Origin of the sequence: Streptomyces sp. HB132 (assembly GCF_016909575.1) — a bacterium.
Lineage (GTDB): Bacteria > Actinomycetota > Actinomycetes > Streptomycetales > Streptomycetaceae > Streptomyces.
On sequence record NZ_JAFBGA010000021.1, the window covers coordinates 57,672 to 114,146 of the forward strand.

General features: G+C 71.1%; 53 protein-coding genes and 1 riboswitch (1 of these 54 cut by a window edge). Of the genes, 18 read left to right on the top strand and 35 right to left on the bottom strand.

Annotated elements, in window-relative coordinates; all coding sequences use genetic code 11:
• The 6 genes from JOC24_RS30365 to JOC24_RS30390 all read right to left on the bottom strand — a co-directional run.
• A protein-coding gene (locus JOC24_RS30365) for an SHOCT domain-containing protein (RefSeq protein WP_205023642.1) crosses the window boundary here: on the bottom strand, positions 1-166 show its start. Its footprint begins 242 nt before the window's first position; only the first 166 of its 408 coding nucleotides appear in the window; the start codon lies at positions 164-166; its stop codon lies beyond the left edge, outside the window.
• 79 nt (positions 167-245) lie between these two features.
• Positions 246-740 (bottom strand): FBP domain-containing protein, encoded by a 495-nt coding sequence (locus JOC24_RS30370; protein ID WP_205023643.1) that lies wholly within the window; start codon positions 738-740, stop codon positions 246-248.
• A 56-nt stretch (positions 741-796) separates the two neighbouring features.
• Positions 797-1,291 carry a nucleotide triphosphate diphosphatase NUDT15 gene (locus JOC24_RS30375; RefSeq protein ID WP_205023644.1) on the bottom strand — a complete coding sequence of 165 codons (495 nt, stop codon included), beginning with the start codon at positions 1,289-1,291 and terminating at the stop codon, positions 797-799.
• A gap of 64 nt (positions 1,292-1,355) precedes the next feature.
• A complete protein-coding gene (locus tag JOC24_RS30380) occupies positions 1,356-2,255 on the bottom strand; it encodes a hypothetical protein (protein ID WP_205023645.1) in 900 nt (299 codons plus the stop codon).
• The gene (locus JOC24_RS30385) at positions 2,252-3,265 is read right to left on the bottom strand and encodes an SPFH domain-containing protein (RefSeq protein ID WP_205023646.1); all 1,014 of its coding nucleotides are present in this window, start codon (positions 3,263-3,265) and stop codon (positions 2,252-2,254) included. Before JOC24_RS30385 ends, JOC24_RS30380 begins: the two co-directional genes overlap by 4 nt.
• A gap of 200 nt (positions 3,266-3,465) precedes the next feature.
• Positions 3,466-4,104 carry a TetR/AcrR family transcriptional regulator gene (locus tag JOC24_RS30390; protein ID WP_205023647.1) on the bottom strand — a complete coding sequence of 213 codons (639 nt, stop codon included), beginning with the start codon at positions 4,102-4,104 and terminating at the stop codon, positions 3,466-3,468.
• A gap of 166 nt (positions 4,105-4,270) precedes the next feature.
• On the opposite strand from JOC24_RS30390, the gene JOC24_RS30395 reads away from it, so the two are divergent.
• A complete protein-coding gene (locus JOC24_RS30395) occupies positions 4,271-5,080 on the top strand; it encodes a phosphatase PAP2 family protein (protein ID WP_239581200.1) in 810 nt (269 codons plus the stop codon).
• Positions 5,077-6,045, top strand: coding sequence for a DMT family transporter (locus tag JOC24_RS30400; protein ID WP_205023649.1), 969 nt, complete (start codon positions 5,077-5,079; stop codon positions 6,043-6,045). The genes JOC24_RS30395 and JOC24_RS30400 overlap by 4 nt, the downstream gene beginning before the upstream one ends.
• On the opposite strand, the gene JOC24_RS30405 is transcribed toward JOC24_RS30400, so the two are convergent.
• Positions 6,042-6,608 carry a PadR family transcriptional regulator gene (locus JOC24_RS30405; protein ID WP_205023650.1) on the bottom strand — a complete coding sequence of 189 codons (567 nt, stop codon included), beginning with the start codon at positions 6,606-6,608 and terminating at the stop codon, positions 6,042-6,044. The genes JOC24_RS30400 and JOC24_RS30405 overlap by 4 nt on opposite strands.
• A gap of 33 nt (positions 6,609-6,641) precedes the next feature.
• Positions 6,642-8,657, bottom strand: coding sequence for an NADPH-dependent 2,4-dienoyl-CoA reductase (locus JOC24_RS30410; RefSeq protein ID WP_205023690.1), 2,016 nt, complete (start codon positions 8,655-8,657; stop codon positions 6,642-6,644).
• Positions 8,658-8,877: 220 nt separating this feature from the next.
• Between JOC24_RS30410 and JOC24_RS30415 the strand changes: the two genes are divergently transcribed.
• Together JOC24_RS30415 and JOC24_RS30420 are read left to right on the top strand one after the other, a co-directional pair.
• Positions 8,878-9,420 (top strand): DoxX family protein, encoded by a 543-nt coding sequence (locus tag JOC24_RS30415; protein ID WP_205023651.1) that lies wholly within the window; start codon positions 8,878-8,880, stop codon positions 9,418-9,420.
• Between the two features lie 76 nt (positions 9,421-9,496).
• Positions 9,497-10,336 carry a DUF1206 domain-containing protein gene (locus JOC24_RS30420; protein ID WP_205023652.1) on the top strand — a complete coding sequence of 280 codons (840 nt, stop codon included), beginning with the start codon at positions 9,497-9,499 and terminating at the stop codon, positions 10,334-10,336.
• A gap of 113 nt (positions 10,337-10,449) precedes the next feature.
• On the opposite strand, the gene JOC24_RS30425 is transcribed toward JOC24_RS30420, so the two are convergent.
• The 4 genes from JOC24_RS30425 to JOC24_RS30440 form a co-directional block, all read right to left on the bottom strand.
• Positions 10,450-11,829, bottom strand: coding sequence for a cryptochrome/photolyase family protein (locus JOC24_RS30425; protein ID WP_205023653.1), 1,380 nt, complete (start codon positions 11,827-11,829; stop codon positions 10,450-10,452).
• Positions 11,826-13,337 carry an SDR family oxidoreductase gene (locus JOC24_RS30430; protein WP_205023654.1) on the bottom strand — a complete coding sequence of 504 codons (1,512 nt, stop codon included), beginning with the start codon at positions 13,335-13,337 and terminating at the stop codon, positions 11,826-11,828. The genes JOC24_RS30425 and JOC24_RS30430 overlap by 4 nt, the downstream gene beginning before the upstream one ends.
• A 131-nt stretch (positions 13,338-13,468) precedes the next feature.
• Complete coding sequence (locus tag JOC24_RS30435; RefSeq protein WP_205023655.1) at positions 13,469-13,708, bottom strand: twin-arginine translocase TatA/TatE family subunit; 240 nt, start codon at positions 13,706-13,708, stop codon at positions 13,469-13,471.
• 132 nt (positions 13,709-13,840) lie between these two features.
• Positions 13,841-14,818 carry a sporulation protein gene (locus JOC24_RS30440; protein WP_205023656.1) on the bottom strand — a complete coding sequence of 326 codons (978 nt, stop codon included), beginning with the start codon at positions 14,816-14,818 and terminating at the stop codon, positions 13,841-13,843.
• A gap of 156 nt (positions 14,819-14,974) precedes the next feature.
• Here JOC24_RS30440 and JOC24_RS30445 point away from each other — a divergent pair, with 156 nt between their 5' ends.
• Together JOC24_RS30445 and JOC24_RS30450 are read left to right on the top strand one after the other, a co-directional pair.
• Positions 14,975-15,469 carry a MarR family winged helix-turn-helix transcriptional regulator gene (locus tag JOC24_RS30445; RefSeq protein WP_205023657.1) on the top strand — a complete coding sequence of 165 codons (495 nt, stop codon included), beginning with the start codon at positions 14,975-14,977 and terminating at the stop codon, positions 15,467-15,469.
• A 95-nt stretch (positions 15,470-15,564) separates the two neighbouring features.
• Positions 15,565-17,694: an MMPL family transporter gene (locus JOC24_RS30450; protein ID WP_205023658.1), complete on the top strand. Its 2,130-nt coding sequence runs from the start codon at positions 15,565-15,567 to the stop codon at positions 17,692-17,694.
• A gap of 261 nt (positions 17,695-17,955) precedes the next feature.
• On the opposite strand, the gene JOC24_RS30455 is transcribed toward JOC24_RS30450, so the two are convergent.
• Positions 17,956-18,570, bottom strand: a complete 615-nt coding sequence (locus JOC24_RS30455) for a TetR/AcrR family transcriptional regulator (protein ID WP_239581201.1) — start codon at positions 18,568-18,570, stop codon at positions 17,956-17,958.
• A gap of 255 nt (positions 18,571-18,825) precedes the next feature.
• On the opposite strand from JOC24_RS30455, the gene JOC24_RS30460 reads away from it, so the two are divergent.
• Both JOC24_RS30460 and JOC24_RS30465 read left to right on the top strand, forming a co-directional pair.
• The gene (locus JOC24_RS30460) at positions 18,826-19,755 is read left to right on the top strand and encodes an oxidoreductase (protein ID WP_239581202.1); all 930 of its coding nucleotides are present in this window, start codon (positions 18,826-18,828) and stop codon (positions 19,753-19,755) included.
• A gap of 175 nt (positions 19,756-19,930) precedes the next feature.
• Entirely contained in the window at positions 19,931-20,971 is a 1,041-nt protein-coding gene (locus tag JOC24_RS30465) for an NAD(P)-dependent alcohol dehydrogenase (protein WP_205023660.1), read from the top strand.
• Between the two features lie 54 nt (positions 20,972-21,025).
• On the opposite strand, the gene JOC24_RS30470 is transcribed toward JOC24_RS30465, so the two are convergent.
• From JOC24_RS30470 to aztB, 10 genes are all read right to left on the bottom strand, one after another.
• Positions 21,026-22,510: a SulP family inorganic anion transporter gene (locus tag JOC24_RS30470; protein ID WP_205023661.1), complete on the bottom strand. Its 1,485-nt coding sequence runs from the start codon at positions 22,508-22,510 to the stop codon at positions 21,026-21,028.
• 271 nt (positions 22,511-22,781) lie between these two features.
• Positions 22,782-22,904, bottom strand: coding sequence for a hypothetical protein (locus JOC24_RS33905; protein WP_275588642.1), 123 nt, complete (start codon positions 22,902-22,904; stop codon positions 22,782-22,784).
• A gap of 677 nt (positions 22,905-23,581) precedes the next feature.
• The gene (locus JOC24_RS30480) at positions 23,582-24,427 is read right to left on the bottom strand and encodes an energy-coupling factor ABC transporter ATP-binding protein (protein WP_205023663.1); all 846 of its coding nucleotides are present in this window, start codon (positions 24,425-24,427) and stop codon (positions 23,582-23,584) included.
• Positions 24,424-25,173, bottom strand: coding sequence for a cobalt ECF transporter T component CbiQ (gene cbiQ, locus JOC24_RS30485; protein ID WP_205023664.1), 750 nt, complete (start codon positions 25,171-25,173; stop codon positions 24,424-24,426). The genes JOC24_RS30480 and cbiQ overlap by 4 nt, the downstream gene beginning before the upstream one ends.
• Positions 25,174-25,179: 6 nt before the next feature.
• The gene (locus JOC24_RS30490; protein ID WP_205023665.1) at positions 25,180-25,548 is read right to left on the bottom strand and encodes an energy-coupling factor ABC transporter substrate-binding protein; all 369 of its coding nucleotides are present in this window, start codon (positions 25,546-25,548) and stop codon (positions 25,180-25,182) included.
• Positions 25,545-26,255, bottom strand: coding sequence for an energy-coupling factor ABC transporter permease (locus JOC24_RS30495; protein ID WP_205023666.1), 711 nt, complete (start codon positions 26,253-26,255; stop codon positions 25,545-25,547). The genes JOC24_RS30490 and JOC24_RS30495 overlap by 4 nt, the downstream gene beginning before the upstream one ends.
• Positions 26,256-26,284: 29 nt before the next feature.
• Positions 26,285-26,490, bottom strand: a riboswitch (cobalamin riboswitch).
• A 136-nt stretch (positions 26,491-26,626) separates the two neighbouring features.
• Positions 26,627-27,820 (bottom strand): zinc metallochaperone AztD, encoded by a 1,194-nt coding sequence (aztD, locus tag JOC24_RS30500; protein WP_307792785.1) that lies wholly within the window; start codon positions 27,818-27,820, stop codon positions 26,627-26,629.
• Positions 27,821-27,870: 50 nt separating this feature from the next.
• On the bottom strand, positions 27,871-28,749 hold the full coding sequence (gene aztC / locus JOC24_RS30505) for a zinc ABC transporter substrate-binding protein AztC (RefSeq protein WP_239581215.1): 879 nt from the start codon (positions 28,747-28,749) through the stop codon (positions 27,871-27,873).
• A 71-nt stretch (positions 28,750-28,820) separates the two neighbouring features.
• A complete protein-coding gene (locus JOC24_RS30510; RefSeq protein ID WP_205023669.1) occupies positions 28,821-30,029 on the bottom strand; it encodes a hypothetical protein in 1,209 nt (402 codons plus the stop codon).
• Positions 30,026-30,928: a zinc ABC transporter permease AztB gene (gene aztB, locus JOC24_RS30515; RefSeq protein WP_205023670.1), complete on the bottom strand. Its 903-nt coding sequence runs from the start codon at positions 30,926-30,928 to the stop codon at positions 30,026-30,028. The genes JOC24_RS30510 and aztB overlap by 4 nt, the downstream gene beginning before the upstream one ends.
• A 64-nt stretch (positions 30,929-30,992) precedes the next feature.
• Between aztB and aztA the strand changes: the two genes are divergently transcribed.
• Positions 30,993-31,694 carry a zinc ABC transporter ATP-binding protein AztA gene (gene aztA, locus JOC24_RS30520; RefSeq protein ID WP_205023692.1) on the top strand — a complete coding sequence of 234 codons (702 nt, stop codon included), beginning with the start codon at positions 30,993-30,995 and terminating at the stop codon, positions 31,692-31,694.
• A 93-nt stretch (positions 31,695-31,787) separates the two neighbouring features.
• Here aztA and JOC24_RS30525 read toward each other — a convergent pair whose 3' ends face one another.
• From JOC24_RS30525 to JOC24_RS30560, 8 genes are all read right to left on the bottom strand, one after another.
• On the bottom strand, positions 31,788-32,957 hold the full coding sequence (locus tag JOC24_RS30525) for a hypothetical protein (protein WP_205023671.1): 1,170 nt from the start codon (positions 32,955-32,957) through the stop codon (positions 31,788-31,790).
• 120 nt (positions 32,958-33,077) lie between these two features.
• On the bottom strand, positions 33,078-34,112 hold the full coding sequence (locus JOC24_RS30530; protein ID WP_205023672.1) for a 2-hydroxyacid dehydrogenase: 1,035 nt from the start codon (positions 34,110-34,112) through the stop codon (positions 33,078-33,080).
• A complete protein-coding gene (locus tag JOC24_RS30535) occupies positions 34,109-34,735 on the bottom strand; it encodes a histidine phosphatase family protein (RefSeq protein WP_205023673.1) in 627 nt (208 codons plus the stop codon). The genes JOC24_RS30530 and JOC24_RS30535 overlap by 4 nt, the downstream gene beginning before the upstream one ends.
• Entirely contained in the window at positions 34,732-36,228 is a 1,497-nt protein-coding gene (locus tag JOC24_RS30540) for an FGGY-family carbohydrate kinase (protein WP_205023674.1), read from the bottom strand. Before JOC24_RS30540 ends, JOC24_RS30535 begins: the two co-directional genes overlap by 4 nt.
• Positions 36,225-37,736 carry an FGGY-family carbohydrate kinase gene (locus tag JOC24_RS30545; RefSeq protein WP_205023675.1) on the bottom strand — a complete coding sequence of 504 codons (1,512 nt, stop codon included), beginning with the start codon at positions 37,734-37,736 and terminating at the stop codon, positions 36,225-36,227. Before JOC24_RS30545 ends, JOC24_RS30540 begins: the two co-directional genes overlap by 4 nt.
• Positions 37,737-37,740: 4 nt before the next feature.
• Positions 37,741-38,991 (bottom strand): sugar ABC transporter permease, encoded by a 1,251-nt coding sequence (locus tag JOC24_RS30550; RefSeq protein ID WP_205023676.1) that lies wholly within the window; start codon positions 38,989-38,991, stop codon positions 37,741-37,743.
• Positions 38,988-39,842 carry an ATP-binding cassette domain-containing protein gene (locus tag JOC24_RS30555; RefSeq protein WP_205023677.1) on the bottom strand — a complete coding sequence of 285 codons (855 nt, stop codon included), beginning with the start codon at positions 39,840-39,842 and terminating at the stop codon, positions 38,988-38,990. Before JOC24_RS30555 ends, JOC24_RS30550 begins: the two co-directional genes overlap by 4 nt.
• A 34-nt stretch (positions 39,843-39,876) precedes the next feature.
• On the bottom strand, positions 39,877-40,938 hold the full coding sequence (locus JOC24_RS30560) for an ABC transporter substrate-binding protein (protein ID WP_205023678.1): 1,062 nt from the start codon (positions 40,936-40,938) through the stop codon (positions 39,877-39,879).
• 327 nt (positions 40,939-41,265) lie between these two features.
• On the opposite strand from JOC24_RS30560, the gene JOC24_RS30565 reads away from it, so the two are divergent.
• Entirely contained in the window at positions 41,266-42,057 is a 792-nt protein-coding gene (locus JOC24_RS30565) for a DeoR/GlpR family DNA-binding transcription regulator (RefSeq protein WP_205023693.1), read from the top strand.
• A 127-nt stretch (positions 42,058-42,184) separates the two neighbouring features.
• On the opposite strand, the gene JOC24_RS30570 is transcribed toward JOC24_RS30565, so the two are convergent.
• Together JOC24_RS30570 and JOC24_RS30575 are read right to left on the bottom strand one after the other, a co-directional pair.
• The gene (locus tag JOC24_RS30570; RefSeq protein ID WP_239581203.1) at positions 42,185-42,718 is read right to left on the bottom strand and encodes a pyridoxamine 5'-phosphate oxidase family protein; all 534 of its coding nucleotides are present in this window, start codon (positions 42,716-42,718) and stop codon (positions 42,185-42,187) included.
• Positions 42,719-42,737: 19 nt separating this feature from the next.
• Positions 42,738-44,201, bottom strand: a complete 1,464-nt coding sequence (locus JOC24_RS30575; RefSeq protein WP_205023679.1) for an MFS transporter — start codon at positions 44,199-44,201, stop codon at positions 42,738-42,740.
• A gap of 115 nt (positions 44,202-44,316) precedes the next feature.
• Between JOC24_RS30575 and JOC24_RS30580 the strand changes: the two genes are divergently transcribed.
• The 8 genes from JOC24_RS30580 to JOC24_RS30615 all read left to right on the top strand — a co-directional run bounded on the left by JOC24_RS30580 (position 44,317) and on the right by JOC24_RS30615 (position 52,640).
• Positions 44,317-45,267 carry a LysR family transcriptional regulator gene (locus tag JOC24_RS30580; RefSeq protein ID WP_239581204.1) on the top strand — a complete coding sequence of 317 codons (951 nt, stop codon included), beginning with the start codon at positions 44,317-44,319 and terminating at the stop codon, positions 45,265-45,267.
• Between the two features lie 575 nt (positions 45,268-45,842).
• Positions 45,843-46,634, top strand: coding sequence for a hypothetical protein (locus JOC24_RS30585; RefSeq protein WP_205023680.1), 792 nt, complete (start codon positions 45,843-45,845; stop codon positions 46,632-46,634).
• Between the two features lie 256 nt (positions 46,635-46,890).
• Positions 46,891-47,577 (top strand): sigma-70 family RNA polymerase sigma factor, encoded by a 687-nt coding sequence (locus tag JOC24_RS30590; RefSeq protein ID WP_205023681.1) that lies wholly within the window; start codon positions 46,891-46,893, stop codon positions 47,575-47,577.
• 242 nt (positions 47,578-47,819) lie between these two features.
• Positions 47,820-48,044, top strand: a complete 225-nt coding sequence (locus JOC24_RS30595) for a hypothetical protein (RefSeq protein WP_205023682.1) — start codon at positions 47,820-47,822, stop codon at positions 48,042-48,044.
• Between the two features lie 279 nt (positions 48,045-48,323).
• Entirely contained in the window at positions 48,324-49,739 is a 1,416-nt protein-coding gene (locus JOC24_RS30600; RefSeq protein WP_239581205.1) for a PepSY-associated TM helix domain-containing protein, read from the top strand.
• Positions 49,740-49,959: 220 nt separating this feature from the next.
• On the top strand, positions 49,960-51,672 hold the full coding sequence (locus tag JOC24_RS30605) for a hypothetical protein (protein WP_239581206.1): 1,713 nt from the start codon (positions 49,960-49,962) through the stop codon (positions 51,670-51,672).
• Between the two features lie 56 nt (positions 51,673-51,728).
• A complete protein-coding gene (locus JOC24_RS30610; RefSeq protein ID WP_205023684.1) occupies positions 51,729-52,220 on the top strand; it encodes a hypothetical protein in 492 nt (163 codons plus the stop codon).
• 57 nt (positions 52,221-52,277) lie between these two features.
• Entirely contained in the window at positions 52,278-52,640 is a 363-nt protein-coding gene (locus tag JOC24_RS30615) for a deoxyxylulose-5-phosphate synthase (RefSeq protein ID WP_205023685.1), read from the top strand.
• A 268-nt stretch (positions 52,641-52,908) separates the two neighbouring features.
• On the opposite strand, the gene JOC24_RS30620 is transcribed toward JOC24_RS30615, so the two are convergent.
• Complete coding sequence (locus JOC24_RS30620) at positions 52,909-54,921, bottom strand: serine/threonine protein kinase (protein WP_205023686.1); 2,013 nt, start codon at positions 54,919-54,921, stop codon at positions 52,909-52,911.
• A gap of 57 nt (positions 54,922-54,978) precedes the next feature.
• Complete coding sequence (locus JOC24_RS30625) at positions 54,979-55,347, bottom strand: hypothetical protein (protein ID WP_205023687.1); 369 nt, start codon at positions 55,345-55,347, stop codon at positions 54,979-54,981.
• Between the last annotated feature and the right edge of the window lie 1,128 nt (positions 55,348-56,475).

Consider the following 56,475-nt stretch of genomic DNA (forward strand, 5'->3'; position numbering starts at 1 on the left):
AGGGCAGTACGATCACGAAGATCAACCAGGCCGCCTTGGTCCAGCCGCTCAGCGAGTGGTCCCGGAAGATGTCCGTGACCACCTTGAAGAGCAGGAAGAACCACAGGACCCACAGGAACAGAAACATCATGGTCAGGAAGAGGTTCAGCAGCGGATAATCGTCCATGGGTCTGCTCCGATCGGGCGGAATGTACTTTTATTGGTACATCCGCTGCCCTCCCGCCGCATTTCCGGCTGGCCGGGCGTCAGACGGAGAGGGTGTCCAGGAACGCCGAGAGCTTGCCCCTGGTCCGCTCGATCTGCTGCTCGACGGTCAGGGACTCCTCGAAGCGCCCGCCGGGGGCGGCCGTCTTCCTGCCGCGCACGTACAGCGAGCAGTCGAGGTCCGTGCAGAGGTAGATGCCCACCGAATTGCCGTCCCTGCCCGCCTGTCCTCGCTTCCGGGCGGTCATCAGGGACACCCCGCTGCCCGGGTGCGTGGTCAGGCAGACCGAGCACATACTGCGGTGCAGGAAGCCGCGCTGCTGGGACGGGAAACGCAGCGTGATGCCGACGAGCTCGCCGCGCTGCTCGGTGACGATATAGCTCCGGTCCGGGGCCGAGAGGTCGCGCCAGCCCAGGAAGTCCAGGTCCTCCCAGCGGCGCTCCTCGAGGTCGCGGGGCAGCGGCAGGCGCTTCGCCTCACCTTTGGAACAGTTGATGAACGATGTCCGGATGTCCTGCTCACTGACGGCTCTCATGGCATCGACGCTAACTCTGCCTATGAGCCCTAGGCAAATGAATATGAGCTCTAGGCTCAACCCTGCGACGGAGCGATCCGCAGGTGGTGGGCCGCCGGATGGTCGATGGCGAGATCAGGCCGCCAGACGGCCAGGATCTGTGCCGATGGGTCGAACAGAGGGCTCGGCAGCTCCTCGGGGGCGATCCACCGCCACGCGCTGATGAGATGCGGCTCGGTCACCCGCGGGTCCGCGGACTCCACACGCACCAGAGCGGCCATGCTGATCCGGTTGATGCCGCCCACCACGTCGTGCACCATCGCGAAGACCGTCACGGCGTCCACGGGCACCCGGAGCCCCGTCTCCTCGCGCAGTTCGCGGGCGGCGGCGGCCGCGACCGACTCGTGCGTCGGGTCGACCTTGCCGCCGGGCAGCTCCCAGGTGCCGCCCCGGTGCCTGCCGAGCAGGATCCTGCCCTCCGCGTCCTGTACGACGACACCGACCCCCAGGGCGGCCTGGGCGAGCGGTGGGCGGGCGTTCCGGGGAGGGGTGTTCACGGATTCGGCGGTCATCGCTGCTCTGCTCCCGGCTGGTCGGATACGGGTACGCACGGACCGCGTCATCCTCACACGGCGGTCACGCCACCAGGTTCAGGGCGATGTCCGCGATGCCGAGCCGTACGGACTGACCCCACGTCAACTCCAGTGCGTCGGACTCCATCCCGTCGCCGAAGACCACCATGCGGTCCGACTCGACGGTGAGCCGGAGGCCGTCCCCGCGGCCCAGTTCTCCCGAGACCATCGAGGTGCCGGTGGCCGGTGAGGGCCAGGCCTCGCGCACGAACCAGACCAGCCGGGGATCGGAGGGGGCCGGCAGGCGCAGCGGGCTGCCCCGCTCGAGCCAGAGGGAGCGCAGCCAGCCGGTGGAGCCCGTGCCCGTGCCCACCAGGACTCCCGAGGACGCCTGGGGCTCGCCTGCGGAAGGGGCGCCGTCGGGGCCGATGCGGTAGCGGGCGGTCTGGTGGCCGGGTGATCCGAGGTAGATCTCGTTGAGGGCGAGCAGCCGCTGGGTGTCGTCGGCGACGGCCTCGGTCATCGTGAGGGCGTCAACCGGCCCGCCGGGTGACACGGCTGCCCGGCACAGGGCCGCAGCGTCACGGACCCGGTGGCGTACGAGGGTCCCGGGATTGCGGCCCGGGTCGGTGTCGATGCCCACGACCGGCTGTCCGGTCAGGTACTTCGCGGTGTTGGCGACCAGTCCGTCCTGCCCGACCACGACGACCACGTCCTCGGGCCCGAACAGGAAGCGGTCGAGGTCCGCCCGCTCCACCCGGGTGCGGCGCCACCGCAGCGGCACGGCCGCGGCGACCTCCGTGAGCGCCTGTTCGTTGCGCCGGTGGCGGTCGGCCACCTCCTCGATGGACCGGCCGCGTCCCGCGAGCACGAACGCGGCCTGCCCGTGGGTCCCGTGCCGTGCCAGGAGCTCCTCGTACTCGGTCGTGCGGTGCACCAGCACCGCACGAGGGGCCAGACTCACGCCCGCGCCTCCGGCTCCGGCCTGCCGAGCCTGGCGAGCAGGCCCGTCAGGACGTCGGGGGACAGGGTGAGGCTGTCGATGCGGGGCAGGTTCTCGGCCAGCCGCGTCGCGGCCAGGGCGTGCAGCGTGCCGGGGTCGACATCCGCGTGCGCCCGCAGCCAGGCCGCCTGCGCCTCGGCCCGTGCCGCCCCGACGTCACGGGCGGCCTCCGCCTCCGCGCGGGCCAGGCGCACCGTGCGGGAGGCCTCGGCAGCCGTACGCACCTCGTCGGCCGCCGACTTCTCCTCCGCCTCGCGGCGGGCGTTGGTGCCGCGCTGGTCGACCAGCTGCTCCTCGCGACGTGCGAGTTCGATCTTGCTCGCGAGTTCGTTCTCGGCGATGGTGCGTTCACGCTCGACCGCCACCGCCCGGCGCTCGTACACCGACCGGTCGGCCTCCTGCTGGATCTGTTCCCTGGCCGGGGTGCGCAGAGCGCGCTCGACCTCGGCCTCGGGGCGGATCGCGACGACGCGCACCGCCACCACGTCGATGCCGGTGGCGGGCAGCCTGGGCTCGGCCGCGAGCCCGGTGGCGACCCGCTCCCGTACGGTCGCCACGCCGTCCACCAGGGCGGTGGCGAGCGGGGTGCGGGCCAGGACGTCCAGGGCGTGCTGCTGTGCGGTCTCGGTGAGCAGGGTGGCGATCTGCTCCAGGGGTGCGGCCCGCCAGACCCCGCTGTCGGGGTGCACCGAGAAGTCGAGCCGGGCTGCGGCCTCGGCCGGGTCGCTGATCCGGTAGGTGACCGTGGCCTGCACGGTGACGTCCTGGAAGTCGGCCGTGCGGGCGTGGAACGCCATCGCCAGCTCCCGGTCGTCGACCGGCACCTCGGAGAGCGCCGCGGAGAGCGAGCGGTACCAGAAGCTCAGCCCGACGCCCTCGTGGACGAGTTTGCCGCGCTTGTGGTGGCGGATGTGCGTGGTGGGGGCGGAGCGCAGGTGCCGCCAGCCGAAGCGCCTGGTGATGTCGGCCATATCGGGGACCCTCTTTCTCGTCATGGCGACGATAACGGATCCCCTTCTTGTCGTCAATGAGACGAGAATGGGCGGTGGGTACGGAAAAGGCCGGCCGGTGGTCTCCTCGGGGACCACCGGCCGGCCGGTGTGCGCCGACCCCGTCCCCACGGTGCGGCGCGTGGTGGGCCGCCGTCATCCGCTCGGGCGACGGCCCACGTTCATGAGATCCCGTTCCCCGGAGGGAGGGCGGGTAGGCCGAGTGCCGGAAGCACGGCGTGATCGACGAAGCGGGTGAGGAAGCCGTCGTCGGCGTACCGCCCCTCCAGCAGAGGCCGCGCGCGCATGATGCCGAGCACCTGGGCGGCCACGTAGTCCGCGGCGGGGTTGTCCGGGTCCATCTCGCCTCGCCGGACGGCGCGCTCGACCATCGTGTCGATGGCGGCGATGGCCGGTGCGATCAGTGTCGAGCGCAGTGCGCAGAGCAGGTCGGGATTCTGCAGAGCGGCGTGACTGAGTGCGTGCATCAGCGCGGTGTCCTGTCCGGATGCCGCGTCCACCGCGTGAGCCACCTCGTGCAGATCCTCGCGCAGGCTGCCGGTGTCGATCTCCGAGAAAAGGGTCTGGCGGGTGCCGTGCAGCGAGGCCACGACCAGTTCCGGCTTCGAGCCCCACTGGCGGTAGAGCGTCGACTTGCCGCACCGGGTGCGCGAGGCGACGCCCTCCATGGTCAGCGCGTCGTAGCCGCTCTCCCGGAGCAGGTCCAGCACGGCGGTGTAGAGCTCCTGTGCCCGCTCCGGTGTGATCTTCGACCGGCGTGACGCGGGTGCTGACTCCTGGGTGGAACCGGGCGGCGGCATCTGCTTCCCTCTCTGCGGCTCTGCGGCTGGGGACCCTCGATACGTCAGTGTATCGATACGCACGTGTACCGATACGCCTCCGTATCGGTACACTGGCGTATCGATACGGCGTGGACTGGCCACGCCGGCGTCGTAACAGCGCACCGTCAGCAAAGGGGCACGGGTGATGCACACCCGCAGCGAGCCTGCGGAGCGGGAGCCGGACACCTCAGCCCGACCGCCCCTCGTCCGCGAGCTGCTTCTCGTAGCCGGACTCTTCCTCGTCTACAAACTCGGCCGACAGGCCGCGAACGGCCATGTCGAGGAGGCCTTCCGCAACGCCGGACACGTATGGAGCCTCGAACGAGCCGTGGGGCTCCCCGGCGAAGGGGCCGTCCAGGGCGCACTGCTGCACAGCCACACGCTCGTCCAGGCGGCGAACACCTACTACGCCACCGTGCACTTCCCCGTCACCCTCGCCTTCCTGGTCTGGCTGTACTGGCGCCGTCCGCGCCACTACGTCCGGTCACGCCGCGTCCTGGCCGCGCTCACCGGTGCCGCGCTCGCACTGCACCTGCTCTTCCCGCTCGCCCCGCCGCGGATGCTGCGGGCCGCCGGCCTCGTCGACACCGGGCAGGTCTACGGGCCCGCGGTGTACGGAGACAGCCCCGCGACCGACTCGATGGCCAACCAGTTCGCGGCCATGCCCTCACTGCACGTCGGCTGGGCCCTGGCGGTCGCCGTCGGACTGATCGTCGCCACCCGCTCCCGGTGGCGCCTGCTGTGGCTGCTGCACCCGCTGCTCACCCTGCTCGTCGTCGTGGGCACCGCCAACCACTACTGGCTCGACGCGGTCGTGGTCGCCGCCCTGCTCGCCGTGACCCACGCCGCGCTCGGACTGCCCCGCACCTCGGTGCGTGCCCACCTGCCGTGGGCGAGCGTGCGCGCCCAGCACTATGCGGCCCCCGCCTACGCACGGTCGGGAGCGCGGCGATGAACGCCACGCTCACGGCCGTCGCGCTCTCCCTCGTCTCCGCCGGTGCCTACGCGGCCGCCGCGGTCGCGCAGGCCCGGCTCGCCGGGCGGACCGGCCCCTCCGCCGGAGCGCTGCGCCTGCTGGGCCGCCGAGCCTGGTGGTCGGCCGTCGGTCTGAACGCCGGCGGCGCACTGCTGCACGTCGCCGCGCTGAAGTACGGGCCGCTCACCCTGGTCCAGCCGCTCGGCGCCCTCACCCTCGTCGCCGCCGTCCCGCTCGGGGCCCGTTCGGCGGGTCGCAGGGTCAGCCGCACGGAGTGGCGCGGCACGCTCCTCACGCTCGTGGGCCTCGCCGCGCTGCTCCTGGCCGCGGGCGGCGCCGCGCCTCACGACACGCTGAGCCTCCCCGAGGCCCTGGGCGTCGGCGCCGTGACCATGGCGCTCGTCGCCCTCCTCGGCCGGCCGGGCGCGAGGCCCGGACTCCGGCACGCCGCGGCCTCAGGCATCACGTCCGGGGTGGCCTCCGCCCTCACCCAGACCCTGACGGTCGCCGCGACCGACCACTCGGGCCCGCTGCTGGACTGGCGGCTGGTGACCGTGGCGGTGCTCGTCTCCTTCTTCGCCCTGGGCGGCCTGATGCTCTCCCAGACCGCCTACCGGGGCGGCCTCGGCGCACCGCTCGCCGTGGTGACCCTCGCAAATCCCGTCGCCGCCGCCGCGATCGGCCTGGTCCTGCTCGGCGAGCGCCTCCAGGGCGGGGTGCTGGGGCTGATCCCCGCGCTCGCCGGAGCCGCGGCCGCCGTGCAGGGTGTGATCCTGCTCAGCCGGGCACAGGCACGGAACACGACCGTCCCCGCTTCCCTGCCCGTCGTGACCGGGCCGCCGTCCAGGGTTGTCATCGGCGGTCCACCCCTGACCACCCCGCGCGCCCCCGAGCCAAGGGCGCTGCGCCCGGAACCGGTCGGGAGCCGGTCCGGTCCCGGCTAGGAAGCCCCGGGCCCGACGTCGCTCGCCGCCCCCGGACCCTCCAGGTCGTCGACGGCCCTGGTCAGCCAGCTCGTCCAGAACGTCTCCAGGTCGATGCCCCCGCGCAGCACCAGACGGCGCAGCCGGTCCTCCTGCGAGGTCCGCTCCGGAGGGAAGTCCCGCTCCTCGATCCGCAGGTACTCCGCCAGCTGCTCCTGGTGCAGCACCAGGTGCCTGCGCAGTTCCCCGGCCAGTCCCGGGGCGCCGACCACGGCGGCCGCCCGCATCCGCAGCAGCAGCGGATCACGGACGGGGCGCGGGTCCTCGGCGAGCGACACCCAGACCGCCAGCTCCTCGCGGCCCGCCGCCAGCACCTCGTACTCCTTCTTCTGCCCTCGGGCCGGCTGAGCCGCGGGCAGGGCCCGGATGTGACCGGCCTGTTCCAGCTTGCCCAGTTCGCGGTAGATCTGCTGATGCGTGGACGGCCAGAAGTAGCCGATCGACCGGTCGAACCTGCGCGTCAGTTCGAGGCCCGACGACGGCTTCTCGAGCAGGGCGGTGAGGATCGCGTGCGGAAGTGACATGGACTGCATCCTAGAGACGGCAGGACCCGGTGCTCACAACTCCGCAGCGAGCTCCGTGCCCTGGCGGACAGCGCGCTTGGCGTCCAGTTCGGCGGCCACGTCGGCGCCGCCGATCAGATGCACCGGGCGGCCCGCGGCGCGCAGCTCGTCGTACAGCTCCCGGCGCGGTTCCTGCCCCGCGCACAGGACCACGGTGTCGACCGGCAACAGGCGCTGCTCGCCGTCCACGGTGAGGTGCAGGCCCTCGTCGTCGATCAGGTCGTAGGACGCGCCCGCGATCATCGTCACGCCGCGGTGACGCAGTTCGGTGCGGTGGATCCAGCCGGTCGTCCTGCCCAGACCCGCCCCCACCTTGGTCGCCTTGCGCTGGATCAGGTGCACCGTGCGCGGCGGCTTCGGGCGCTCGGGCGTACGCAGCCCGCCCCGGTCCGCGTACCCGGTGTCCACGCCCCACTGCCGGAAGAAGACCTCCGGGTCGAGACTCGCCCCTTCGCCCCCGTCCGTCAGGAATTCGGCGACGTCGAAGCCGATGCCGCCGGCGCCCACGATCGCCACCCGGTCACCGACCCGCGCGCCGTCGCGCAGCACGTCGAGATAACTGACCACGCTGGGGTGTCCGACGCCGGGGATCGCGGGGGAGCGGGGCTCGACGCCGGTGGCCAGGACCACCTCGTCGAAACCGTCGAGCGCCGCGGACGTGGCCCGGGTGCCGAGCCGGAGCTCGACCCCCTCCTCGGCGAGCCGGGTCCGGAAGTAGCGCAGCGTCTCGTCGAACTCCTCCTTGCCGGGGACCCTGCGTGCGACGTTCAGCTGGCCGCCGATCTCGTCCGCCGCGTCGAAGAGGGTCACCGCGTGACCGCGTTCGGAGGCCGTGACCGCGCACGCCAGCCCCGCGGGCCCGGCGCCGACCACGGCGACGCGCTTGCGTACACGAGTCGGCGAGAGCACGAGTTCGGTCTCGTGGCAGGCACGCGGATTCACCAGGCAGGAGGTGACTTGGAGGCTGAAGATGTGGTCCAGGCAGGCCTGGTTGCAGCCGATGCAGGTGTTGATCGCGTCCGCGCGGCCCTCGGCCGCCTTGGCGACGAAGTCGGGGTCGGCGAGGAAAGGCCTCGCCATCGACACCATGTCCGCACGTCCCGAGGCGAGGAGCTCCTCGGCCAGCTCGGGGGTGTTGATGCGGTTGCTGGTCACCAGCGGTACGGAGACCGCGCCACGGACCTTCTGCGTCACCCAGGTGAAGGCGCCGCGCGGCACGGAGGTCGCGATGGTCGGGATGCGCGCCTCGTGCCAGCCGATCCCCGTGTTGATGATCGTCGCCCCGGCCGCCTCGATCTCGCGGGCGAGACGGACGACCTCCTCCAGCGTGGAACCACCGGGCACCAGGTCCAGCATGGACAGCCGGTAGATCAGGATGAAATCCGGTCCGACCCGTTCACGGACCCTGCGCACGATCTCGACGGGGAAGCGGATCCGGTTCTCGTACGAGCCGCCCCAGCGGTCCTCGCGGTGATTGGTCGCCGCGACGATGAACTCGTTGATCAGATAGCCCTCCGAGCCCATGATCTCGACACCGTCGTAGCCCGCGCGCCGCGCGAGCTCGGCGGCCCGGACGAAGTCCTCGATGGTCTCCTCGACCTCGTCGTCCGTCAGCGCGTGCGGGGTGAAGCCGCTGATCGGCGCCTTGAGCGCGCTCGGTGCCACCAGGCCGGGGTGGTGGGCGTAGCGCCCGAAGTGCAGGATCTGCATCGCGATCCTCCCGCCCGCCGCGTGCACCGCCGCAGTCACCTCGGCGTGCTGTTCCGCCTCCGCCGCGGTCGTCATCTTGGCGCCGCCCGGGAAGGAGCACGCGCGCTCGCTGGGCGCGATCCCTCCGGTGACCATGAGCCCCACCCCGCCGCGCGCACGGGCCGCGTAGAAGGCGGCCATCCGCTCGAATCCGCGCTCGACCTCCTCGAGGCCGATGTGCATCGACCCCATCATCACCCGGTTCGGGAGCGTCGTGAACCCGAGGTCGAGCGGGCTCAGCAGAGTGGGGTACGGGCTCATCCGGGTCTCCTCGCAGGTGTCGTCGAGCCAGTTGTAGACCACCCGCCCGACTTTATGCAACTAGTTGCACAATGGTGTTCGTCGCAGTCCCCCCAAGGGGCGGACCACGAATGGCCCAACACCACCGGACCCCGCCGCCCGGCCCGGACGACAGTGGTTCCGTACGGCTCGACACCGTCGCCGCCTCCTCCTCGCTCCGCCTCATCGACGGGAGAACCCCATGACCTGCATCAACCGACGTGACCTAGGACTGCTCGTGCTCAGGGTCGGTACGGGAGCCGTCCTGGCGGCCCACGGCAGCCAGAAACTGGGCGGGTGGTTCGGCGGAGGCGGTATCCAGGGAACCAGCGCCGCGATGGAGGCCATGGGCTTCGACCCGCCGAAGCACAGTGCCCTGGCCGCCGGAATCGGCGAGGCGGGCGGCGGGATCCTGCTCGCCCTCGGACTCGCCACCCCCGCGGCAGGTGCCGCCGCCGCGGGCACGATGGCGGGCGCCGTCGCCGTGCACGCTCCGGCAGGCTTCTTCGCGACCGCGGGCGGCTACGAGTACCCGGCCTTCCTGGGCTTCACCGCAGCGGCGATCGGGGTGACGGGTGCCGGCCGCTACTCCCTGGACCATGCCACCGGGCACGTCCTCGACCGGCCGTGGGTCGTGGCCCTCACGTTCGCGGGCAGCGCCCTGGCAGCTGCCGCAGTCGTCGGCCGACGGGCCAAGGGGCGGGCGGCGCCGGACGGCGGTGAGCCCGGGGAGGGCAGCGTGTAGGCCCTCGTCGGGTCGCGCCGGGCCCGCTTGTCCCGGGCTTCGCATTGATCGCCGTTTCGGGGGCATCCGGCAGTGCATGAATGCGAACGCACTGTCGATGAACGCACGTGGCCAGGCCAGAAGAGCCGCGCGCAGCCGAGCCATTGATGTGGGGGCCCGCGCCGGGTTCGTGGCGCGCGGAGTGATCTACCTGCTGGTGGGTGTACTGGCTCTCCGCATCGCGTTCTCCGACGGCGGGAAGCAGGCCGACCGCGGTGGCGCCATCGCGGAGATAGCCGAGAAGCCCTTCGGGAGCGTCCTGTTGTGGGTACTGGGTCTGGCGCTGGCCGGCATGGCCCTGTGGCGGCTGTCCGAGGCGCTCTTCGGACAGGCCGGCCCCGACGGCGAGAAGGCGAGCAAGCGGGCCATGGCCGCCGGCCGCTTCCTCTTCTACGCCTTCGTCTCCTACTCCGTGCTCTCCTACGCGGCCGGCGACAAGGGGAGCGGCAGCGGATCGAGCGACCAGCAGACCGACGACGTCACCGCACGGGCCCTCGAATGGACCGGCGGCCAGTGGATCGTGGGGGCCGCGGGCGCCGCGGTGGCGGGCGCGGGCCTCTGGATGGCATACCGGGCCCTGGCACGCAAGTACCACAAGCACATGAAGATGTCCGAGATGACGAAGAAGACCCGTCAGGCCGTCGATGCCGTGGGCGTCTTCGGAGGAACCGTGCGGGGCGCGGTCTTCGCCACCGCTGGAGGGTTCGCCGTGGCGGCGGCCGTCCAGCACGAGCCGGGCCGCGCCAAGGGCATGGACGACACCCTGCGCTCGTTCACCGAGACGCCCGCGGGTCCCTGGCTGCTCGCATTCATAGCCCTCGGGCTGGCAGCATTCGGCCTCTTCTCCTGGGCCAACGCCCGCTACCGCAAGGTCTGAGCCGGAGCCGGCCCGGCCCGCCGGGTCCGAGCCGAAACCGGCCCCGGCCGTCCAGGTCCGGGCCGGAGCGGGGTTCGCCCCGCCCGGCTGCCGGCCGCAGCCGTCCTCCCGGCTCAGTCGAGCCCTCGCGCCTGCTTGAACCTGGCCAGCCCTTCGGACAACGCGACGACGGGCTCCGGGTAGTCGTAGCGGGCGCGCTCCCGTTCCGGCAGTTTCCACGGCTCGTGCACCGCTGCCCCGGAGATCTCCGCGAGCTCGGGCACCCAGCGGCGTACGTACGCACCGTCCGGGTCGTACCGCTTGGCCTGCGTCACCGGATTGAGCACCCGGTTGGGCCGGCTGTCCGTGCCCGTCCCGGCGACCCACTGCCAGTTGAGCTGGTTGTTGGCGATGTCCCCGTCGACGAGCAGGTCCAGGAAGTGACGCGCTCCGGCCCGCCAGTCCACGTACAGCGTCTTGGCGAGGAAGCTCGCGGTCAGCAGCCGTGCCCGGTTGTGCATCCAGCCCTCATGAAGCAGCTGGCGCATCGCGGCGTCGATCACCGGGTAGCCGGTGCGGCCCTCCTTCCAGGCGGCCGTCTCCTCCTCCGCCGCCCGGCCGGTGCGCCAACGGTCCTGCCGTGGCCGGTAGTCGGAGCGCGCGGCGCCCGGGCGGGCGGCCAGGACCTGGTGGTGGAAGTCCCGCCAGCACAACTGCCGCACGAAGGCCTCCGCACCCGGCCCGCCCGCGGCGCGGGCACGGTGGACCAGCTCGGTGGGGGAGAGCGTGCCGAAGTGAAGGTGCGGCGAGAGCCGCGAGGTCGCGTCGCCCGCCATGTCGTCGTGGAGCTCCTCGTACGACGCGAGCCCGCTGCGGCGCCACGCGGCGGACAGCCTGCGCCCCTCGGTCTCCCCACCCTCGGCCAGGCCCGGCGACAGACCGCGCAGACCGGCCCGCGTCGGCAGCGCCGCGGACGCCGTGGCCTCCGGTACGCGCACGGTGCGGGGGGCACGGAACGGGGACCGCAGCCCCTCCTCGGACCACCGCCGGAAGTACGGGGTGAAGACGGCGAAGTGGTCCCGCCCGGCTCCGGAGGGGACCACCGCACCGGGCGCGAGCGTGGTGATCACCGCGTCGTGCACGCTCAGCCTGCAGCCCACGCGCTCGAGCGCCTCGCGCAGCCTCTCCTCCCGGCGCTGCGCGTATCCACTGACTCCGGCGGCCATGTGGACCGCGTCGGCCCCCGTCTCCCCGACGAGTCCGCCGACCTCGTCGGCCACGTCGCCCTGACGGATGATCAGGCGCCCGCCGCGCTCGCGTAGCCCCGCGTCCAGGTCCCGGAGGCAGTCGGCCAGAAACGCGCGCCGGTTCGGAGCGCCGAATCCGGTGGCCTCCACACCGTCGTCCAGGACGAAGAGGGGCACCACCTCGTCCGCCGAGGCGAGCGCCGCGTGCAGCGGCGGATGGTCGTGCAGCCGGAGGTCCGAGGTGAAGAGCACGATCGCCACGGTCATCGCCGACCACCTGCCGTCCCCCGGACAGCCGCCTGTGCGATGTTGCGCGCCATGCCGCCGAAGACCAGCGCGTGGAAGGGCGACACGCCCAGCCAGTACGCGTGGCCGAGCAGCCCGGACGGATGGAAGACGGCGCGCTGCCGGTAACGCGAACGCCCGTCCTTCCCCTCCTCCGCGTACATCTCCAGCCAGGCCAGGCCGGGCAGGCGCATCTCCGCGCGCAGCCGGAGCAGCCTGCCGGGTTCGATCTCCTCGACCCGCCAGAAGTCCAGCGAGTCCCCGACCCGCAGCCGCTGGGCGTCGCGCCTGCCCCGGCGCAGACCCACACCACCGACCAGCCGGTCCAGCCATCCCCTGACCGCCCAGGCCAGCGGGAACGAGTACCAGCCGTTGTCACCGCCGATGCCTTCGACGACCCGCCACAGGGCGTCGGGCGGCGCGTCCACGTCCAGCTCGCGCACATCCGTGTACAGGCTCCCGCCCGCCCAGTCCGGGTCGGTGGGGAGCGGATCGCTGGGAATGCCAGGAGTGGAGGCGGAGGACCACCGGGTGCTCACCCTCGCCTCACGCACCCTCTGCAGCGCGAGCGAGAGGGCCGTGTCGAAGGAGAAGGGCCGCCCGGGGCCGTCCGGGACGTGGTCCGCGATGTCGTGCTCGTGGCACACCACCTCGTAGCGCAAGGACTCCGCGAGCGGGCGCGCGATCGACGCCGGTACGGGTGTGACCAGCCCGACCCAGTGACTGGACAGCCCGGGCGACAGCATCGGCACCGGCAGGATCAGGCGGTGGGGGAGCCCGGCGACCGCTGCGTACTTCTGCATCATGTCGCGGTACGTCATGACGTCGGGGCCGCCGATGTCGAAGGTGCGGTTCACCTCGGACGGCATCCGCGCACTGCCCACGAGGTAGCGCAACACGTCCCGCACGGCGATCGGCTGGATCCGCGTCGAAACCCAGCTGGGGGTGACCATGACCGGCAGTCGCTCGGTGAGATAGCGCAGCATCTCGAAGGAAGCCGAACCCGAACCGATGATGACCGCGGCACGCAGCGCGGTCGTCGGTACGCCCGAGTGGAGCAGGATGTTCCCGACCTCGGCGCGCGAGCGCAGGTGCGGGGACAGCTCGTGCTCGGGGACGTCGGCCGGGGTGAGCCCGCCCAGATAGACGATGCGCCTGACCCCGGCGGCCTTCGCCTGCTCGCCGAAGATCCGTGCCGCCTCGCGGTCGGTCTTCTCGAAGCCCGGCCCGGCTGCCAGTGCGTGGACCAGGTAGTAGGCGACATCGACGTCGCGCATCGCGGCGCCCACGGACTCGGCGTCGGTCACGTCACCCTTGGCCACCTCGGCCTCGGCCGCCCACGGGTAGTCCCGCAGCTTCTCCGGGGTCCGCGCCAGACAGCGCACCCGGTGGCCGGCCTCCAGGAGCTCGGGTACGAGGCGCCCACCGATGTACCCCGTGGCGCCGGTCACCAGACACCGCAGCCCGCCGTTGTCGTCCTTGCTGTCCATGACCCCTCGATCCGGCTCGTGTTTCCTCCGTCCACCGTGTACCCCGTACGGGGGATTCCGCTTGCCGACGGGGCCGGGACACGCCGAAGCCCACCCCTGCGGGTGGCGGGGTGGGCGGGGTGGGCACGAACTCAGTGAGGGCCGGGCTTCTCGGTGGCGGTGCCCCTGATGACCTGCGGGTCGTCCGTCCCGCCGGCCCGCGGCTCCGACGGGGCGGCGGGGGAGACGCCGTCCGCCTTCAGGGCCCGCGCCTCGCTCTTCAGGATACGAGCCGACTTGCCCAGGGAGCGGGCGAGTTCAGGGAGCTTCCTGGCACCGAATACCAGAACGACGATGACGAGGAAGATCGCGATCTCGCTGATTCCGAACATGACGGCTGTCTTCTCCCTGGTGAGTGTGCGGCGCTCTCCCGGACGACGCCCCCCGGGCCTTTCCCCTGCCGCAGCGGCACATCAAATCTACAGCACTGTAGAAGGTGGTGGCAGGGCGTGTTCCGGCCCGGCTCAGCCCTCGTCGCTCTCCTCTTCCTCCTCGTCGCCCTCGAAGAAGTCGCCCACCTCGTCGATGACTTCGGCGGCGACCATTCCGCCCACGACGCCCACGGCAACCCCTGCCGCCCCGGCCGCGACCATGGTGCCCATTCCCGGACCGGCATGGTGCTGCGGGTGGCCGCTGTCGTGTCCGTACCCCTCGTGGGCCCCGTGCGGGGTACGTGCTTCGATCAGCGCCTGGATCCGGCCGTCCACCTCGGTGACCCAGTCGCGGCCCCGCACCTCGTGATGGCCGACGGTGAACCGGCCGAGGGCGTCGCCGCCTCCGGAGAAGAGGCCTCCCCGCTTGTCGGCCTCCAGTACGACCTCCAGGCCTTCGGGTCCGGCCAGGAACGTCACCTCGACCTCGTTGACCCGGTCCGCGTACCGCGCGGAGGGCGCGAGCTCGATCTCCTGGTAGAAGGGCAGCCGCTGGCCGCTGCCGCCGATGTGCCCGAGCTCCAGGTCGGCGGACCTGAAGCCGAAGCCGAGCTGTCCAAGTGCTTCGAGCACGGCCTCCTGGGCCGGCAGGGGGCCCACCGTGAGGCGGTCGAGGTCCCCCTTGTCCCGGGCGCCCGCCACCGAGAGCTCCGTACGCACCCCCAGGACGATGCCGAGATCCTGGCCGTAGAGCTCGGTGACCGGGGTCTCCCACGGGAGCGTCACGCCGAACGGGATGCTGCGCTCCTCGCCCTCGCCGAGCACGAAACCGCCGGCGACGGTGAACTGCTCGAAGACGACGCCACCCTCGGCCTCGCCGTCCTCGTGTTCCGCCTCGACGCGTGCGACGAGCTCCAGGGTGATGTGCTCGATCGTGGCATCGGTGGCGCCGCCCTTGAGCCGGACCTCGCCGCTCAGCCCGCCGCCGGGAACGGCCGGGCCGGGCTGCAGCACCGTGTCCACGGTGGGGCCGCCCACGCCGAGGGAACCGAGCAGCTTCTTGAACACCATCGTGGCGTTCACTCCTTCTTCCGTACGCGGAGAACGCGTCAGCCGGGTTTCTACACAACTGTAGAAGTATAGGCGCGAGATGGGCCGCGCAGGCGGACTCGGCGCAGGTCGGGGGAGGGGGCAGGCCTGTCGTCGCAGGCGCCCTAGTATGGGGCGGTGGACAGAGCAGACGACCCTCGCGACGGTTCTGGTGCGGATGCGACCGGGAGGTCGGAGCTCCAGGCCCTCGCCGTGGAGCTGCGCCGGATGAACGGCGAGATCAACCGGCTGGTTCACGCTTTCGCGCACGCGCAGGGCCTGCATGCCACGGACGTGCAGGCGCTCGGCGCCATCCTGGACTCGGAGACCCCGCTCACTCCGGGACGGCTGCGGGAGCATCTCGGCCTGACCTCCGGTGCGGTGACCGCGTGTCTGGACCGGCTCGAGCGTGCGGGGCACATCAGGCGCGCACGGGAGAGCTCCGACCGCCGCGTCGTGCACCTGTACTACGAGTCCGGAGCCAGGTCGGCCGCGCGCTCGTTCTTCATGCCGCTCGCGCAGGCGGCGGCCGGTGCGCGCGCCACGGCCGGGCCGCAGGAGCTGGAGGCCGCGTTGCGCTTCCTCGCGCGGATGAACGGTGAACTCGAAGGCATGCAGGTCCCCCGGCGCTGAAACGCCGGGCCGGTGCGGGGGTGCCTCATCGGCCATGTAATCTCAATGATTGAGATACATCATGGTTGAGAGATAGTGGCCGACCCGGGAGTCCCATGTCCACCGCATCGAAGCCGGCTCGCCGGCTGATTCTTGTCCCCGTATTCCTCGTGCTCGCCTGGCTCGTCGTCGGCGGCGCGTTCGGCTCGTACGCGGGGAAACTCGGGGAGGTAGCGACCAACGACCAGGCCGCGTTCCTGCCGCAGAGCGCCGAGTCCACCCGGGTCGTGGAAGCCCAGGAGGCGTTCAGCCGACAGGAGACCGTGCCCGCCGTGGTGGTCTGGACCTCGGACGAGGACGGCGGGGAGATCGGTCCTGAACAGCAGAAGGCGGCTACTGCCGCCCTCGCGTCGGTCGAGGGCGGGCCGGGGGTGACCGGCAAGGTGAGTCCCGCACTGATGTCCGAGGATCGCAAGGCGCTGCAGGGCGTCGTCCAGCTGAGGCCGGACCTCGGGGACGAACTCCCCGACGTCCTCGCGCAGGTCCGGAGCGCGGCGGAAGACGTCCCGGGCACGGTGGTCGGGCTGGCCGGCCCGGCCGCCTCCCAGGCCGACCTGTCGGACGCCTTCGCCGGAATCGACGGGCTGCTGCTCGGTGTCGCGCTGGTGACCGTGCTCGCCATCCTGCTCCTGGTCTACCGCAGTGTCCTGCTGCCCCTGATCATCATCATCGGCGCCGTCTTCGCGCTCGGCGTCTCCTGCGCGATCGTCTACGTACTGGCGGACCACGACATCGTCCGCGTCGACGGTCAGGTCCAGGGCATCCTGTCGATCCTGGTGATCGGAGCCGCCACGGACTACGCGCTGCTGCTCACCGCACGGTTCCGCGAGGAGCTCGTGCGGCGGCCCGACCGGTGGACCGCGATGCGCGCGGCGCTGCGTGAGTCCGCCGGGCCGATCGCGGCCAGTGCGGCCACCGTGGCCCTCGGCCTGCTCGCCCTCCTGCTCAGCGACCTGACCAACAACCGCGCTCTCGGACCCGTCGGTGCCATCGGCATCGTGTGCTCCGTCCTGAGTGCCCTCACCTTCCTGCCCGCCGTCCTGGTCCTGCTCGGCAGGGCGGCGTACTGGCCGTCCGGCCCGAAGAAGGGCAGGACCGAGCCCGAGTCCGGTTCGACGGGCATCTGGTCGCGGGTCGCGGGTCTGGTCGACCGCTCCCCGCGCAAGGTCTGGGCCGTCACACTGATCGGCCTCCTCGCCTGCGCGGCCTTCATGCCGACGCTGAACAGCAAGGGTGTGCCCCTCCAGGAGACCTTCGTCAACGACGCCCCGTCCGTCACGGCTCAGGAGACCCTGGGCCGCCACTTCCCCGGCGGATCGGGCAACCCCGCCGTCGTGATCGCCGGCGCGGACCGGTCGACCCAGGTGGTCGCCGCCGCCGAGAAGGTCCCCGGTGTCGCCAGCGTCTCCGTGATGACGGAGTCCGGACGCCCCGGCGGCGGGGAGCCCCTCGTCGTGGACGGCCGGGTGCGCATCGACGCCACCCTGGAGGCCGCGGCGGACAGCGACGCGGCCAAGGAGACGGTCACCCGGCTGCGCGACGCGGTCCACGCCGTACCGGGCGCGGAAGCGCTGGTGGGCGGCTACACCGCGCAGCAGTACGACACCCAGAAGACCGCCGAGCACGACCGCAACATCATCGTGCCGGTGGTCCTGGTCATCATCCTCGTCATCCTGATCGGCCTTCTCCGCTCGCTGCTGATGCCGCTCCTCCTCGTGGCCACGGTGGCGCTCAACTTCCTTGCCACCCTGGGTATCTCGTCGCTGGTCTTCGAGCATGTCCTCGGCTTCAGCGGTACGGACTCCTCGGTGCCGCTGTACGGATTCGTCTTCCTGGTCGCCCTGGGCGTCGACTACAACATCTTCCTGATGTCCCGGGTCCGCGAGGAGTCCCTGATCCACGGAACCCGGCAGGGCGTACTGCGCGGACTCACCACCACGGGTGGGGTCATCACCTCGGCGGGCGTCGTCCTGGCGGCCACCTTCGCGGCCCTCGGAGTGATCCCGCTCGCCTTCCTGGTCCAGATCGCGTTCATCGTCGCCTTCGGCGTCCTGCTGGACACGCTCGTCGTGCGCTCGCTCCTGGTGCCCGCCCTGGTCATGGACATCGGGCGCACCGCCTGGTGGCCGGGTGCGCTGAGCCGGGACCGCAAGCAGACGCCGCAGGGGGCGGATTCCCTGTCCTGACCGGAGCACCTGTCGGACTGCGGCGCGTCAGCCGCGCGGGCCTCACGCCCGCCGCGCGGCTGACGCGCCGCAGCCATGATCTCCTCCACGGCGCGTGCGTCGAGTGCCGAACGGGCGCGCGGCGTCGGCGCCCGTTCGGCCGCCTCGCGCTCAGCGGGTGCACAGCGCCCTGCCTCGTCCGGACGGCGTGCGTCCGGCGCGGGGCCGTCCCCGCCCGGTCCGCGAAGCGATGACAGGTCGATGCCGCGTCCGGGACCGCGGTCAGGCTGCCCGGAACACGCGGGCGTGCGCGGCGGCGAGGGCAAGGCGCACGGCCCCGTCCGCGGTCGCCTCGCCGACCTGCTCCCCGGTGAAGACGAGCCGGAAGTAGATCGGCGCGGCGAGGGCCTTGAGGAGTTCGGCCGGGTCGGTGTCCGCGGGTAGTTCGCCGCGCTCGACGGCTCGCGCGACAACGGGTTCCGCACGCCGGAACCGGTCGACGAAGAGCGCGTGCTTGACCTCGGCGAGCCGGGGGACGCGTACGGCGTCCGAGAGAACGGTGGCGAGCAGGGCCCGGCCTGCCGGCGTGGTCATGGTGGCGACGAGGGAGCGGGCCAGCGCGCGCAGGTCGCTCTCCACCGCCCCGGTGTCGGGGATCGGGATGTCTGCGGAGAAGTGGCTGACCAGCGCGTCGGCTACAAGGCCGTCGGAGTCCTCCCAGTTCCGGTAGATCGTCGTCTTGTGTACGCCGGCCCGCCGGGCGACGCCGTCGACGGTGAGCGCCGCGTACCCGGTGCTCGTGAGCTCGGTGACGGCGGCCGCCAGCACGGCGGCGCGCATCTTGGTGCCTCGCCCGACAGCGGGGGCGCGCCTGGAGGACGACCCGACAGGATCCATTGCAACTCCTGGTTGCGTTGATGGCGGTGCATACGACAGGATCAGCTTATCGCAACCACGAGTTGCAATGCGGCCGTGCTGTTTCGGGGGGTCGCACGCACTCCTGACCCACGGATCGAGACCCCTATGCCCCGTGACTCCCGGGCAGCCGCCCGAGCCCCACTGCGCGACCAGGACGACACATTCGCGCGCACCGCCGAGCACGGCCATCGCTCCGCGAGCCCGCCGCAGACGGTTCCGCGAACGAGCTGGGCGTTGGATTCCATCCCTGACCAGTCGGGGCGACTGGCCGTTGTCACCGGCGCCAACAGCGGCATCGGATACGTCACCGCTCGTGAACTGGCCCGCCGCGGCGCTCATGTCGTCCTTGCCTGCCGCAGTCATGAGCGTGGGCGGGCAGCAGTGGAGCGGCTGCGAACCGAAGTCCCCGGCGCCCACGCCGAACTGCGTCCGCTCGATCTCGCCGACTCGAAATCCATCCGTGGTTTCGCCGAGAGCTGGAGCCATGACCGGCTCGATCTCCTGGTCAACAACGCAGGCGTGGCCATGGTGCCGTTCTCCCGGACCGTCGACGGCTTCGAGTCCCAGTTCGGCATCAACCACCTCGGCACGTTCGCGCTCACCGGCCTCCTCATGCCTCACCTGCTGGCCGCCGCCCACCCGCGCGTGGTCACGGTCAGCAGCGAGGGCCAGCGATTCGCCCGATTCGACATGACCAACCTCAATGCCGAGCGCCGCTATCGAGCCGCGTTCGCGTACGTGCAGTCCAAGCGGGCCAATCTCTACTTCGCCATGGAGCTGCAGCGAAGGGCCGATTCTGCCGGGCTGAGGCTGCGCAGCATGGCTGTCGCCCCCGGGCTCACACGCTCCAACGTGCTCACGGGCGGCGCCAACGGTGCCCGGGGCCGCGTGTACGGGATCCTCACGCGCCTGCTCCTGCGCATCGCTTTCAGTCCCACCGCGGACGGGGCCAGGACCTCTCTCTACGCGTCAACCACCCCCGGCCTGCCAGGAGGCAGCTACGTCGCACCCGACGGGCTGTTCCAGCTCCGTGGCGAGCCCGTGCTGCGCGGCCGGGAACGCGCCATCCAGGACTCAGCCACGGCCCGTCAGCTGTGGGTGCTGTCGGAACGGCTCACAGGCGTGCGGTACTGCTTGCCCGCGGAACCGCCTTCTCGTAGATGAGCCGGCTCTCCCGGCCCCGGGCGCCGCCGTCGAGCCTTCCCTCGCTCCTCGGACCCACGGGCGCATGGAGTGCGGTCACACCTGCCGGACGGCGGCCTCTCCGGCTCCGGATCCCCCGAGTGGCGCACCGCCACCACGGGGGTCACAAAGGAAGTACGGAGAACGAAGGAGAGCCATGAAAGCCGTCCAGTACCGCACCATCGGCGCCGCACCCGAGGTCGTCGAGATCCCGGAGCCCGTGGCGGGACCCGGTCAGATCCTCCTGAAGGTCAGCGCGGCCGGTGTCTGCCACTCGGACATCGCCGTGATGAGCTGGCCCTCGGAAGGGTTTCCCTACGAACTGCCGCTCACCCTCGGGCACGAGGGGGTCGGCACCGTCGCCGCACTCGGCGAAGGGGCGGTGGGTGTCACCGTCGGGGACGCGGTGGCCGTCTACGGGCCCTGGGGCTGCGGCACCTGCGCGAACTGTGCGGAGGGCAGGGAGAACTACTGTCTGCGCGCCGCGGACCTCGGTATCAACCCGCCGGGACTGGGTAACCCGGGCGCCATGGCCGAGTACATGATCGTCGACGACGCCCGTCACCTGACCCCCATCGGCGACCTCGACCCGGTCAGGACGGTCTCGCTGACCGATGCGGGCCTCACCCCGTACCACGCGATCAAGCGCTCGCTGCCGAAGCTGCTGCCCGGCGCCACCGCTGTGGTCATCGGCACCGGCGGCCTCGGTCACGTGGCCATCCAGCTCCTGCGCGCCATGACCGCCGTACGGGTCATCGCCCTCGACGTCACCGAGGAGAAGCTGGCACTGGCCCGGGCCGTCGGCGCGCACGAGGCGGTGCTGTCCGACGAGAACGCCGCAGCCAGGGTCCGCGAACTGACCGGTGGCATCGGCGCCAAGGTCGTCCTCGACTTCGTCGGCGCCGAGCCGACCGTCAGGACGGCAGGTGAGGCAGCCTCGATCGACAGCGACGTCACCATCGTCGGTATCGGCGGCGGTCTGCTGCCCGTCGGCTTCGGTGTCCTGCCCTTCTCCACGTCGGTCACCGCGCCGTACTGGGGTTCGCGCGGGGAACTCGCCGAAGTCATCGAGCTCGCCCACGCCGGTGCCGTCGACGTCCACGTCGAGACGTACTCCATCGACGAGGCCCCGCTCGCCTACGAGCGGCTGCACGCCGGCAGGATCAACGGCCGCGCGGTCATCCTGCCCAACGGCTGACCACCGGCGACTCGCCGGACACCTGCTGGAGGCGCCCGGCGAGTCGTCCGTGCGTCAGGGCGCGGTGGCCACCACGTCCGTCCGGGTCAGCCGCACGGGCTCGGTGCCGGAGGAGCTGTGCCGTTCCGCCCAGTTCTCCAGTGCCATCCGGCAGGCGTGGTCCAGATGGTGCAGTCCGGAGAGGTCCAGGGCGATGGGTCGGTCCTTGGGCAGGGCCTCCAGACTGTCGAGTATCTTCGGCAGCCGCAGGAAGGTCGCGTTACCCGACAGTCGTGCCCGCACGCCGTCGGCGTTGCTGTCGACGACCTCCAGCCTGATGTGGGAGGCGTCCCAGGCGGCCTTGGCGACCGACAGGGCGAGACCGGTCAGAACACCCTCGAACATGTTCACCGTCACGATCGCCAGTGCGGTGACGACCAGGATCAGCGCCTCGCCGCGGTGCTCGCGCCACAGGGCGACGAGCGAGCGCAGAGGAATGAGCTTCCATCCGGCGTGGATGAGGATGCCGGCGAGGGCAGGCAGGGGGATGAGACCCAGGGTCGACGGAAGCAGGGCCGCGAACAGGAGCAGCCATACGCCGTGCAGGACCCGGGAGGCCTTGGTCCGCGCGCCCGCCTGGACGTTGGCCGAGCTGCGCACGATGACCGCGGTCATCGGCAGCGCGCCGAGGATGCCACACACGGTGTTGCCCGTCCCCTGGGCCATCAGCTCCTTGTCGTACTGGGTGCGCGGCCCGTCGTGCAGCCGGTCCACCGCGGCGGCGCTGAACAGACTCTCGGCGGAGGCGATCAGCGTGAAGGCCGCCACGGTTCCCAGCAGACTCAGGCTCGCGAGCCCGCCGAACTCGGACAGGGCGGGCATCTGGACGGCATCGAGCAGCCCCTGGACCTGAACGGTCCCGACGGGCAGGTCGAACGCCAGCGAGGCCAGGGTGGCCAGCACGACCGCGGCGAGTGCGCCAGGGACGGCCCGCACCCGCTTCGGCATCCTGTTCCACCCGACGACCAGGGCGATGGTCCCGGCGGCGACCGCGAGTGAGGCGAGAGCGGCCGGACTGGACACAGCGTCGGCGAGCAGCCCCGGAATACCGGTCATCTTGCCCGTACCGGAGAGCGGTGCCTCGATGCCTGCGGCCGCGTAGAGCTGGCCCGCGATGAGGACGAGGCCGATGCCCGCGAGCATGCCCTCGACGACGGAGACGGAGATGGCCCTGAACCAGCGGCCCAGCCGCAGGGCGCCCATGGCCAGCTGCAGCAGTCCCGCCGTCAGCACGATGACTCCGAGCGCGGGCAGCCCGAAGGACTGGACGGCCTCGAAGACGAGAACGGTGAGACCGGCGGCCGGCCCCGACACCTGGAGGCTGCTGCCGCGCATGAAGCCGGTGACGAGACCACCCACGATGCCGGTGATCAGGCCCAGCTCCGCAGGGACTCCCGACGCGACGGCGACGCCGACGCACAGCGGCAGCGCGACCAGGAAGACGACGAGTGACGCGGCGAAATCCTGCCGCAGGTGGGGCAACGTGGCGAGACGGTCCATGGCGGCCCTCATCCCGTGCGGAAGGGGGCAGAGCGGACGTCGCCGGGCGGGGGCGCCCAGGCGGCGCTGTCGCTGACGCGTAGGACTTCGGCCGCGGAATGTTCGACGGTTGACTGCATGCCAGTGGTTCCTCCTGGCGCGCCGAGGACCGGCGCGTCGGTGTGCGTACGAGAACTGGGGGACCGGAAGGCAGGCCGACGCGACCCCTGTGGTCCGAGACCCGCAGGACTGCGGCGGACAGGGGCAGGTGCGACGAGCGCCTCGGGTCAGCTCAGCAGCGGAACACCTGGAGCACGGGGGAGGAGTGTGCGATCGAGGATCTGGAGGTGTGATGGGCGTTGCCCATCGCGGCGACGGCCGCCGTCGCGAGCAGACCGTCGGCTTCACCCGTCACGGCGGCACGCGACGGTGTCGCGGGAGTGGTGAGAGTCGCCGAGCGATGCCGGTCACGGTGGCGCAGAAGGCCGTTCGACTCACCCCCTCGATCGGGGGCGCCGCATGTGGCGTACGCGCGGAGGGTCTCACCGACGGTCGCATCCGGGAGACCGGTCGCTCGCACTTCCGGGGCGGACGCGTGTGCTTCGGTCGGCGACGTGCCGGAGAACGGGGCCAAAAGGAAACCCATCAGGAACGCGAGCACGAACCGGACCGCCGCTGCGCGCACCCTTCACCTCCTTCTGGAACGCACCCTTCCTTAGGGACGCTAACAGGCCGAAGGGCATATGGAGTTAACGCTTTGTGAAGAGTCCGAAAGTCGATGCCCAACGAGTCGAAACAATCCCCGGAACCCTGTGGCCTGGGGATGTGCCTCACGATCGGTTCTCACTATTTGAGATCATCCGCGACTGTGTGGCTCATGCATGTGCTGGTGAAGTTCCGTCCGCCATATTCGCACAATGGTTCGGCATATGGGGTGAGTGTTAACCATCGGGAAATGCGGCCGAGGTGCAGCGCTCCGATTGTCGGATCAGCGCCCCGCTTCGCCACCCGTAGAGGCCCAGCGCGCCCGCTGAACCGCGCGACCGGTCCTCGTCGCGGGTCGCCCTGGCCGGCGGAGGGGCCCGACATGCCTCAGGCGTCGGCCGGCCGGCCGAAGCCCGCCGCGAGTTCCTCGGGGGTGCGGGGGCCGGGGGCCGTCTCGCCCAACAGGCCGTGCGTGCGCAGCATGTGACTGGTCGCGATGCCCCACGGCAACCGCAACCCCGCCTCCCGCAGGAGATCCGTGCGCCCCAGCACGGCCGGTGCGGGCCCGGCGCGGACCCCGGCGGGGGTGAGGAGAGCGGCGTCGTCGGCCCAGCGCAGGGCGAGATCGACGTCGTGGGTGGCCATCATGACGGTGGTGCCGCTGTCGCGGAGGGTGCCGAGCGTGGCGAGCAGCCGTTCCTGGCCGTCCGGATCGAGCCCGGCGGTCGGCTCGTCGAGGATCAGTACCCGGGGTCGCATGGCGACCGCCCCGGCGATCGCGGTGCGCTTCCGCTGCCCGTAGGAGAGCAGGTGGGTTGGCCGGTCCGCCAGGGCGGTGATGTCGAGGGCCTTGAGCGCCTCGTCCACCCGGCTGCGCACCTCGGTGTCGGGCAGGCCGAGATTCAGAGGTCCGAACGACACGTCCTGGGAGACGGACGCGGCGAACAGCTGGTCGTCGGGGTCCTGCACCACCAGCTGGACGGTGGTGCGCAGTCGGGTCAGCCCCTTGCGGTCGTACGTGACGGGACGGCCCTCGACCGCCAACTGCCCCTCGCGTGGCCGCAGTCCGCCGCTGAGGAGCCGCATCAGCGTGGTCTTGCCGCTGCCGTTGCGGCCGAGCAGGGCGAGAGCACGTCCTTCGCGCGCCTCGAAGTCGAGACCGGTGAGCACGGCGGGGCCGTCCTCGTACGCGTAGGACGCCCCCCGCAGGGCGAGCAGCACGGATTCGCTCATGACAGCGGCCTTTCCAGGACGAAGGTCAGTGCGGTGAGGGCAGTGAGCAGCGTGACGCTCACGGCCACGAACCGGACGGAGACGCGGGCCTCGGGCACCAGGACGCGCAGGGTCCCGTCGTAGCCCCGCCCTGCCAGCCCCTGCTGGAGCCGCGCCGCGCGGTCGAAGGCCCTGACGAACGCGGTGGCTCCGAGCCCGGCCAGGGACCGCCAGCTCGCGGCCCTCGTGGTGTGCCCGAGCCGTGCGGCCTGGGCCTCCCTGATCCGGCGAACCGAGTCGAGGAGCAGGAAGCTCATGCGGTAGGTCACCAGGGCCACGTCCACCACCGCCGCGGGCACCCCCGCCCTGACCAGGCGGGGCAGGAGGTCGGACATGGGGGTGGTGAAGGCGAACAGCAGGACCCCGAGCGACGCGGCCGAGGTGCGCAACAGCAGCTCGCCGGCGCGCACCGGCCCCCCCGGGGCCAGGCCGACGAGGCCCCCGGGCCCGCCGACCTCGACGAGGAGCGTGGCGGCCCCGGTGACGCAGAACCCCAGGGGCACCCGGTACGCCCGCCACAGGTGGCGGACGGTGACGCCCGCCGGCCCCAGCAGCACGGCCAGGGCGGCGACGAGGATCAGAGCAGCGCCGGGCCAGGGCGGCAGCGATATGGCGAGCACCGTGAACCCCAGCCCGAGCACGGCTTTTTCCACGGGATGGCGGCGGCGCCAGCGACTGCTGTGCGCCGCCGCGTCGATCTGCAGCACGTGTGCTCAGTTCCTCCGGGCCGCGGACTCCCCGGCACCGGGTCCGGTGCCCCCGCTGTCCTGCCGGGCGGTCGCGCGCAGTTCGCCCTGACGGCGTCCGCGCCGCACGCCGAAGTAGTAGGCGAGGACACCCGCGCCGAGGGCTGCCTGGAGGGCGAACAGTGCCGACTCGACCTCACCGGAAGGCGGTTCGTACAGCGGGGAGAACCAGGGTTCGTACGTGGGGGCTATCTCGGTGATCGCGGTCTCCGCCTGTGCGTCGGCGCCCGTGAAGGGCTCCTCCTGGCTGTCGCCGAGGCCGAGGGCCAGGGGCAGGACGGCCAGCGCGGCCACGACGAGCAGGAGAAGGGCGTTGATCTTCGTGTTCTTGTTCATTTGGCAACCGCCTCGGTCTCGGCCGTCCTGGTCCGGGTTCGCCTGCCGCTGAGGAACACCCCGAGCCGGGTCAGGTCCCCCTTGCTGGACTGCACGAGGAGCCGCATCACCAGCACGGTCAGAAGCCCCTCGCTCACCGCGAGCGGGATCTGGGTGAGCGCGAAGATGGAGCCGAACTTGCCGAGCGCGCCCAGGAACCCGCTGCTCGGGTCCGGGAAGGCGAGCGCCAGCTGCACGCTGGTGACGCAGTACGTGGACAGGTCGGCGACGAACGCGGCGAAGAACACCGCCACCATCAGCGGCACGTCGTAGCGACGCAGCACCTTGTAGACCGCGTACCCCGCCCAGGGCCCGACGACAGCCATCGAGAAGACGTTGGCGCCGAGCGTGGTAAGGCCGCCGTGGGCGAGCAGCAGCGCCTGGAAGAGCAGGGTGATGGTGCCCAGTACCGCCATGATCGGCGGGCGGAACAGGATGGCTCCGAGACCCGTACCCGTGGGATGCGAGCAACTTCCCGTGACGGAAGGGATCTTCAAGGCGGAAAGTACGAACGTGAAGGCCCCGGAAGCCCCCAGGAGCAACGTGCTCTCAGGGTTCTCCCTGACTTCACGCGTCAGTGACCGGACTCCGTGGACGACGAACGGCGCGGACGCGACACCCCAGGCGATCGCGTGCGCCGGAGGCAGAAAACCCTCGGCTATGTGCATGGCTCAGCAGACCCTCTCCAGCACCTCGTGGATGGTTGAGATGCCTTGGCCGGTCTCCTGGCTTACGGGTGACACCGCCCGAACTCCGCCTTCCCGGGTCACAAGGACCCAGTGGCTGCCCGCGAGGGCCGGAGCCGGACTTCCCGATCACAGTGGCGAGGGCCGCACCGGCATCACACCGATTTCCCGTTCACCAAGGCGTGGCGACAGTAGTGCCAGGCGGGTGGTGATGACAAGCCGGGGAGGCCCGGGCGGACGTGGCCCCGCGGGCGGCCGTGTACGCGATGACCTGCGACGGTCCGGGCGGTGACGGGCCCGGAAGCGCGGGGTGCAGGAGCGCGGCACCGCGCTCCTGCACCCCGGGAGGGGAGTCAGTGCTGCTTGACGACACCGCTCAGCTCGTTGGGGGCACCGGGCAGTTCGGTCGAGGCGAGTTGACGGCCCGACTCGATGTCGACGGCGACCAGCTTCTTGTTCTCCGGGTCCGAGACGTACGCCGTGTGGTCGCGCACGAACAGCGCCGGGCGGGGCTGCTGCCAGTCCAGCGGTTCCCGCCACGAGCCGAGGACGGAGATCTTCCTGGTCACCTTGCCCGTCGCGGGGTCGATGACATGGATACGGCCGTCGGTTCCCAGGACGAGCGCCTCACCGTGCGGACCGCGTGCCAGCGAACGGAAGGTGTAGCTCGTCCCGATGTCGACGAGCCGCATCTCGGCCGTCCCGGTGTCGATGAGCGACACCTGTTCCGGGCGTTCCAGCTCGGCGTCCTTGTCCTTCTTGTAGTCGCCGAGGACGACGGGCGACTCTTCGGAGCCGGCCTGGTTGCCGATCCGGCCGTACTCCGTGGGGCTCTTCACCTTCTTGACGGCGCCGTCCTTGTAGATCAGGACCCCGTCCTCGCAGCCGATGACGACCGCCTCGTCCTGGGCGGTCGCCTCCCCGTGGACGCCGGGGCACTCCTCGCTGCGGGTGATCTCCTTGCGGTCCCTGTCCAGTACCGCGATGCCGACGCGCTTCTCCTCCGTGCCGAGGGTGGTCACCAACCTGCCGTCGGCGAGCTGGATGGCGACCCCGTGGTGCGGGGCGGCGGAGGTGTACGTCTCGGCCTTCGGCTCGGTGTCGCCCAGGTCCTCCGGGTCGAAGACCGTGACCTCGCCCGTGCCGTCGGCGAAGAGGACGGTCCGGCCGGCGTGACGGACGACGTGGCCCGGCTTGCCGCCTTCGAACTCGACGTCGGTGAGCTTCCGGCCCGCTGCGTCGAGGACCCGGAAACCGGTCGAGGTGGAAACCATCACATGACGGTCGCTGCCTGCGGGGTTGACCCGGTTGAACCCCTCCAGCGGTATGTCCTCGGCGAGCTTCAGCGTCGTGCCGTCGAGTACGTACAGGCCTCCGTCGTACGTGGTGACGATCGGGTTCGCGACCTGGGCGGCCGGTGAACCGGACGACTTGTCCGCCGTCCTCGCGGCGGGCTTCTCGCCGTCACCGCCGCAGGCGGTGAGCGCCACGGAGGCGGCGAGCAGGGCGGCGGCAGCCGCGTTCCTCGGGCGTGCTACATGCTTCACTTCGTGTGTTCCCTCTTCAGAGCTGTCGCGCATGACCGGCGACAGCGTGGCTATTCGGTGCCCAGTCCCATGGCTATGGACCGGGTGTTGGCGCGCATCATCTCCAGGTAGGTGGCCGCCCCCTCTCCCTTCTCGGTGAGGGATTCGGAGAACAACGGCACGACGTCCACCTCGACACCGCTCTCACGTCCGAGCACCTGGGCCAGTCGGTCCGGTTGCGACGAGTCGGCGAAGATCGCCTTCACTCCCGCCGCCTCGATCGTGTCGGCCAGGGACTTCAGATCCGATGCGCTCGGTGAGGCGAGCGTGGTGCCGCTAGGGATCACCGCGCCCACGACCCGGAATCCGAAACGCTGGGCGAGATATCCGAACACATGGTGATTGGTCACCAGTCGGCGACGCTCCGGCGGGATTTCGTCGAACCGATTCCGCATCCACGTGGTCAGTTCGTCGATCTTCGCCCCGTAGGCAACCGCGTTGTTCGCGACGGCGGCCTTGTCGACGCCCTCCACGTGCTCGCTGACCTGATCCGCGATCAGCCCGACGGCCCTGCGGACCCGTTCGGGGTCGGTCCAGAAGTGCGGGTCGGGCTCGTCGGCCGACTCGCCCGCCGCATAGGTGATCGGGTCGACGGCGTCCCCCACCGCCAGGACGGAGACGCCGGCCTCCTTCGCGGCCTCCACGTGGCGAAGGACGTTCTCCTCCAGGCCCAGGCCGTTGTGTACGACCAGATCGGCCTGCTCGACGGCCGCCGCCTGCGGAGCCGAGACTCCGAAGGAGTGCGGGTCGGCCCCGGCCCGCATCAGCACGGTGACCTCGGCCTCGTCGCCGACGATGTTGCGGGTGATGTCGCCGAGGATGTTCGTGGTGACGACCACCGAGGGGCGGCTCCGCTCGTTTCCCGCACAACCGCCCACCCCCAGGAGCATGGCGCCGACCAGGCAGGAGAGCAGCAGACGCGCGGGTACCCGCCGGCCGCGCACGGTCGCGGAACCGGTGCTCATCGGCCGGTCTCCACCATGTACGTCGGGGCGAAGTCGAGCGGGAAGGTCCGGGCGAGCCTCAGCCCGTCGTCGTAGTCGATCTCGTAGACCTTCCTGGCGGCGGCGTCGTTGACGTAGGCGCGGGTGGTGTCGATCTCTATCGAGGCGGACTCCGTTGCCCCGGAAAGGAGTTCCTTGCGGGCGATGCTCTTGCCGGTGGCGATGTCGTAGGCGGTGAGCACCCCGTCCCTGCCGAGCGCGAGCAGCGGAGATCCCTCCCCGGCGGTGTTGGCGGCCACGACCGGACCGGTCTCGATGCGTGTCCAGGAGCGGTCGGTCACGTCGAGGACCCGTACGGCGTCGTCCCCGGACAGGGCGGCGAGCGTGGTGCTGTTCGCCCGGTGGCGGAGGTCGACGGCCCGCTCGGAGGCCTTCACCGGTGTGCCGTACGGGATCTTCAGCGCGTCGAACGTGCCCTTGTCCTCGCTGACGAGCAGCGCGCCGTCGGCACATCCGAGGACCACGCCCCGGCGGGTGACGGCCTCGCCGCGCACCTGGGCGCACGGCTCCGCCAGCGCGGTGACCCGGGTGCCGTCCCGGTCGCGGACCTCGACGGTGTCCTCCCCGGCGCCTGCCCCTGTGACCAGCAGGTGCTCCTTGTAGGGGACGACCGGCCCGCTCCCCGCGCCGGTGAGTTGCCTGCCGCGGGGGACGGTGCCGGCCGCGAGTTCCCCGCGGTCGAGCAGCCGGGTCCCGCTCTTCGGCGCGGACACCGCGGTGAGCGCCTGATCGCTGTGGATGTGGGCGGCGTCCGTCCCCGTGACGGGACCCACGTCGCGAACGGCGGCGCGGTAGTAGTGGACGTGGTCGCCGTGATCCACCGTCCAGGCGCCGGAGTCGACGACGTGGGTACCCCCGGCGCCGCTCACATAGGCGAACCGGCCGTCGGTACGCAGGCCTTGTACGCGGTCACCGCGCTTGAGCGAGGTGATGTCCCCGGTGATCAGGTCCAGGACCTCGACCGCACCCGTGCCCGCGTCGGCGAGTACGAGCCGGGACTGTTGCTCGGAGGCCTCCTCGGCTCCCTCGACGTACCCGTGGGGTCTCGCCGAGCTCCTCGCCGGTGTCTGCGTATCGCCGCCTTCCTGGCAGCCGACGAGCAGACCGGAGCATGCGAGGGCGGCGCAGGAGAGTGCTGTGGCGGTTCGGATCTTCCTGGGTGTCATGACGGACGTCCGTATTCCATTTCCGTGTGCGGGCGGTGGTTCGTCGGGGCGGAGGGCGCGGTCGTGGCCGGAGCGGACCGCACCCACCGGTTGCGCAGGCCGGAGGCGGCGGTGGAGAGCAGGAACTGGAGGACGGCCGTCGCCGCGATGCTCGCCCCGGCAGCCGTGTGGAGGTGCCACGAGAGCAGCAGACCGATGAACGTCGCGCTCGCTCCCAGGCAGCCGGCGCCGATCATGATCACCGGGATGCGCCGGGCCCACGGCAGCATGGCCGCGGGCGGCGCGATCAGCAGGCCGAAGACCAGCAGCGTGCCCACCACGTGGAACGACGCGACGATGGCCAGGGTGAGCAGGGCCAGCAGAGCCGCGTGCGCGAGGCGTGGCCGGAGCCCCAGCGTGTGCGCCTTCCGCTCGTCGAAGGCGAGTGCGACGAACGGCCGGTAGCCCGGTACGGAGATCGCCAGCGCGACGGCCAGGGCGCCCCCGAGGTAGGCCAGGTCGGCCGGACGCACCGCGAGCACGTCACCGAAGAGGAAGCCGGTCAGGTCGACCGCGAACGACTGCGAGCGCGACACGATGATCACGCCCAGCGACAGCATCCCCACGAAGAGCAGGCCGATGCTCGTGTCCTGCGACAGCCGGGGTGACCGTCCGACGACGCTGACACCGAGCGCCATGACGGCCGCGCTCACGGCGGCGCCGACGAGCAGGTTGCCCCCCAGCAGCGAGGCGAGCGCGATCCCGGGGAGCATGCCGTGCGACATCGCGTCCCCGAAGAAGGCCATGCCGCGAAGGACGACCCACGTTCCGGCCAGGGCGCAGATCAGCGACACGAGCGTGCCGCCCCACAGGGCCCGTTGCACAAAGGCCACCTCGAAGGGGCCCATCAACCATTCCATGCGGCAGGACACTACAATGAAAATGATTATCACTACAACGAAGCAGTGGGAAGAGGCTCGGGAGATGCAGCGGCAGGTAAGGCTCGACGGTGTGTCGGCCGGTTATGCGAACCGTGCGGTGCTCGATCAACTCACCCTGCGGATACCGGCTTTCACCACGACTGCCGTGGTCGGGCCGAACGGCTCGGGCAAGTCCACACTGCTCGGCGTGGTCGCCGGCGTGATCCAGGTGACAGCGGGTGAGGTGGAGCGCCGGACCGACACACGCGCGGCGTTCGTGACGCAGCGCAGCAGGGCGGCCGATGTGCTGCCGCTGACCGTGCGGGACGCGGTGGCGATGGGCAGGTGGGGGCGGCGCGGGCTGTGGCGGCGGCTCACGCCGAGGGACCTGGACGTGGTGGAGGCGAGTATGGGCCGACTCGGCATCAGCTCACTGGCCCACCGGCAACTGGGGGAGCTGTCGGGCGGCCAGCGCCAGCGCGCCCTCGTAGCCCAGGGGCTGGCGCAGGAGGCGGATCTGCTCGTACTGGATGAGCCCACCACCGGCCTCGACGCGACGGCTCAGCGGCTCATCGCCGACGTACTCGCCGAGGTGACGGAGGAGGGGGTGACGGTCGTGCAGGCGACCCATGACCTCGAGGTGGCCAGGTCCGCCGGGCACGTCCTGCTGCTCCAGGAGGGCCGGCTGCGGGCGGAGGGGGATCCCCGCGAGGTGCTGACCGGCGACGCGATCGACGAGGTCTGGCGCCTGCCCCGACGGGTGTGAGGGGCGGGTGCGGCGTTCGCGCCGTCCGGGTCCGGCGGTGGCCTCGTCGAACGTGTCCGTCGGTGGCCGCGAATGGAGACGGACCTGCGGCCGTCAGCCGACGGGGCTGAACGGCCCGGGCGCCTCGCCCGTCCAGCGGTGCATGCGGATCTCTCCCTCCTGCTCGATGACGCCGTCCTTCTGCACGGCCCGCCCCTCCGCCACGTAGTAACGTCCGTCGCCCAACGCGTCGAACCCGTAGCTGCCGTGGAACTCCCAGCCGCGGATGCCGGTCGCGTCGTCGCGCAGGCCCGCGTCGCGGAGGGTGAGGAGACGGCCGGTCTCCGGCGTGGCCTGTCCCCTGATCTCGCCGCGCACCGGCGGGGCGGAGCCGTCGACGGTGAAGAAGGAGTAGTTGGGGAAACCCTCCTTCCTGCCCTTGTACACCGCCATGATCCAGTTCCTCGTGTACGGGTCGTACTGGAGGTTCTGCACGCCGTAGGTGGTGTTGCCCGTGTGGACGAAGAACTTGCCGTCGTGGTGCTCGGGGCCACTGTGGTGCGGGGCGTCCTGGGAGAGCGGCCGCGCGTACCTGTCCCAGGATCTGATGTCGTACTCCAGGATCACCTGGTGGTCGTTGTCGGTCCGGCCGGTGTTGGAGTACACGCCGTACGCGACCTTCAGCGTCTGCCTGCCGCCCCTCCTGCCGAACCCGGGGCCGAACGACACGCCGTCGATGCCACTGCATCCGTAGCGGTGGTCCGGGGTGTCGGCGGTGTCACCGTCGAAGACGCCGTCGCCGTCCATGTCGGCGGTGAAGTCCGCGGCCACCTCGTCGAGATGGACCGCGGTCATGACGCCGTCCCGCTCGGCGTCCATCCCCACCCGGTCGATCTCGCGGCCGTCGAAGACGGCGATGTAGAACGACTCCGCCGCCTTGTACTCGAGCGATCCGTAGACCCTGCCGTTCCGGTCGTCGACGTCGATGTCACCGAGATGGCCGGTGAGGCCCTCGACGGTCCCGACGACCTTGCCGCCGAGGTCGGTCTTGACCAGCTTCTGGGTGAACGACCAGTAGACGAAGCCGCGTCTGCGGTCGACGGTCACGCCTTGCAGATGGCTTGTCGGCCAGGCACCGCCGTACACGTGGGACGGCAGCCCGGGCCGGTGTCCGCCGCGGTCACCCTCGGCGGCGCTGCCGGGGGAAGAGGCGGCGATGAGGAAGGCCGGGACACTGATTCCGGCGACGAGAACGGTTCGGAACGTCCGGAGCTTGCCGCGCACGCGGTTTCCTTTCCACGAGGTCGAGGGTCGTGCTCCACCGGGCGTCCCGAGACGCCCGGTGGGCGAGCACGGGGCGCACCGGTGGTGGTGCCCGAGCCGGGAGAACGCTTGGCGCGCCGGTCAGCGCCGGGTCCGCAGCACCTCCGGGTTCGCGCAGTGGGCGGGGGCGCGGCCCGTCAGGAACCGGGCGACCTCATCGGCCACGAGAGCGGCCGCGTTGTGGGCGGTCTGCTTGCTGGCCCCGGCCAGGTGCGGGGTCATCACGACGCCGGGGGTACGCCGCAGCCGGGAGCCGGCCGGGAGCGGCTCCTCGGGAAAGACGTCGAAGGCGGCGCCGAAGAGGCGGCCCTCGTCCAGGGCGTCGCAGACGGCGTCGTAGTCCAGCAGGGAGCCGCGGGCGCAGTTGACGAGCACGCCGCCGGGAGGCATGAGACCGATCAGCTCACGTGAGAGCAGCCCCTCGGTCTTCGGGGTCGCCCGGGCGTGCACGGTGACGAAGGAGGCACGGCGCATCAGTTCGGGGAGGTCCACCAGCTCCGCCGTACCCAGGTCCGCCTCGCTGACATACGGGTCGGCGACCAGGACACGGGCACCGAAACCGCGGACGATGCGGGCCACCCGCGAGCCGATCGCGCCGTATCCCACGATGCCGACCGTGCCGCCCTCCAGCTCGGGGCCGACCCTGTCGTAGCGGTAGTAGTCGCCCCGCCAGACACCCTCGGTCAGGTCCTGGTGGGTGGCGGGGACTCGACGGGTCGCCGCCAGCATCAGGGCGACCGTGTGCTCGGCGGTGGCGGTGGCATTGCGGCCGGGGGCGAAGGTGACCGCGACACCGTGCCGGGTCGCCGCCGCGAGATTGGCGTTGACCGGGCCTCCCCGGCCTACGCAGAACAGGCGGAGCCCGGGGCTCGCGTCGAGGACCCGTTCCGTCAGCGGTGCCATCTGGGTGACGCAGATGTCCGCACCGTCCAGGGCCTCGATGAGCTGGTCCTCGGTACCGGAGGCCTCGTGGACCTCGGCCACCGGGCCGAAGGGCTCGACGGGCCAGGGCAGGGTGAGTTCACGGAAGGTTGCCTCGGGCGCGACCTGCCGGAGGCTGTCGGCGAACAGGGAGTTGCGGACGAAGTGGTCGCCGGCCGTGAGAATCGTGGTCACTCCGGTACTCCTGGGGTCACGTGCTGGTTCAGCGCCAGCAGCGAGGGTGTGCCGTCACGAAGGATCAGCTCGTTCAACGCGCAGTTGGCCAGGCGGGGGAAGACCCGGCGGTAGTCCCGCAGCGGCACGCCGAGCAGTCGGCAGAGGGTGAGCCGGATCGCCGTGGAGTGGGCCACGACGAGGACGCGCCCCTCCTGGTGACCGGCCGCCCGCAGACCCGCGAGAAAACCGGCATAGCGTTCGGCGGCGGCGACGGGGTCCTCTCCCTCCGGGAAGTGGCTGCCCACCGGGTCGGCCTCGAAGGCCTTCAGCGTGCCGGGCAGGCGCTCCCGCATCTCGGCGCGGGTCATCCCCTCGGCGATGCCGAAATCGACCTCACGCAGGCGTGGATCGACGGCCAGTGGCAGGCCGGCGCGGGCCGCGCTCCCCTCCGCCGTCCGCCGGCAGCGTCGCATGGGGGAGGACCACACCGCCGTGAGGTCCGCCCGATCCGCCCAGGAGGCGAGCCGTTCGGCCTGGGCGCGTCCGTGCTCGGAGAGGTCGATGTCGGTGACCCCGGCGTAGCGGTTCTCCTCGTGCCAGACGCTCTCCCCGTGCCGGACGAGGAAGACATGCAGGCTCATGGCGCGGTCCTTTCCCGTGCGTGGGCCGATACGGTCTCGGGCAGCCAGCCGCGCCGCACCAGCAGATCGAGGAACCGGGCGTAGCCCTCGTCGTGGGCGGGCCGGTTCTCGTCCCGCGGCTCCAGGACATGGCCGGGCCGCACCATCGCGGCGGCGGCACCGTCGAGGCCGCCCGGAACTCCGCAGGCGGATGCGGCGAGTACGGCCATGCCCAGCGCGGGCTGGGCATGGCGGGGGAGGGTCAGCGGCCGGCGCAGCACGTCGGCCCGCAGTTGGTTCCACACCGGGTTGCGGGTCGCCCCGCCGGTGAGGGCCACCGTTCCGCCGGTGGGGGCGCCGAGCAGGTCCAGGTAGTCGAAGCAGAGACGCTCGAGGTACGCGACGCCCTGCATCAGCGCGGCGAAGTCCTCGGCAGGGCTTGCCGGTTCCCGGCTGCCGAACGCGACGGCGTCCGGGGCGACGAACGGAAACCGCTCCCCGGGCGAGCCCAGTGGGTAGCGCAGCAGTCCGGTGGGCAGCAGGGGCGCCGCCTCTTCGGCCAGCCGATCCAGGCAGGCGTCCGCGAACTCCCGGGCGACCAAGGCCGCACCGGTGCTGGAGGCGCCGCCGGGCAGCCAGTGGCCGGAGGGCGACCGGTGGGAGTAGACGACACCGTTCGGGTCGTGCAGCAGGTCCTCGGTGACGCCCTTGAGGACGAGCGTGGTGCCCAGGACCGAGTTCCAGCTGCCGAGCGCGGTCGCCCCGGAGCCGAGTTGGGCGGCACAGCCGTCGGTCATCCCCGCGACCACGGGAATGCCGGGGGCGAGCCCGCACTCCGCCGCCGCGTCGGCGCACACCTCCCCGATCACGGTGCCGGGCATCACCAGGCCGGGCAGGATCTGCGGGGGGATCCCCAGCGTGGCGAACACCTGCTCCGGCCAGGTCACCGTCGCGGCGTCCGCCCCGGATTTGAGGGCGTTGCTGGTGTCGGTGGGCACCTCGTGCCCGACGAGCCTGCGGTTGATCACGTCGTTCTGGTGGGCGAGACGCCAGCCGTCGGCCACGGCGTGCGGGTACCGGTCGAGCAGCCAGCGGAGCTTGGGAAGCCCCCAGGACCGCTGCATCCGCCGGTAGCCGGCCTTGGCCCACTGCTGTTCGCCGAGCGCGTTGACCTGCTCCGCCTCCACGGTGGCGCGGCCGTCGTCGTACATGAGGCCGGGCGCGACGCACCGGCCGTGCCGGTCGGTCAGAGTCAGGGTGCCCGAGGTCGCGTCGACGGCCACGGCCCGGACACGGCGCGGATCGGCACCTGCGGCGCAGGTCTGCCCGACAGCCGAACAGACCGCACGCCACCACTGCTCCGGGTCCTGCTCATGCCGTTCGCCGCGCCGGTGACTGGTCAGCGGGGACGACCCGGTGCCGAGCAGCCGGCCGTACGAGGTCACGGCGACCGCGCGGACTCCCTGGGTGCCCAGGTCGATTCCCAGCCACACGTCCGGGACCACGCCGGTCATGCGCCGACACCTTCGGCGAGGTCCCCACCACCGCGCCCCAGCGCCCAGATCGGCCGGTGCAGCTCCCGCAGCCGCAGGAACTCCGCGTAACGGTCGCCCACGGCCGGGCCCTTGGCGGGGTCCGGGTCACAGGTGGCGGAGATCCGTACGTGCCGTCCCGCGGCGGTGGCGAAGTCCGGCTCGCGGCCGGTCGCGACCATGCCGGTCAGCCAGGCGCCGCGGGCCCCCGTCTCCGTGTCCGCCGGGATCGCCACCGGCAGGCCGACGACATCCGCGATCAGCTGTGTCCAGTAGGGGCTCCGGGCGCCGCCGCCGCTGAGGGTCAACAGCTCCGGGGTGGCCGCGGAGGCCGCGAGGCAGTCCCGGATCGCCATGGTGACACCCTCCACCACCGCGCGGGCCACGTCCTCCCGTCCGCTGTCCAGGGACAGACCGGACAGGGAACCGCGCGCTCCCGGGTCGAAGAACGGGGCGCGTTCCCCGGCGGAGGAGACGTAGGGCAGGAACCGCACTCCGGCCGTGTTCTCGGCGCCGCGCTCGGCCAGAGCCATCAGGTCGGTGGCCGAGGTGAGCCCGAGGAGCCGTGCGCCCCAGTGCAGCATGTCGCCGCCGCTCATGGTGGGGAAGGCGCGCAGATAGTGTCCGGGGACGCCCAGGGTGACCGTGATGCCCACCGGTTCGTCGGTGAGCACACAGCGGGCGGAGTCGGTGACGATCTCGGTGGACAGTGTGGTGCCGAGCACGGTGCAGGCCCGGCCGGTGCTGACCGCGCCGGAGCCGATGGCGGTGGCGCAGATGTCGTAGGGCGCCAGAACCACCGGGATGCCCGCGGGCAGCCCCGTCTCGGCGGTGGCGGTGCTGCTGAGCGGGGTCACCCGGTGGTCGTCGTCCCGGAGCGGGGGCAGCAGGTCACGGGCCCACTCCACGCCGTACAGCTCGAACAGCTCCTCGGACCACGTGCGTCGTCCGATGTCCAGGAAGGGCGCCGACGCCTCGGACTCGTCCACGGCCGCCTCCCCGGTGAGCTTCAGGAAGAGCCAGCCTCCGCAGGTCAGCAGGTGGCGGGAGCGGCGCGTCCGGTCCGGGTCGTGCTCCCGCATCCAGGCCAGTACGGCGTTGGGCATGCCGGTGGACAACCGGGAGCCGCAGATCCTGAAGGCGCGCTCCAGAGTGCCGTCGCGCTCCCACCCGGTGACCAGGTCGGCGGCCCGGCCGTCGTTCCACAGCACGGCGGGCCCGGTGGGCCGCATCCGGTCGTCGACGAGCCACGCCCCGTCGCCCTGCCCGGTGACGGCGACCAGCTCCGGCGGCTCGGGCAGCGCGTCCACGACTTCGCGGGTGGCGGACGCGACCGCGTCCCATACGCGCCCCATGTCCTGCTCCGCCCGCCCCGGTCCGGGCCGCAGCACCTCGGTCGGCCGGTGACTGACAATCAGCTCCCTCCCGTCCGAGCCGTAGCCGACCACCTTGACGGTGGTGGTGCCGGCATCGATGGCCAGCGACGTCATGTACTCAGCCCCTTCCGTGTGCCTGCCGCGAGCGGCGGGCGGCGGAGTCCAGGGCGACGGCGACCAGCAGCACGCAGCCCGTGATGACGAATCGGTACGAGGAATCGAGGTTGAGCAGGGTGAGCCCGCTGGAGATCGACTGGATGACGACGACGCCGAGCAGCGCGGCGAAGGCCGAACCGCGGCCGCCGAAGAGACTGGTGCCGCCGATCACCGCGGCGGCGATCGCGTTGAGGTTCACGTCCGAGGTGCCGGTGCTCTGATTCGCCGCGGCGAGACGCGCGGCGGCCAGGACCCCGCCGGTCGCGGCGAGTGTGGAACACATGACGAACGCCGCCGTGTACCTGGCGCGTACGTCGATACCGGCCCTGCGGGCAGCCTCCGCGTTGCCGCCCACCGCGTACAGCGACCGGCCGAACCTGGTCCGGGTGAGGACGTAGTGCAGGGCCAGGACCAGGGCGACGAAGAGCACGAACATCCACGGCACGCCACGGGTCCGGTTCAGGTAGTACACCGCGAAGAGCAGCGCCGCCGCGAGCGCGAGGGACTGCGCCACCAGCCACATCGGCGCGACGGACGACAGCCCGGCACGGCGGCGACTGCGAGCGCGGGTCAGGCCGACGGCGAGGTAACCGCCGGCCGCGAGGAGCATGAGGGCGTAGGCCGACGTGTCGGGGACGAACCACACCTGCGCGAACTTCACCAGGGCGGAGTCGTAGGGCAGGTTGATGGCGTTCTGACCCCGCAGGAGCCAGAGCTGAGTGCCGAGGAAGGCCAGCAGCCCGCCCAGGGTGACCACGAAACTGGGGACACCGAAGCGGTTGAGCACCTGCCCGTAGAGCCAGCCGATCAGCGCGCCGACACCCGCGGCCACCAGGATCGCCAGCCACACCGACTGCTCGTGACGGACCATCACCACGCCGGTGACGGCCGCCGCCACGCCGCTCACCGAGCCGACCGACAGGTCGATCTGGCCGACCAGCAGGACGCAGACGATGCCGAGCGCGATCACCCCCAGGGGCACCATGTCGAAGGCCAGGTTCACCAGGTTGGTGCTTGACAGGAAGGTCCGGTTCAGCGACTGGAAGATCGTCCAGATCACCACGACACCGGCGACGACCGGCAGCATGCCCAGGTCGCCGTCCCGGGCACGGCGGAACGTACCGCGAACGCTGTCGCGGAAGCCGTGCCGTGCCGCCGGAGGCCCGTCCTGCCGGTCGGTGGCCGCCGCCACCGGAGACCCGAGAGACGTCACGCCTGTTCCTCTTCTTCCCGAGAGACGGTCGAGCGGCGCGTGGCACGCCGCGAAACGGCGTTGTCGGCGGCGCCGGTGATCGCCGCGACGACCTCCTCGGAGGACACCTCCCGGGCGTCGAACACACCGTTGTTGCGGCCGAGCCGGAGCACCGCCACCCGGTCGGCGACCGCCCGGACGTCCTCCATGTTGTGGCTGATCATGACGACGCCGAGCCCTCTGCTCCTCAGCCGCTCGATGAGGTTGAGGACCTCGGCGGTCTGAGTGACACCGAGGGCCGCAGTCGGCTCGTCGAGCAGGACGACCTCCGGCCGGCCGAGCAGCGCCCGGGCGATCGCCACCGTCTGCCGCTGGCCGCCCGAGAGGGCGGCCACCGGCACGTCCAGCGTGGGAATCCTGGCCCGCAGCTCACGCAGCAGCTCCCAGGACCGCTTCTCCATGGCGACGTCGTCGAGCATCCAGGGCCGGAGCTCCTGGCCCAGGAAGAGGTTCGCCTTGACGTCGAGGTTCTCGCACAGCGCCAGGTCCTGGTAGACCGTCGCGATGCCCAGGGCGTGCGCGGCGCTCGGAGAGTCGAACGAGACCTCCCTGCCGTGGAAGGAGACCGTCCCCGCGTCGGGGGCGTACACCCCCGAAAGGATCTTGACGAGGGTGGACTTGCCGGCGCCGTTGTCCCCGACCACGGCCACCACCTCACCGGCAGCGACATCGAGGTCGATCCCGCTGAGCGCGGCGACCGCGCCGAACTGCTTGCTCACCCCCCTCAGCGACAGCACACCGGTCCCGTCGCCTCCTGAGACCGTTCCAGGGGGCGTACCGGAGGCCGTCCCGGGGATCGCGGAGCTCGTCATGGGTCCCCTCTCTCGCAGTGGTGCAGGACGGCCGCTACCCGATGCCCAGACGCCGGCAGTCGTCGGCGTACACACGGGTGCAGACGTCCTCGGCCTCGAGCACCCCGTCAGGGCCGAAGACGACCTCCTTGAGGTTCTCCCGCGTCACCACCGTCGGTTCGAACAGCTGTGACGGCGTGTCGAAGAGCGTCGAGTCAGCCTTCGGCGTCTCACCCTCCATCAGTTGATGGGCCGCCTCCGCGGCCGCCTCCGCGACCGTCTTGATGGGCTTGTCGATGGTGTTGTACTGGTCGCCCGAAACCACGCGCTGCACCGCCGCCAGCTCGGCGTCGTTACCGGTGACCGGAGGGACCTTCACCTCGGCGCCCTTGAAGGCCGCGATCGCGCCGCCCCCGGTGCCGTCGTTGGCGGCCACCACACCGGCGATCCCGCCGGGGTACTGGGCGATCTGCCCGCTCACCCACTGCTGCGCCTTCTCCGGCGACCAGTCCGGGGTGTCGTACTCGGCGAGCAGATCGAACCCGCTGTCGTCGACGGCCTTGTGGATGCCCTTCTTGATCAGTCCGGCAGCGGCGTCGGTAGGGGAACCGTTCACCTGGAGCAGTCCGCCCTTCGCTCCCGTCTTCTCGAGGTGCTCGACCAGCGACCGGCCGATGGACTCGCCGATCGCCTCGTTGTCGAACGAGACGTAGAAATCCGCGGGCTTCCTGGAAACCGGGCGGTCGTAGGCGATCACCTTGACGCCCTGGGAATGCGCCGTCTGCACGATGGTGGACGCCGAGTCGGAGTCGACCGGGTCCAGCACGATGACCTTCGCGCCCTGCGCCATCGCGGAATTGGCCTGCTGCTGCTGCAGCGACGCGTCACTGTCGGCGTTCTGGTAGATGACCCCGCACTCCTGGCAGAGCGCACGCATGCGCTTCTTGAAGAGCGGGGCGTCGTACTGCTCGTACCGGGTGGAGGCGAGGTCGGGCATCAGGAACGCGACCTTGCCCACGCCGCCGCCGGAGTCACTCGTGCCGGGTTCCTCCGCGCACGAGACGAGCGTGCCCATGGCGAGGATCCCTAGGAGAGCAAGACGTGCCGGTCTTCTCATGTTCCACTCCCTGCTCATGGACACTGTGAAGGCAACGCTCAGGAAACTCAGATGTTTCATTTGTGTCAACGGATCGCAGTAATTGAACAATTGCTGTGCTGGTTCTCCGGCCTTCGATGTTCGTTCGGCGGGTGGGCGGGATCGGCGGGGCGGCACGCGGGGTCAGGCCGGCGGCCGTCGCCCCGAAGCGGGCGGCAGCGGCGGCAGGTGTACGGGCGGCCTCTCCGGAGGGAGTGACGAACGAGGTGAGGGGCCGGCCCGGGATGTTCACTTCACAGAAAATGAACAGGAGCTTCCGTGGGAGCAGATGACCGGCGCCCGGCCGACCTGAGCGGCAGCAAGCCCCGCGAACGGCGGGAGCGGATCAAGGGCCGCGTCGTGGAGCGGGGGTTCGTGCGCATCGAACAATTGGCCGACGAGCTGGGCGTGACCGCCATGACCATCCGCCGGGACCTCGACCACCTGCAGGACCGGGGCTGGCTGAGGAAGGTACGCGGCGGCGCGACCGCTCAGCCCTCGACCGCCTTCCACGGCGACGTCCGCCACCGCGCCCGCGCCATGACGGCGGAGAAGGAAGCCATCGCCCGCGCCGCCCTGCCCCTGGTCAAGCCCGGGCAGGCGGTCGTCATCGACGACAGCACGACGGCGCTGGCGCTCACCCGTCTCCTGGACCGGCACGCGCCGTTGACCGTCATCACCAACTTCGGCCCCGTCACCCAGACGCTGGCCGACAGCCCGGGCATCGAACTCATCTCGCTGGGAGGCACCTACTACCCGGCATACGACGCCTTCCTCGGCCTGCGCACCGTTGACGCCGTGACCAGCCTCAGCGCCGACACGCTCTTCGCGTCCACGACCGCCATCACCCGCGGCCACTGTTACCACCAGTCGCAGGAGACGGTGGCGGTGAAGCGGGCCCTGATGGACGCCTGTGCGCGCAAGATCCTCCTGGTCGACCACACGAAGTTCCGTCGCCGCGGCCTCTACCAACTGGCCCCCGTGGCCGCGTTCGACCTCGTCATCGTCGACTCCGGCATCCCGGCCTTCGACCTCGACGCGCTCCAGGCCGACGGCGTCGAGGTGCTCGTGGCCCGCCCGCCCGCATCCAGGACGACGTGAGCCCGTTCCAGGGGTGGCCGTGAGCACGAGCCGTGTCTCCACCGGCCACGGTCCCCCTCGGGGCAAGCGCACGTGAGGAGGACGGGTGCCCCGTCGCAGCGGGGCACCCGTCCTCCTCACGAGGACTTCAGCGAACGGCCGTTCCGGCCGAGTCGGCGGACGAGGTGACCGCTCGGGCGGGGTCCTGCCTCCGCCACAGCGTGCCGCGCAGATCGGAACCGCGGACGAGCTGTATACGCCACGGATCGATCCGCAGCACGTGGTAGTCGGGATCCCCGGGGCCCCCACGCCAGTAGTGGACCGGGTCGTACCCCAGCCCCGGCGGACCGCCCCGCTTGTACAGGTCCCACGCGTGGACCTTGGATTCCTCGTCGTCGGCCCAGGTGGAGACGCTGTCCACGAAGACCGCGTTCTGACGGGGATTCCAGTACGCGTACGTCGTATGGGGGTTGTCCGCAAGGTGCGCGCTCTTGACCGGGGTCCGGTAGGCGGCGAGCCAGCCGACCGGTTCGCCGTCGACGATCTCCCACACGGGCAGCAGCACACGAGCGCGCGGGCGGTGCTGACGGTCGACCGTGACCATGGTCGCGTACTTGATGTCGCGGATGTAGGCGAGGAAGGAGTCCTGGATCTCGGAGAACGAGCTGACGGTGTCGGTCATGGGTCTGTCCTTTCGAGGATCAGCGGGAGGTGGGGACGTCGGCTCGCTCTGCGGCGGTGTCCGGCGTGGCTCGAACCGTGCCGGACGACAGGGCGCCCCGCCGGGAACGCAGGCCGAAGGCGCTGATGACAGCGGCGGCCACCGCCGCCGCGAACGGCACGATCAGACCGGCCCGGTATCCGTCCAGCAGCGCGGCAGGGGTTCCCCCGTGTGTGGCGGCCACGCTGACCGCGGTGACCGCGGAGAGCCCGAGGGCGGCACCGAACTGGAAGGCCGTGTAGAGAAGACCGCCGGCGAGCCCCTGCTCCTCCTCTGCGATGCCCTCCGTCGCCACGATGGTGAGCGGGCCGTATGCGAGGGAGAAGGCGAGGCCGAGGATGATCAGACCCGGGAACATGGCCGCGTAACTCCAGTCCGCTCCCAGTGGGAGGAACAGCCCGTAGGAGAGCACGGCCAGCAGGAGACCCCCGAAGATCACCTTGGCGTTGCCGAAGCGGTCGACCAGCCGTGGGGTGAGGGTCGGGGAGAGGATCGCGTCGACCCCGATGACCAGCAACGCGAAGCTCGTCTCCAGCGTCGACCAGCCGCGCAGCTCCTGGAGATACAGCACCACCAGGAACTGGAAGCCGAAGAACCCGGCGGCGAACAGCATCGCCGCAAGGTTCGCCCGGACCAGGGAGCCGCTGCGGAAGATGCCCAGGCGTACCAAGGGCTCGGACGAACGCCGCTCGACGACGACGAAGGCCACGAGGAAGGCCAGCCCGGCGAGCAGGGTCCCGAGGCCGGCGGCCATGCCGGCGTGGGCCGCACGCTCGACGGCCAGCACGATCAGCACGAGGGCAGCGGTGACGGTGAGCGCTCCGGCCGCGTCGACGCGCTTGCCGGTTCTGTCCGGGCGGTCCGATTTGGGGACGAAGACGAGGGCGGCGACCAGAATGACGAAGGAGAGGGCGACCGGGGCGAAGAAGACCCACCGCCAGCCGATGGCGGTGAGCAGCCCGCCGGCGACAAGCCCGACCGTGAAGCCTCCCGCGGCGGTGCCCGAATAGAGGAGCAACGCCTTGTTGCGCTCCGGCCCCTCGGCGAAGCCCGTCGTGATGATGGACAGACCTGCCGGAGTCATGAAGGCCGCGGCGACGCCCGTGACGAACCGCGCGACGATCAGCATCCATCCTTCGGTGGCGAATCCGCCGAGCCCGGAGAACAGCAGGAAGACGGTGAGCCAGAAGACGAACATCTGACGGCGTCCGAACAGGTCGGCCGCCCTCCCGCCGAGGAGCATGAAGCCGCCGTAACCGAGTACGTAGGCGCTCATGACCCACTGCAGGTCGCCGGTGGAGAGTCCGAGGTCGGCGCGGATCGACGGCAGCGCCACGTTGAGCATGGCGACATCGATGCCCTCCAGGAAGATCGCGCCGCACAGCACGAGCAGGACGCCCCACTTGCGCGAGTCCAGCCCGCTCGAAGTACTCAAGGCACTCATGACGAAGAACCCCTTCCGGAGTGTCGGGTGTTGGTGATGCCTCAAGCCTTCTCCACGCCCCGGACGGGAACAACAGCGATCATCGCAACGTTCGTACAGCCAGGCTTACCGATCCATGTCCTACGCGATTCCGGAGACGTACATGGACCAGAACGAACTCGAATGCTTCCTCGTACTCGCCGAGGAACTGCACTTCGGCCGAACCGCCACCCGCCTGCGCCTCTCCCGTGCCCGGGTGAGCCAGCTCATCCAGAAGCTGGAGCGTCGCGTGGGGGCGCCGCTCTTCACGCGCACGAGCCGGAGCGTGACGCTCACCGTTCTGGGCGGTCGCCTCCGGGACGACCTCGAACCCCACTACCGCGGCATCGAGAACGCCCTGGCGCGTGCCGTCGCGTCGGCGCGTGGCATCGAGGGAGTGCTGCACGTCGGCTTCTCGACGCCCCTGGCCGGAGAGATGGTGATGAAGGCTACCGAGCGGCTGCGCACCACACATCCCGAACTCGCCGTCGAGGTGTGCGAGGTGCCGCTCTCCGACCCGTACGGAATGCTGCGGAGAGGCGATTTCGACCTTCAGCTGACGGACTTCCCGGTGCACGAGGACGACTTGACCCGCGGGCCGACGCTCCTGGCCGAGGACAGGGTTCTGGCAGTCGCCGCCGGACATCCCCTGGCCGGACGTGACACGGTGACGCTCGAGGACCTGGCGGATGTGCCGTTGCTGACGATCGCGGGGGACATCCCGGCGTACTGGCTGGAGCACCAACTGCCGACGCGCACCCCCAGTGGCAGGCCGATCGAGCAGGGGCCGTCCGTCACCAACTTCCAGGAGGCACTGATGCTCGTCGCCGGCGGTGGCGGGGCTCTCCTGGCAGGCGCCCACGTCACCCTGTACCACGGCCGGCCAGGGATCTCCTACGTCCCGGTGGTGGGGGACAGGCCCCTCGGATACGGCCTGATGTGGCGGTCCGGCGGCGGCAACCGGGCGATAGAGCTCTTCGGCCGTACCGCACGCGAGATCGCACGGGACATGGCTCCGGCCGACCCGAGGAGAGCCGTACCCGACTGATCCCGCCCGGGTATTCGCCTCGGAGGGACGAGGTCCTCGGCCGGACCGGTTTTGAGGGGCCCGGTGCTGATGACGCTCTCGTTCCACTCGCCGTCACCGGGCAGCCCCGGATTCCCACCGGGTTCCCTCCTGCGACGCGTCTGCCTGGGCGGGCAGGGCGAACCAGCCGCACCCGCCACCGTCGAGGTCGGTCGCTCTTCGGGCGCCGCTGTTCACGTCCCGGAACGTTGACATGCCACCGCTGCGTCCGGAGTGAAGGGCACGGCCTCCTCCACCTCACCGTGGGCCCTGTGGGAGCCCCCGAACTCCTCGACTCGTCGTAGGAACGGAACCGCCCCTGAGTATCTACAGGGCGCGGCGGCCGGTCGGAACGACACCTGAGAGCGCGGATCCAGGCACACCCGGTCGGGCCGCCTGGTGAGGCCGAGCCGTTGTCGCCCGCGCCGGTGACGCCGAACCCGCCCCCGCCACCGCATGGGCCGGGTTCAGTGGACTTCCGTCTCCATCCGGGATCGGTGACGACGGGCACGCCCTTCGGTGCCGAACTGCGCCTCGCGGTGGGAAGATGAGCGGTCATGGAGGCAGGGCCGGTCGGACGCGTGACGCGAGCGACGATGTTCGCCGTGGTCTCCGTCGTGCTCGCTGCCACCGGCCACGTCCTGATGTCCGGGTCTCCTCTGCCCTCCTGGGCTCTCGCCGCGGCTTTTCTCGGGGTGGCGGTCCCCAGCTGGTGGTTCGCCGCGCGTGAGCGCGGTACCCGGCTCGTAGTCGGCTTGGCTGTCACGACTCAGGGGGTCCTGCACACCGCATTCGAGACCGCGCAGGGGCTCGTCCCCCCGACCGCAGCCGCCCCCGCCCGCACCGCACTCCCCGTGGGCGACCTCTGTGCCACGGAATCGACCGAGCCGTGGGGCGAAGACGCCGGGACGTGCGGTGGCGCTGCGAACGGCGGGGGCATGGTGGGTATGGACCACACAGCCCACCTCAGCCACATGACTTCTCCGAACGGCGTGGACGGCACGACCGGCGTGCACCACGTCGAGCACATGGGCCACATGGCCTCCATAGGCCACATGAGTCACGACATGGCAGCGATGTCCTCGACGGGCATGCTCGCTGCTCACCTCCTGGCCGCGCTGGTGTGCGGGATGTGGCTGGCTCGGGGAGAGCGGGCGGCCTTCCAGATCCTGCGGTCGGTGGCCGGCTGGCTGCTGGCCCCGCTCCAGGTTCCACTCGTCGCCCCGGCACCCTCTCCGCAGCCCCGCACGAGGGCTCGCCGGGGACTGAGCGACCGGCTGCCCCGCGGCCTGTTGTGCACCCACGACCTGGACCCACGAGGCCCGCCCGGGGGCCTCGCCGCGCTCTGAAGCAGCGGCAGGCACACCGAAGGACGCACCCGCACACGGACCGGTCGGGCGACCGGCCGTCCGTTGTCGTGCCCGTACGGCGCGGCGCGCCCTTCGGACACACCCGGGCCACCAGGGCACGGGTGCCCCTTCACCGGAACCCCCGGCCTGTGTCCCTTCCTGCCACGGCCCTCCGCGAGTACCCGCGCGCCTGCCACGGACCGAGGGGAAGACAGCGACGCGCGGTTCCGGAGCGATCCGTTAAGGACCCCGGACGATGAGAACCACCCTGACAGCCGCGCGAGGCGGGCCCGCACACCACCGACCCGAGCCTGCCGTGATCACCGGGCACACGGGGACCGCGCACACGGAGGAGACCCGGCCCGACGACGCCGCCTCCACCGGCTGGGCGCTGGCCGCGCGTGCTGGTGACGAGGCGGCGGCCGAGGCCTTCGTACGGGCGCTGCACCGCGACGTCGTCCGCTACGTCGCCCACCTCTCGGCCGACCCCCAGTCCGCCGAGGACCTCGCGCAGGACACGTTCCTGCGCGCCTTGCGCAGTCTTCACCGATTCGAGGGCCGGTCCTCGGCGCGCACCTGGCTCCTGGCCATCGCCCGCCGCGCGGTCGTCGACGACTTCCGCAGGGCGGCGGCACGGCCTCGCCTCGCCGACACCGAGGACTGGCGCCTCACCGTCGAACGGGCCCAGCCCGTCGGGGTTCCGGGCTTCGAGGACGGTGTCGCGATCCAGCAGCTCCTCGCGGCACTCCCGTACGAGCGGCGTGAGGCGTTCGTGCTCACCCAACTCCTCGGCCTGCCCTACTCCGAGGCCGCCCGGGCGGCCGGCTGTCCGGTCGGCACGGTCCGCTCCCGGGTGGCCCGGGCGCGCGCCGCACTGATCCTGCAGCTCGCCGAGAGCGAGACGGACGCCTGCCCCGAACCTCCGGCGACCGCTGCGGCGTGACCCTCCCCGTGGGGCCGGTTCCGAACGAGCCGGCCCCCACGGCACGACCACACCCCTCTACGGGGGAACAGGATTCGGCTCCCCCTCGGTAGTCGCCCCGTCGGGCGCGGAAGTTCCCCGGTTTCGCAGTTGGTGGACGCACCGGCCCCAGGCGTCTGAGTGCGGATGCGGCCGGGTATATCGGCCCCGTTCCCGGAGCCGTCCCCCGGACGGCAGTCGACCACCTGCGGAAGGTGTACGCGATGACCGACCACTTCCTCTCACCCGACCTCGAACCCGTGGCCACGTTCTGCGGGAACTGCAACTGCGGGTGCCCACAGCTCTTCGTCGACCCCGCCGCTGAAGAGGACCGCCGCATCGTCATCACCGACGACTTCGGCCAGCGCGTCCAGATGAGCGCCGACCAGTTCGCGGACCTGGTGGCCGAGGCGAAGGCCGGCAGACTCGACGCGGTGGCGACGGCCTGACGCGGCCGCGGACGGCCTCTGTCCGGAGCCTGGGCCGTCGGCGCGGCCCCGGCGGTGGACGGCGACGACGCCCTCCGGGACCACGACCTCCTGTCTCACGCCCCCTCGCGGTCGGGAGTCCCACGCAGCCGTCCACCGGACCGGCCCTCCGCCTACCGGACGGGTGTGGCGCAGACCACAGGTAGCGCCAGGAACTGCTCCGCGTCCGCAGCCGACTCCCTGACCGGCCGACCCCGGCCTTCGGTCCGCCCGCGCCCCACGCCTTTCAGGAGAGCAGCCTTGTCCGTCGAACCAGCAGTCCGTGCCTCAGCCGAAGAGCAGAGAACTCGCCGGCCCGGCGGATCCGGAGGCCGTGAGACATGGGCGTCCCTCCGGCCGCTGGTGATGAGACTCCACTTCTACGCCGGCGTACTGATAGCCCCGTTCCTCCTGGTCGCGGCCATGACCGGTCTCCTCTACGCCGGCTCGTACCAGGCCGAGAAGATCGTGTACGCGGATGAACTCCGGGTTCCTGTGGGCACGAGCGAGCTGCCGATCTCGCAGCAGGTGTCAGCTGCCCGACAGGCACATCCCGAAGGAGCGATCAGCGCGATACGCCCGTCTCCGGAAGACGGCGCGACGACACGTGTTCTCCTGTCCGGCGTGAAGGGCGTGGACGAGGGTCACACGCTCGCCGTGTTCGTGGACCCCTACACAGGCGACATCGCGGGGGCACTGGAGCAGTACGGCTCGACGGGCGCACTGCCCCTGCGTACCTGGATCGACGAGTTCCACCGTGACCTCCACCTGGGCGAGACCGGCCGTCTCTACAGCGAACTCGCCGCGAGCTGGATGTGGGTGATAGCCGCAGGCGGTCTCATCCTGTGGTTCGGAAGGCGCAGGGCCCGCCGCAAGGTGCGCGGCACGACAGGACGCAGGCGCACGCTCTCCCTGCACGGCACTGTGGGAGCCTGGGCGGCAGTCGGGCTCTTCTTCCTCTCCGCCACAGGTCTGACCTGGTCGACGTATGCCGGTCAGAACGTCTCCGACCTGCGCGAGGCCATCAACCAGAGCACTCCGACCGTCTCCGCGGGCCTCGCGTCCGGCGGCGAACACGCCGAGCACACGCAGTCGGGCGGATCCGGCGGCACACCGGCCGAGGACGTCGGCCTGGACGCCGTCCTTGACGCCGCTCGCGGCGTGCGCCTTTCGAACCCGGTGGAGATCGTGCCGCCGGCCGACGCCTCCTCCGCCTACGTCGTGAGCCAGATCCAGCGCAGCTGGCCCGAGAAGCAGGACGCGGTCGCCATCGATCCGGCCACCGGCGAGGTGACCGACGTGGTGCGGTTCGCCGACTACCCGCTGCTCGCCAAACTGTCCCGCTGGGGCATCGACGCTCACACGGGCGTCCTGTTCGGTCTGGCCAATCAGCTGGTGCTGGCTGCCCTCACCGGCGGTGTGATCCTGCTGATCCTGCTCGGCTACCGGATGTGGTGGCGGCGCGGACGCGGTTCGGCCTTCGGCCGTCCCATGCCACGCGGCGCCTGGCAGAAGGTCCCGCCCCACGTGCTCGTGCCGCTGATGGCCGGCGTCGCGGTCGTCGGCTACTTCGTGCCGCTCCTCGGTATACCGCTGGCCCTGTTCGTCGCCGTCGACGTCCTCCTGGGGGAGATCAGCTATCGCCGCGGAAGGCGCACGTACGCGCCGGCCGACTGACAGGGCGGGCAAGGGCTCCGAACGGAACAGCGGGGCGAGCGTCCCGCGCGGACGGTGGCGTCTTCGCTCGCATCGGCTCGAAGAAGCCGCTTGTCCATCGCCCTTCTGTTCCGTTCGCCCGGTCTTCGCGTCCGACGTCCCCTGAGCCTGTGTTGCCGGCCACGCGAGTGCGGCCGCCCCCGTACTCGATCCCGACGTTCACCTCTTGTGAACTGAGTGCATGAATCACATACTGGGGGCCGGTCAACCGCTGCCCACCCTCCCGGCAGGCGGGCGTGGCCTGGGGGAACGCATGAACGGCTCGGACGGCAGACTCGTACAGACCGCGGTGATCGGCAGCCGGAACTCCGGACGCGCGATCATCCTTCCGGCGGACGCCGACGAACTGACCAGTTGGCGACGACGCCACCCCGCCTACACCTACTGGTGCGGCACGCAGTTGGGCGGTTGCGGCCATGAACTGTCGGACCGTCTGTACCGCGACAAGGTCTGCCACTTCGCTCACCGGCCCCACACCTCCTGCCACCGTGCGGTCACCGGCGCGGCCGACGCGGACCATCTCTTCATCAAGGACGACCTCGCCGCCTGGAGCGGCCGTAACAGCCTGAAGGCGCGTGCGACTTCACGCAACCTGGGAACCGGCCCCGGGGACGCTGTCGACTTCCGGGTGGGCGCGGGCAAACAGCATGTGCGCTTCCAGTTCAGCAGGCTCGCACACGCGGAGTGGCACCAGGCCCGTCGGAGGCTCTCCGATGAATCGGCCACCCTCGACTGGGTCTTCGGACCGGGCGCAGCACATCCGGAGACCATGGAGGAGCTGTACGACGAGTACGGATACCTGCTCCGCTTCCGCTTCGTGACACACGGTGCGGTGCGGCGTATCCGTCTCAGGGCGCAGGATCCCCGGCGAAGCACCGACTGGGTGTCCCTCGACGCCTGTGCGCTGGCATCCACGGGGCTCCGGGTCCCGGGAGCGGAGTCGTACCGGCGTTCGACAACCGGCCCGGCCGCCGCGGCGGGAGCTGGGCGCGGGGCGGTGATTGTGGGGCGGTCCCGCGAGGAACAGGTGGTCGCGCTGAACGAGGCGCTGGTGACCGCGGCCAGGTTCCGTACCCGGCCCACCTGGGAGGCGCTCGCACGAACCGCAGGCAGCGATCTGCTCACGCTGTCCGTCCCGGAACGTGTCGCACTGCTGGTCGCCATGGAGGAGACCGTCGGCAGTGACGAGGGCTTGCTGCTGTCGGCACTGATCCTGGCCGGGGAGAGCGGCCCGCCGTCCTATGTGGGGGATGTGGTCGCCGCTGTCGGTTGCGGTGTTCCCGCGACGGCGGCGGTACTCGGACGATGGTGCCGGCGTGAGGCGGACCGGGCGTTCGCCGTGCACGGGATACCGTCCCGTACGGCTCCGCCGCGGCTGCGGCTGACCGTTGACGGTCAGCTCGCCGCACAGGGTGCGGAACCCGTACAGCGCCGGACCATCGTCCATGTCCAGGGCGGCCCGGTCCGACAGTCCGCCCGGCCCGAGCCGGAGGGCCTCACGGGTGTTCCCCTGCTCCGTGACACGGAGATTCGGCACGCGCTGCGCGGCGCACGACAGAGACGCGGACCCAGGCCCAGGTATGCCGCGGCCCTCATCGCACGAGCGGAAGAGGCACTGACGAGGCTTCCGGAACCGCAACGCACCCAGCTGGTCGCCGAGATGGCGACCACCCGCCGCTGGCTCGACAGCCGAGCGGACACACCGGCGCGGAAGCCCAGGCAGAGCCGGCGCGCCAAGGAGACGGCGGACGCGAAGAGGGCAGCAGCCGCAGCCGCGAAGCAGTCGGCGCGAGCGAAAGGGACGCAGCGGGGGAAGAAGGCGAAGAACCCGTCGCAGGGTGCCCGCCCCCTGCCCGGAGCCGGCGACGCCGGAGCGCGGAAGACGCCGAGGTGAGCGCCGTTCCAGCCAAGATCGCTGTCTTCGAACCCTCGGGTCTCTTCGAGTAACCAGTGGACGGTTCCAGCCTGTTCACCGCCTCCGGAGTCGCCCCCCGCATGTCCCGCTACCGCCGTGCGGCCGGCACTGCCCTGCTCGTCGTTGCCGCGTTCGCGGTCGGCGGCCGCGGCAGTGCCACCGGACCGACCACCGCGCATACCTCCGCAGTCACGGAGGACGGGACGGAGTCGGCCGCACCCGCCGACGAGCCGAACATGGAAGCCGCGCCGACGGATGAGGCGACCGAGGACGACGCCTCGCTCGAGGATGCCCTCGCCGCCGCGGGTGTCGACGCCGATTTGGTCAACCAACTCGGCGAGATCGGGGACGCCAACGACTACGGCCTAGGTGAAGGCGTCGAGACCACTCTGGAGGACCGCCGCGGACTCGCGGCCGTCCAGGTCACCGCCTGCCGCAACGTGGCCGTCGGCTACCGGACGTGGGAAGGCCTCCGGTACGGCACGGGAGCCGACGAGCCCAGCTCGTCGGGTGACTTGACCTGCTGACACTCACTCCGCCGTACGCCACTCGATATCGCCACCTGCGCCGCCTACCCTGGCGACATGCCTCACGGAAAGACCTCCTTCGTCTGTCTGCCCTGCCGGGCTTCGTACAAGCAGCCCTACGACAGGGACAGGCAGCGGATCTGTCCGCGCTGCGCGCAGCCGCTGATCCACGTGGGCTCCGCGTTCGCGGCCCCCCGCCGTCGGGACACCGCCGCCTGGCGGACGCTGTCCGTGCTGCTGCACGCGGGAGTCCGCTTCCACAAGAGCTGTTGCGGCGGACCTGGGTACCGTCCCCGCACCGTGCGGGAGGTCCGCGAGCGGATGACGTACGCCCAGCGCTGCGGCGAGCCCTTCGCGAGGTCACTCATACGGTACGCGGTGCCCTTCTCCCCGCCGCGCGGCCGAGACGGGCGGACGTAGACGAGGGCGAGCCGTACCCTCACGGAGGTCGGCCCTCCAGCCGGTCCGGCAGGAGGGCCGAGAAGGTCGGGCCGCTTCCAAGTGCGCCGGCTCGTAACGGCGGTAGCCGCCGGCCGCGTCCACCCAGGCGGGGGCCGGCCCTCACCGGCACGGTCGTAGAACCGCAGCGCGCTCACGCTCGGTCCGCCGGCCCGGGCCGTCTTTCCGATGCTTGCGGTCCCCCGGCAAGGCAGAGCGCCAACCCCGGGCCGCGGTCCGGCCCCGCTGCTCAGGCCGGACAGTCGGCCTGTGCGGTGGCCGTGCCCGAACGGATCATCAGATACCCGGACCCGCCGATCTGCCCCACGGCGTAGCGGGAGTACGGCCAGGTGCTTCCCGCCCTCTCCCTTTCACCCACGAGAGCCCGGCACGCCTCGCCCGATGCCAGACCCGCCCAGGACTCGACCTGCTGTTCGTCCCACAGGACGTAGTCCGACCACACGTACATCACGGAGTTGTAGGGGTCGAAGCCCACCTTGATCTGCGCGTTGCCGAGCACACGATCGGTGCCGAGCGTCCGGCGCATCCCGTTGGTCCCCGCGATGATCTTCCTGGCGGCGCCGTCCGCGACCCGGATCTCCGCGCCGTCGGTGCTGGGGACCATCGCCTGCCCCAGGCCGTCCTCGTCGGGTTGCCAGCCCTGCGAAACATCCGAGTTCCGCCCGGTGCCGTCGTCGGTGGCCGACCGGCACGAGGATTCGGCGACGAAATCGTCCTGCCACGTCACCTGGGGATCCTGGCCCGGCTCCTCCTTGACCATGACGTACGTGCGGTAGGGCAGGTCCGGGTGCAGACGCAGAACGAGGTCCCGCGCCGTCAGACACATCACCTGGGCGATCTCCGTCTCCGCGTACATCACCCCCTGTTCGTCCGAGGCCAGGCGGTACGAGAGGTAGACCTCCCGGCGCGACGCGTGAAACCGCACGGTCCCCGGAACGAAGTCCACGCCGTCGCCGAGTTCCTGCGCCCCGACCCCCTCGTCGTGCAGGACCGCACGCGCCACGTCGTGCTCGCCCGCCCCCTGCGCCGCTCGCGCCTCCTTCCAACTCGCCACGCTCGCCGCACCGCCGGTCCCGGACGCCGGTTTCGCCGCCTCGTCCTGGTGCGCGGTGTCGGCCGAAGGATGACCGGTTCCGGTCGAGGCCGGCGGTGACGCCGAGGTCGCGGACACGGGTGTGTGAGGGCTGTCCCCGTTGTCACCGGGCGTCCATGCAGCCACTCCTCCGGCCAGGCAGCCGATGACGGCGGCCGCGAGGACGACGGCACCGGCCAGCCGCTTCCTCGAACGGCTACGGTTCGCGGGCAGGCTCCAAGCGGGATCCTCCGCGGCCGGCACCTCCCAGACGGCCGTGACCATGTCCACGGCCGTCGTCGGCATCGCACCGGCCCCGGCCACCTGAGTGACCTGAGAGGCCAGCAGTACCGCGCACTCCTGTGCGGCTACGGCGGCTGACGGGCGGTCACCGGGCTCCTGGGCCAGCGCCTTCGCCACGGTCTCGCGCAGTGTCACGGGGAGGCCGTCCAGGTCCGCCTCGCCCGACATCACACGGAAGGCCACCACATCGGGCGCCCCGGCACCGAAGGGGAGCCGGCCGGTGGCCGCGTAGGCCACGAGTGCTCCCCACGCGAACATGTCACCCGCCGGACCCGCGGTGCCCTGACGGTACTGCTCGGGGCTGATCCAGCCGGGGGTGCCGGTCATGACCCCGGTACGGGTGACACTGGTGCCGTCGGAGGCGTGTGCGATGCCGAAGTCCAGCACCTGGGGGCCGATGGGTGTGAGCAGGACATTCTGCGGTTTCACATCACGGTGCACCACCCCCGCGGCGTGGATGGCGGCCAACGCGTGTGCGGTGGCGGTGGCGAAGGCGTGGAGACTTCCTTCCGCGAGCGGCCCGTGCGCGTTCACGTGCTCGTTCAGTGTCGGGCCCGGAACGTAGGCTGTGGCCAGCCACGGGGTCGGCGCGTCCGGATCGGCGGCGAGCAGCGGTACCAGATGTGGTCCGGTGACGCGGGAGGACAGCTCCACCTCGCGCCGGAAGCGTGCCCTGAACTCCGGGTCCTGAGCCTGCTCGGGATGGATCACCTTGACCGCCAGGCGCATCCCGTCGGAGGCGACTCCCGCGTGGACGGTGCCCATGCCGCCGGCGCCGAGACGGCCGATGATGTGGTACGGACCTATGCGTCGGGGATCGCCGGGGCGAGCCGGCCGGACTCTTCCGCCGGAGCCGTTTTCGCTCACGAGTTCTTCCTTCGTACGGAACTGCGGCGGCCTGTTCCCGCCCTGGCCGACGAGCCTTCAGCGAGCAGCGAAGTGCCCCGCGAGCTGCGTGATCTCCGCGATCCAGAGCTCGGTGTCGTCACCCGACCGCCTGTACGGCGCACGTCGAGCCAACTTGAAGAAGCCGGCGGAGAGTCGACCGGTCTCTCGCAGGACTACGAGAGCTGAGAGCAGCGGCAGTGAACCGTCCGGGCTCTCCCGGGCGGAGGCGTCCTCGAGGAGGTAGGGCATGGGCCCATCGTGAGCGGGGACTTGATGACGGCGCCCGGCCAACTCGGCGCTCAGATCTCCGTACGACAGCGGTGCCGCACCCGCTCGTGCACGTTCCCGCAGGATGTCGACCACGGCGTCCAGAGCCCGTTCGTACTCCGGCGTATTCTTCCTCATCGCCCTCTCCCCACCCCGGCGTTCGGTCTCGAACCCGGCTCAGAGCCCAAGGTCTGTCCCGTGATCCCTGGCGGGCCCACGGTGGCTACGGCACCTCGCCGCGTGGTCGGAACGCCCGAGTGTGTCCCATATGCGGACGTCCCTCCGCCTCGCGATGCACCGAATCTGACGCCGCGCGCTGATCCACCTGGGACTACGGGGCAGTCCTTGGGCGCCCCGCGCGTGATCGAGCGGGGTGCGCGCTCAAGTTTTAGCACGAAGTTGTGAACTCAGTGCACGTATTGCGTGCGGGGGGTCGACGGTCTCCAATTCCCCGTGCACGTGTGTGCGGTTGTGGTGGGGTGCCGGTCGTCGGCGTCCGGCAGATCGGGTGCCGCATCGCACGGGACTCGAGGCTCCGCCGCGCGGGCAGCCGCAGTTCCTGGTGTATCCGCCGCCCCGCTGATCCGTGCCGCGAGCCAGGTGGGCGGATACGGGCCGCCGCTGGGGCCGACGGGAGTCGTCGGGGATGTGGACATCCGGAGGGTCTTCATCTACCGAATCGGGTCATGAAGACGTCGTCGACCGCTCCCCCCGCCGCGTGGCGGCCAGTCCGGTCGCACGCCTGCCGGAGCGGCCGTCGATGCGTGGATCACCGCCGCACGCGCTCGGGTCCACTTGCTGTCGCGGGCCCGTTCCCGTCAGGCGTGATAGCGGTATGGGGAAATTCCGCTTTCCTCTTTCCCCGCGCGGGGGTCGACCGTTGCGCGGTATCGGACATAAGTGTCGAGTTGCATGATCCCCAAGAGGCGGTTGACGGCCCTAATCAGTCAACCTAAGCTGTCGATTCGAACGGGGGGCGGGTGAGGAAACCTCATGCCGCATGGACTGGGGGGCAGCATCTCGGTGATTGTCTTTCTCTGGTCCATTCTGCGGTCACTGACTCCGGGCATCGGCATTCCGGCGTGGCCGTCCTGGGCGCGTCCCGCGCCCTTAATCGCGGGGAACGGGACCGATGCGCGGCCGCACAGCCTCCGCCTGGCCATGGTGCCACCTGTGTGAGCCCATCTCGCAACCAAAAGACGCAAGCGACCAACGGGGGGAAGACGCGTGCGCTCGCACATGCTCGGCCGTATAGATCTCGACCGT

Bases quoted from the DNA above. Each gene is read 5' to 3' on its own strand.
- JOC24_RS30555 (WP_205023677.1), bottom strand. From the start codon at position 39,842: ATGACGAGCTCCGCGATCCCCGGGACGGCCTCCGGTACGCCCCCTGGA.
- JOC24_RS30430 (WP_205023654.1), bottom strand. From the start codon at position 13,337: ATGGACAGCAAGGACGACAACGGCGGGCTGCGGTGTCTGGTGACCGGC.
- JOC24_RS30400 (WP_205023649.1), top strand. From the start codon at position 5,077: ATGAACGCCACGCTCACGGCCGTCGCGCTCTCCCTCGTCTCCGCCGGT.
- JOC24_RS30395 (WP_239581200.1), top strand. From the start codon at position 4,271: ATGCACACCCGCAGCGAGCCTGCGGAGCGGGAGCCGGACACCTCAGCC.
- JOC24_RS30625 (WP_205023687.1), bottom strand. From the start codon at position 55,347: ATGAGGAAGAATACGCCGGAGTACGAACGGGCTCTGGACGCCGTGGTC.
- JOC24_RS30615 (WP_205023685.1), top strand. From the start codon at position 52,278: ATGCCTCACGGAAAGACCTCCTTCGTCTGTCTGCCCTGCCGGGCTTCG.
- JOC24_RS30590 (WP_205023681.1), top strand. From the start codon at position 46,891: ATGAGAACCACCCTGACAGCCGCGCGAGGCGGGCCCGCACACCACCGA.
- JOC24_RS30580 (WP_239581204.1), top strand. From the start codon at position 44,317: ATGTCCTACGCGATTCCGGAGACGTACATGGACCAGAACGAACTCGAA.
- JOC24_RS30405 (WP_205023650.1), bottom strand. From the start codon at position 6,608: ATGTCACTTCCGCACGCGATCCTCACCGCCCTGCTCGAGAAGCCGTCG.
- JOC24_RS30570 (WP_239581203.1), bottom strand. From the start codon at position 42,718: ATGACCGACACCGTCAGCTCGTTCTCCGAGATCCAGGACTCCTTCCTC.
- JOC24_RS30560 (WP_205023678.1), bottom strand. From the start codon at position 40,938: ATGAGAAGACCGGCACGTCTTGCTCTCCTAGGGATCCTCGCCATGGGC.
- JOC24_RS30415 (WP_205023651.1), top strand. From the start codon at position 8,878: ATGACCTGCATCAACCGACGTGACCTAGGACTGCTCGTGCTCAGGGTC.
- JOC24_RS30585 (WP_205023680.1), top strand. From the start codon at position 45,843: ATGGAGGCAGGGCCGGTCGGACGCGTGACGCGAGCGACGATGTTCGCC.
- JOC24_RS30455 (WP_239581201.1), bottom strand. From the start codon at position 18,570: ATGGATCCTGTCGGGTCGTCCTCCAGGCGCGCCCCCGCTGTCGGGCGA.
- JOC24_RS30385 (WP_205023646.1), bottom strand. From the start codon at position 3,265: ATGGCCGACATCACCAGGCGCTTCGGCTGGCGGCACCTGCGCTCCGCC.
- JOC24_RS30495 (WP_205023666.1), bottom strand. From the start codon at position 26,255: ATGCACATAGCCGAGGGTTTTCTGCCTCCGGCGCACGCGATCGCCTGG.
- JOC24_RS30575 (WP_205023679.1), bottom strand. From the start codon at position 44,201: ATGAGTGCCTTGAGTACTTCGAGCGGGCTGGACTCGCGCAAGTGGGGC.
- aztB (WP_205023670.1), bottom strand. From the start codon at position 30,928: ATGGAATGGTTGATGGGCCCCTTCGAGGTGGCCTTTGTGCAACGGGCC.
- JOC24_RS30450 (WP_205023658.1), top strand. From the start codon at position 15,565: ATGTCCACCGCATCGAAGCCGGCTCGCCGGCTGATTCTTGTCCCCGTA.
- JOC24_RS30435 (WP_205023655.1), bottom strand. From the start codon at position 13,708: ATGTTCGGAATCAGCGAGATCGCGATCTTCCTCGTCATCGTCGTTCTG.
- JOC24_RS30425 (WP_205023653.1), bottom strand. From the start codon at position 11,829: ATGACCGTGGCGATCGTGCTCTTCACCTCGGACCTCCGGCTGCACGAC.
- JOC24_RS30545 (WP_205023675.1), bottom strand. From the start codon at position 37,736: ATGACGTCGCTGGCCATCGATGCCGGCACCACCACCGTCAAGGTGGTC.
- JOC24_RS30490 (WP_205023665.1), bottom strand. From the start codon at position 25,548: ATGAACAAGAACACGAAGATCAACGCCCTTCTCCTGCTCGTCGTGGCC.
- JOC24_RS30510 (WP_205023669.1), bottom strand. From the start codon at position 30,029: ATGACACCCAGGAAGATCCGAACCGCCACAGCACTCTCCTGCGCCGCC.
- JOC24_RS30605 (WP_239581206.1), top strand. From the start codon at position 49,960: ATGAATCACATACTGGGGGCCGGTCAACCGCTGCCCACCCTCCCGGCA.
- JOC24_RS30370 (WP_205023643.1), bottom strand. From the start codon at position 740: ATGAGAGCCGTCAGTGAGCAGGACATCCGGACATCGTTCATCAACTGT.
- JOC24_RS30390 (WP_205023647.1), bottom strand. From the start codon at position 4,104: ATGCCGCCGCCCGGTTCCACCCAGGAGTCAGCACCCGCGTCACGCCGG.
- JOC24_RS30480 (WP_205023663.1), bottom strand. From the start codon at position 24,427: ATGAGCGAATCCGTGCTGCTCGCCCTGCGGGGGGCGTCCTACGCGTAC.
- JOC24_RS30470 (WP_205023661.1), bottom strand. From the start codon at position 22,510: ATGGACCGTCTCGCCACGTTGCCCCACCTGCGGCAGGATTTCGCCGCG.
- JOC24_RS30540 (WP_205023674.1), bottom strand. From the start codon at position 36,228: ATGACCGGCGTGGTCCCGGACGTGTGGCTGGGAATCGACCTGGGCACC.
- JOC24_RS30410 (WP_205023690.1), bottom strand. From the start codon at position 8,657: ATGAGCCCGTACCCCACTCTGCTGAGCCCGCTCGACCTCGGGTTCACG.
- JOC24_RS30535 (WP_205023673.1), bottom strand. From the start codon at position 34,735: ATGAGCCTGCATGTCTTCCTCGTCCGGCACGGGGAGAGCGTCTGGCAC.
- aztC (WP_239581215.1), bottom strand. From the start codon at position 28,749: ATGCTCCTGGGGGTGGGCGGTTGTGCGGGAAACGAGCGGAGCCGCCCC.
- JOC24_RS30420 (WP_205023652.1), top strand. From the start codon at position 9,497: ATGAATGCGAACGCACTGTCGATGAACGCACGTGGCCAGGCCAGAAGA.
- JOC24_RS30440 (WP_205023656.1), bottom strand. From the start codon at position 14,818: ATGGTGTTCAAGAAGCTGCTCGGTTCCCTCGGCGTGGGCGGCCCCACC.
- JOC24_RS30595 (WP_205023682.1), top strand. From the start codon at position 47,820: ATGACCGACCACTTCCTCTCACCCGACCTCGAACCCGTGGCCACGTTC.
- JOC24_RS30465 (WP_205023660.1), top strand. From the start codon at position 19,931: ATGAAAGCCGTCCAGTACCGCACCATCGGCGCCGCACCCGAGGTCGTC.
- JOC24_RS30375 (WP_205023644.1), bottom strand. From the start codon at position 1,291: ATGACCGCCGAATCCGTGAACACCCCTCCCCGGAACGCCCGCCCACCG.
- aztA (WP_205023692.1), top strand. From the start codon at position 30,993: ATGCAGCGGCAGGTAAGGCTCGACGGTGTGTCGGCCGGTTATGCGAAC.